The organism is Serratia sp. T13T92 (assembly GCF_047530105.1).
GTDB classification, from domain to species: Bacteria; Pseudomonadota; Gammaproteobacteria; order Enterobacterales; family Enterobacteriaceae; genus Chania; species Chania fonticola.
In genome coordinates, this window is the sequence record NZ_JBLJAK010000001.1 from 689,216 (window position 1) to 746,886 (window position 57,671).

The window sequence follows — 57,671 nt, forward strand, 5'->3', positions numbered from 1 at the left end:
ACAAATACGCCATGCGTAGTGCGATGGATATTGCCACCATCGGCTGCGCTGCAGCCTGCAAAATTGAAAATGGCCACTTTAGCGCGGTGAAAATCGCCTTTGGCGTAGCGGCCCCAACGCCGATCCGCGCCCCCCATGCCGAGGCCGCAGCTCTGGGTCAGCCATTCAATGCGCAAACGCTCGCTGCCGTGCGTGAGGCGGTCATACGTGACGTGATGCCACGTTCATCGTGGCGCGCCAGCAAAGAGTTCCGTATGCAAATCATCCGTACGCTGGCAGAGCGCGTGCTGGCCCAGGCGGCCCAACGCGCAGGAGGAGAGCTATCATGTTGATCAATTGCACCATCAATGGCCGCCCCTATCAGTTCGAGGTCGATTTTCGCCTGTCGCTGATGGAGTTACTGCGTCAACAAGGGCTTAACAGCGTCAAACAAGGGTGTAACGTGGGCGAGTGTGGTGCCTGTACCGTACTGATCGACGATGTGGCTACCGATACCTGCATTTATCTGGCGCTCTGGGCCGATGGCAAAACCATCCGCACCACCGAGGGCGAGGTGAAACAGGGCAAACTGTCTGCCGTACAGCAGGCTTATGTGAATGTGGGGGCGGTGCAATGTGGTTTTTGTACGCCGGGGTTGGTGATGACCAGTACCTCGATGGTGGAACGCTTTCGCGGCCACCGCCTCACCGAGCAGGAGATCCGCCGCGGCCTGGCCGGGAATTTATGCCGCTGCACCGGCTATACCACGATCGTCAAAGCGGTGGAACAGGCGCAGCAGCTGGATGAGGAGATGCCGAGTTGAGAAACGCGGGTAAACGCTAGTGGTGGATTTGCGCCAGCTCTTCTTCTGAAAGGCCGGTCAGCTGTATGACTATGGCGTGATCGAAGCCCTTAGCCAGCATGGAGAGCGCTATCTTCAAGATGGCCTCTCGCCCTTCCTTTCGCCCTTCCTCAATACCTTTCTCAATACCTTTCTCAATACCTTTCTCTATACCTTTCTCTATACCTTTCTCTATACCTTTCTCTATACCTTTATCGAAACCTTTCTGCTCGAGATATTCTGCAATAGTCATCAATTCCTCCTCATGCTGCGGCGCGCGTCTGGCCAATTCACGGAGCAGTCTCTCCGGTTTGGTCGTACTCCCCATCTGCAGCATATAGTTAATCAACGATATCAGTTGTTCTTTAGTAGTGTATCCGGCCAACAATAATGTGACCAGTCGTTCCTGTAGTTCGAACAGGTCGCGATGGCGCACATGTTTTTGTAACAGCTCCAGAATGGCCATACGGCGGTGTTGCATGATCTCATCGTCGGGAATGACGGTAACGTCAACTAAAGGAAAGTGTCCCGCATAAAGTTGCCTGGCCAATTCTGGGTCACTGAACTCCTCTAGCCAACTCATCGAATACGGGTAAGGTGTGATCTGTCCGTGGTAAAAGAGCATCGGAATAACTAATGGTAGCCGATCGTGACCCGCCTGAAGATGGCGCTGCATTGCGGCAATGGCATAACGTACCAAACGGAATGCCATATGCTTGTCGGGCGAACTTTGGTGCTCAATCAGAGCATAGACATAGCCGTCATCCTTACCGGTTTTCAGCGAGTAAAGCACATCGGAGTAATAAGCACGCAGGTCGCGCTCGATAAAACTACCTGGCTCTAGTTTTAACGTATTAAGATCGCAACTTTGCAGCAAATCTGGCGGCAAATGCATTTCCAGAAAGTCGCGGGCGGTTTCGGGATCGGTGAGGAACTGCTTAAAAATCGCATCATGCGTAGTAGGGGTAGGTTTTTTCATGTCGGTCATCCTGGACAAAACATGAGCAAAACCTACTACAAGCTGAACGTGGTTAAAATTACCTGCGTGCAACCTCTGGAGTCAACTCGCAAAACGAGGTTGAACGCTGATAGTGGGCGCAGCATGCAGCGCCCCTACCTTTAGCATCGAGTGCAAGTTGGTCAGCAATCTGCTCGGTTACCCCATCAAATCGCCCAGCCGCCAGCATAGAATGCCACTAGCGCCACTGCGATTATCACCGTACCAATATTCAGCTTACGCCACTCGTTAGAGAACACGCGGCCAATCACCAACGTGCTGAAGCCCAGCATGATGCCGGTGACAATGTTACAGGTCAGCACGATAAATACCGCACACACCAGGCCGGACATGGCATCGACAAAGTCGTCAAAGTCCAGCTTGGCCACGTTGCTCAGCATCAGCAGGCCCACATACATCAGCGCCGGTGCCGTCGCATAGCCGGGGACCAGATAAGACAGCGGTGACAAGAACAGGATCAGCAAGAACAGTACGCCCACAACCGCCGCCGTCATGCCGGTTTTACCGCCAGCAGCCGTTCCCGCAGCAGACTCGATATACACCGCAGCCGGTGAGGCCCCAACCAGCGCAGAGAACATGCTGCTCATGGAGTCGGCGGTTAATGCCCGGCCACCGTTGATAATCTGCCCATCCTTGTCCAGCAGGTTAGCCTGCCCGGCTACCGCCCGGATGGTGCCGGTAGCATCAAATACCGCCGTCATGACCAACGCCAATACGCTGGGCAGTACCGCCGGGTTCAACGCCCCTTTGATATCCAGGCTAAAAATCAGCGAGCTACCGTCCGGCCCAGACAAGCTCGGCAGCGCAAACAGCCCCTGATATCTTACGTTCGGGTCAAAGATCAAGCCGACCAGGGAAATGCCGATGATCACCAATAAGATCCCGCCTGGTACGCGCAGTTTCTCCAGCCCAAGGATCATCGCCAGACCGAGCAAAGACATCATCACCGGGAAAGACACAAACGACCCCAGCGCCACTGGCAAGCCGTCCAGCGGGTTCTTGACCACCATGCCGACGCCGTTGGCAGCGATCAGCAGCAGGAACAGACCGATACCAATCCCGGTGCCATGCGCTATGCCCATCGGCAGGTTTCGCAGGATCCATGAACGCACTCCAGTTACCGAAATGGCAGTGAATATCAGACCCATCAGGAAAATAGCCCCCAGGGCGACGGGTATGCTGATGTGCTGGCCAAGCACCAGGCTGAAAGCGGTAAACGCCGTCAAGGAGATGGCGCAGCCAATAGCCATCGGCAAGTTAGCCCACAGGCCCATCACCAGTGACCCCACACCAGCAACCAGACAAGTAGCGACAAACACCGCCGCAGGAGGGAAACCCGCCTTGCCCAACATACCAGGCACCACGATCACCGAATAGACCATTGCCAAAAAGGTGGTCAATCCTGCCAACACTTCCTGCCGTACGCTGCTGCCCCGCTCGCTAATCTTAAAATAGCTGTCTAGCGAGCTGGCCGCTTTTGCTGACGTCGCCTGCGATAAATTATTAGACATATCAATGCCCTCTGAAGGTTTACACTCACCTACCCCGCTGGTTTGCCGCTACGGCACTCGCTTGGGGTAACGCCAATCCTGGCAAATTGCAGTGCGGTTGGTTAAGTACGTTCATACACCAGCCGGCCATCGACATAGGTGCGATAGATCGACCGGTCATCCCCTAGCGTCATCATGACAAACAGCTTATCCATCAAGGTTTTTGAGTTGTCGTAGCGCAGCTGTTGCAGCGGCGTGGCCGTCGGCTCCAGCACCACAAAGTCCGCCTCTTTCCCCAGGTTGAAGTTACCAATGGTGTCCGCCAGCCCCAGAGCATCGGCCCCGCCCAACGTCGCCAGATAGAACGCCTCATACGCCGAGAGCCGGTAACCCTGCAGCTGCATGATTTTGTAAGCCTCATTCAGCGTTTGCAGCATGTTGAAGGTGGTGCCCGCACCGATGTCGGTGCCCATCCCCACCCGCACCTTTTTCCGCCAGGCGTTGGGCAAATTAAACAGGCCGCTGCCGAGATACAGGTTGGAGGTCGGGCAAAAGGCGATGGAGGATTGGGTCTGGTGCAGGCAATCCCATTCGGCGTCTTCCAAGTGCACACAGTGGGCAAACACGCTTTTTCTGCCGGTCATACCGTAGTGATGGTAAACATCGAGATAATTTTTGTGCTCTGGATACAGGGCTTTCACCCAAACCACTTCATCCTTGTTTTCCGACAGGTGGGTGTGCAGGTAAACATCCGGATATTCCTGGCGCAGGCGTTGCACCATCTCCAGCTGTTCCGGCGAGGACGTTGGCGCAAAGCGCGGGGTGATGGCATACAACAGGCGGCCATTGTTATGCCAGCGCTCAATCAGCGCCTTGGTTTGGCTATAGCTGCTTTCTGCGGTATCCAGCAGGTAATCGGGCGCGTTGCGATCCATCATCACCTTACCGGCGATCATCCGCATATTGATATGACGCGCCGACTCAAACAGCGCCTCTACCGATTCGGGGTGTACGGTGCCGAACACCAGCGCGGTGGTGGTGCCATTACGCAGCAACTGCTTGATGAAAAACGCCGACATCTCGCGGGCGTACTCCAGATCGTTATAGCGCTTCTCCGCCGGGAAGGTGTGCTTGTTCAGCCAGTCCAGCAGCTGTTCGCCATAGGCTCCCACCATTTCACATTGTGGATAATGAATATGGGTGTCGACAAACCCTGGCACGATCATTTTACCGCTGTAATCGCGCACCCGGATGCTGTCGGGGATCTGGTGGTGTCCCTCTTCCCAGTTGCCAAACCACTCCACCCGGCCATCACAAATGATCAGTAGCCCGTCTTTAATAAAGCGCAGATGACCCTCGATTTCTTCCGGGTGCTGTACGGTGCGGGTGATATCGAGAAAACTGCCCCGCACGGCCTTGATTGATTGTTCACGCTCCATACTCAAATTCCTTATCACCATAAAACGGATGTTGCCAGGCGGGCGCAGCATGCAGCGCCCCTACGTAACCTTTATCAGCAAATCTCAATCGGTGTTTTTTTCCGCTGGAACCCCTTCGAACTCGTCCTCCTGGACGCCAGGTTTCTCACGCTGGTTCTGCGGTATCAGCAAATTGAGGAAAATGGCCGTGAGCCCACCGGCGCAGATTGGGTTTTCCACCAGCACATAAATCGACTCGGGCAAAATACGAAACACTTCCGGATCGTAAGAGACGCCAAGGCCCAGCCCCAGCGAGGTGGCGACGATGATGGTTTCACGACGGTTTAAGCCGTCGGAGATAATGATGCGTATCCCGGCGATGGCGATCATGGAGAACATCAGCGTCATCGCACCTCCCAACACTGGTGCCGGGATAGTGGTAAAGAAGCGGCCAATGACGGGGAACAGCCCCAGCACCACCAGGATCACGGCGATATATTTGCCGATATGACGCGAGGCGACACCGGTCATCTGGATCACGCCGTTATTCTGGGAAAATGTCGTCAGTGGCAACGAGCCCAGCATGGCGGCAATCACCGATACCAGCCCATCAGCCAGCACTCCACCGCTCAGGCGTGCGGTATATTCATCCCCTTTGATGGGCTGCTCGGACACTATTGCGGTAGCGGTGATACTGCCGACCGCCTCCAACACGCTGAGCAGATAGATGACGCCAGCTACCAGGAAGGCATGCAGATCGAAAGAGAAACCGTATTTAAAGGGAACGGGAACGGTCATTACCGGCAGGTTTTGCATCACCGAGAAATCCACCATGCCCAGGCACAAGGCCACGACATAACCGACAATCAAGCCGATGGCGATGCCCCCCATGCGCAATAATGCGTTCTGGCAACAGTTAAACCCGATCACCACCAACAGCACCAACAGGCCGATACCGATATTTTCGTAGTTGCCAAAGGTGCCGCTGCTTTTCGCTGAATAACCGCCGCCAAAATCGATAATGCCCACCTTGATCAGGCTCAGGCCAATCATCAGCACCACAATGCCGCTCACGGTGGGCGTGATCACCCGTTTCAGATAGGGCAGAATAAACGAGGAGCCCACCACCAGGAATGCCCCAACAAAAGAGATACCCAGCAGAGTGGACATGATCGCTTCCACATGCATGCCATCGGCTTTCATGGTGCTGCCCAAGGCGATCATCACCGTCACAAAGGAAAAGTTGACCGATTGAATGGACAATAAGCCGGAGCCTACGCGGCCATAGCGATTCACCTGCAGCCAAGTGCCAATCCCTGAGGCAATCATTGCCATCGAAACCAGATAGGCCGTGACGTCCGGCGGCAACCCCAGTGCGGTGCCGACAATTAATGCCGGGGCCACCATCGGCACAAAAATAGCCAGTAAATGGGTAATCGCCCCCACGATGCATTGGTCAAAAGGTGGTTTATCTTCCACCCGATAAATAAGGTCGTTATTTGAAGTAGGCATATCAGACATCTCTTTACTCCATTTCAGTAAATTTGATCATCTGATTCAATAAGCTCCACGCCCTGCACTTTCGCCATGTTAAATCCACGGGCTAGCCTGAGCCTTTATCTTTAGCTCATCATTTTTGTATGGCGGCAATAACAGATTAGCCTTTGGCTAATATATTGAATCGTTTATACCCGCCGCCGGTTTAACTCGGCAGGTATAGCGGGATAATGACCGTCATCAGCCATTATCCCGGTACGACTTATTAGAGAATCTACGCTGACAACTTATTTAACCCCCTCAAGATTTTCTCTGGGGTGAAATGCCATTCGCGCAGCCAAACGCCACAGGCATCGTGGATCGCCATGGCGATGGCCGGAGCCGCCCCGTTGACGCCAATCTCGGAGATCGACTTGGCCCCATATGGCCCTACCCGATCGTCGCTCGGCACCAGGAACGCCTGGAAGTCCAGCGGGATGTCGCCAATCTTCGGCGCGCCGTAGCTTTGCAGATCTCGGGTGATCGGCGAGCCTTGGCTGTCATAGATAATCTCTTCCGTCATGCTGTGGCCGATGGCACGCATTGAAGCCCCATAGATCTGCCCCAGCGCCAACTCCGGGTTAACCGGGGTACCGCAATCGAGCAAGGCATAGAACTTATCCAACCGGATCTCACCGCTGCGCACGTTGACCGCCACTTCGGCAAAGTTGGCGCCAAACGGGAAGGCAAAGTCAGAGGAGATATAGCTGGCGGTGGCCACCAGGGTACCAAAGCCGGTGCCCGTCTCTGCCTTATGGGCAATCTGCGCGAACGTCACTTCGCCCTGTTTACCGCGCACCACGCCTGGAACTACCAGCGTGACGTCGCTTTCTGGCTCACCCAGCATCTGCGCGCCGTGGAACAGGATTTTCTTCCTGAGATTTTCTGCCGCATTCTTCGCCGCATTGCCGGAGAAGCAGGTGCCGGAAGAGGCATAGGCCCCTTTATCAAACAGGGCATGATCGGTATCACCTGAGATCACATGCACCTCGGAGAACGGGCAGCACAGCACTTCTGCCGCGAGTTTACCCACTACCGTATCCAGCCCGGTACCGATATCCGCCCCGCCGGAATGAACAATAAAGGTACCGTCCGACTCCAGCTTGATCATGCAGTTGGCCTGATCGATATCCGGAATACCGGATTTTTGCATGATAATGGCCACGCCACGGCCAATCTGCCAGTCTCCCTGGCTGACTTTCGGCGAGCTCCACTGGATCAGCTCACGCCCTTTACGCAAAATCGGCTCCAGCGCACAGCTGGCGGCACTTGGCACCGAGGTCGGCATTTTGCCTTCACCAATCGCCCCGAGGATTTTCAACTCTTGCCCTTCAACTACCCGGTTGCGCTCGATGATATCCAGCGGATCCATCTGCAGTTGTTCCGCCATCTCTGCCAGGATCATGGTCAGGGCGAAGTTGCCTTTTGGCGCACCGTACCCCTGATAAGCGCCATTCGGGCAGATGTTGCTGTAATAGGTGGTCACCTGGAAATTGACGTTATCGCAGGGATAGAGCGGCAGCGACAGCGCCGGGCCATTGCTGGGCACCGTCAGCGCATGGTTGCCATAAGGGCCGGTATTGGCCAGGAAGTTCATGTCGATCGCCGTCAGGCGGCCGTCTTTTTTCGCCCCAATCTTCACCCGCACCTTGGCCACGTGGCGCGAGGTGTTGCTGATAAACTCTTCTTCGCGGGTATAGTGGAAATAGACCGCACGGCCGGTCACGCAGGTAGCCCAGGCACATACCTCTTCCAACAGGATATCCTGCTTGGAGCCAAAGCCGCCGCCGACCCGCTCTTTGATCACGTGCACCTTATGCTGCTTGAGCCCGACGATCCTGGCAACCTGGCGACGCAGGTGCCAAGGCACCTGGGTTGACGCGTGGATCACCAGCCGATCGCCGTCCATGTAGGTGTAGCAGACGTGCATTTCCGCCGGGCACTGCTGCACCTGCTTGGATTCGTAGGTGCGCTCCAGCACTACGTCCGCCTCGGCAAAGCCTTGATCCACGTTGCCAATGCGTCCATGTACCGCGGCGGCAATATTACTGTGGGGTTTGGCACCAATCGGGAAGTTGATCGTCACATGCTCGGTGCCACGCTGCGCACTGCCCTGGTTCTGCTCGGCCAGGTCGTCCGGTGCGCCGTGGATGTAGACAATCGGCTCGTCGTGCACCAGCGGTGCTCCTTCCGCCATCGCCTCATCAATCGACATCACCGGTTTAAGCACCTGGTATTCGACGTCGATCAACGCCAGCGCAGCCAACGCAATCTCTTCGCTCTCGGCTACTACCGCCGCCACCCGGTCACCTACGTGACGCAGTTTTTGACCAAACATCCGGCGATCAAGCGGTGAAGGTTCTGGCGCGCTCTGCCCACCGGGAGTGTAATAGATATCTGGGCAGTTGCGATGGGTGATCACATGCACCACCCCTGGCAACGCCTCGGCTTTACTAACGTCCAGGTGCGTGATCAAGGCATGGGGATGCGGGCTACGCAGCATCTTGATGATGCAGGCATTGCGGGCTACGCGGTCTTCCACATAGCAAGGCTTGGCCTGTACCATTTTCGCCGCGTCCACCTTAGGGCACAGCTTACCAACCACGTTCAGATCGCTGCGGAATTCAGGGGCAGCGAGAGACTGGAATTCGGGATCGTTACGGCGAGCCACCGCCAGCGCTACGACCTGATAGAACTGCTGATAACCGGCATCACGGCTGAACAAGCCCGACAACGCATCGTCGATCTGCGCACGCGTTGGTTCCTCGATGCGGGCCAACAGATCCGTCAGGATCAGCGCCGCTGCCGCGTCGTTGTAGCCGGACTGGACGATCCCCACGTCCACCATCGCCTGTTGCACCAGGCTGAGCTGGTTCCAGCTCCCCAGCGCTTCGGCCGTGGTCACCACGCCATTATCCAACTGGGCGGCGATCAGCAACGAGGCGTTGACCACCACGCCGTTAAACAGGATCGCATCCGAACCGGCAAACCCGAAGCCGTCATCACTATTGCGGACCGAATGCATTCCCAACGTAAACAGCAGTTGCTGGACGTTTTCACCGGGCTGGCACTGCATCTCCTGCGGAGCGTCGTTAAGCGTAAAGCGAATATTCATCATGATTTCTCCCCTGATGCCAGGCAATCCGCCAGCAGGTCTGCCACCACCACACCGGTGATATAGCGCTTGTAAACGCTGCTGCCACAGATGTCATCTGGCGGAGACACCATCTGCGCCACCACCTGCTCCAACGCCAAGCCGCTCAGTCCACTGTTCTCTGCATCACGCAGGCGGCCAGGTGCCATCACGCCGCTCAGGGCGATACGAATTTTCGCCTGCGCATCGCGGGATACCGCCGCAGTCACCACCGGCAATCCCGCCGCTGAACGGGCAATTTTACGGGTAGCGCAGGTACGGTAAGGATCCGGCAGCACCACCGCCAGCAGTAGTTCACTGCCGCCGCACAGCGGATAGTCTTCCAGCGCCATCGTCTTGCCGCTCCCCACCACCACTTGGGCACTCAATGCCAGCAGCACCGGCAGCAGCACCGAGTCTTTCGCCGCCGAAACAACTTCACCACCCAGCGTGGCCTGATTGCGAATATGGCGGGAATAGACAAAACCCAGCGCCTCACGCAGGACCTGCGGGATAAGCTGGGTATCCATTAAACGCTGTAAGGTAATGGTGGCACCGATATGCAATGCCCCCTGCTGCCAGCTCACCTGATCCAGGCCCAGCTGCGACAGCGCGATGGCAATCTTTTGCCGTGTTTTAGTGGGTGTGGCGTTTAGTTTGCTGCCGCCGGCGAAATAGACGGCATCCTGCTGGAACTGGCGTTTTAGCTCTAGCGCCTGCTGTACCGATCCTGGCCGATAGAATTGCTCAATCATGTTGCACCCTCATCAATGTCAGCCGCCCCCGATGTTCGCAGAGCGGCGACCGGTTTAATTCAAGGCATCCATACGCTGCCACAACTTGGCCGCTACCTTGCGAGCCTCTGCGTAGATCGGTTCCACATCGAACGGGAACTGGCGATCCTGATAGACCATGCGGCCTTCCACCATTACGCTGTTGACGCTGCCTGCCCCCATGCCGAAGGCCAGGTGTCCGCCAATATTTTGCGCCGCCAGCGGCGTGGGTGACGGGTAGTCACAGATGGTCAGATCCGCTTTGTAACCGGCAGCCAGGCACCCGAAGTTGGCTCCAAAGTTGCGCGCCAGCAGTTGATTACCGTTGGCCAGGAAGCGAGCAAAGCTATCTGGCCACAGCGGCCCGCCCGCATCACGGTGTTTGAAGAAGGCAAACTTCAGCTCTTCAAACATGTCTGAGCCGATGCCATCGGTGCCGAGCGCCAGGTTGCGGTACTGCACCAACTGATGGTTATAGCCCACGTGGTTGTTCATATTGGAGCGGGCGTTGTGCACCAGGAAGGCATCCTGCTGGTTGATCAGCTCGATGTCCGCCGCAGACAGATACAGACCGTGGGCGACCAACGTTTTTGACCCGATCAGGTCGTATTGCGCCAGACGCGCGATCAGATCCTTGCCATATTTGTCGTGGCTGTGGGATACGTCGTAGCTGTCCTCGGCGGCGTGGATATGCAGACCACGGCCAGTAGTTTTAACCGCCGCTTGCAACATCTCCAACCCGGCATCAGATACCGTGAACGGTGCGTGAGCGCCAATATGCGCCTCCACCAGGTAAGGCTCCTTACCGGCTTTTTTGGCAACGTCGATCAACTGGGCAAAGGCAATATTCTCCTCCACGCCAGCACGCAGTTCGCGCTCCCCGCCGTTGCGATCGGTGGTTTCAAAACAGGTCATGCCGCGTAGACCGGTCTCGATAAAGCCTGCGCGCAGGGTCTTCAGCGAACCGGCGATAAAGTTGGGTGAGGCGTGGTGATCGATCACCGCCGTACAGCCGCTCTTGATAGCCTCCAGCGAGCAGATCAGGCCGCTGTAATACAGCGATTCCTCATCCAGCGCCCGATCCAGCCGCCACCACAGGTTCTTCAGCGTGGAGATAAAGTCCGGGCTTGGCGCTATGTTGGCCATAATCCCGCGCGATAACCCGGAGTAGAAATGGTTGTGGGCACACACAATCCCTGGCATCACCCATTTGCCGTGCATATTGCGCACTTCCGCCTGGGGATATTTGGCCGCCAACCCTTGGCCCACCTCTTTGATCAACGCCCCTTCAATGACGATATCGATACCGGGCTGTACGCTGGCGGGGTCGAGCTGCACGCCGGTTGCATTGGTTAATATCAGCATGATTACACCTCCACCTGGCCAAGGAGATAATGATGATGAGTGTGCACATGGCTGATAATGCGGCACATATCCTCCAGTTCCGACGGCACTTGCTCAAACTGGCCGTCGCTATCGATCTGCAGTTGGTAAAGCTTGCCGCCCTGCCGAACGCTGACCTGCGCGCCATCCACCAGGAACCCTGGATTGGTGCTGTTGGCAAAGTCCTGCGGCAGGCTGTAGATCGTCACCTTGTCTTTGTATGGTTTACCCTGCCACGGGCAGAACTGGGCGCAGTTACCGCATTCGTTGCAGTAGGCGTCCAGGTGCAGGGTCTGGAAACGATCCTGGAAGCCCGGTATGGCAATCGACACGTTGGCGCGGTTCGGGCAAACGTCGACGCATTTGCTGCACACGTAGTTACATTCCAGGCAGCGCTGGGCTTCTTGGGCAACAAAGGCTTCGCGCTCGGTTTTATCCACCATCGCTACTGAAATAGTGCCTTTGCGGCGATAGATTTCCGCCGGATCGACGTTCGACCAGTATTTATCGGCGTGATGGGTTTTGACGTTCTCCCGCGCCAGCACGGTTTCGGCGGCGTTGCGGGCGCTACCGATGGCAGCAACAATGGATGACGGGCCACGCTGCACGTCGCCGATCAGGAAAACGTTAGGCCGGGGGGTTTCGCCGGTGGCGGTGTTGACCTGCGGATAGCCCGCATCATCCAACGGTACACCCAACTTATGCAGCACCTCCTCGTCAGCCTGCTCGCCAATGGCGGTGATCAAGGTATCCATCTGCAGCGTCAAAGTCTGTTCAGTGGCGACCGGGCGACGACGCCCCTTCTCATCCGGCTCGCCGAGCGCCATCACTCTGGCCGTCAAGGTGCCGTTGGCATCAAAGTGTTCCGGGTTGGTGAGGAACATAAACTGTACGTTATCCTCTACCGCCTCTTGATACTCTTCGCGGTAGGCTGGCATCTCATTAAGCGTGCGGCGGTACAGCACGGTGACGTCCTGCACGCCTGGCACTTTCAATGCAGCCCTGGCACAGTCCATTGCCGTGTTACCGGCACCGACCACGGCCACGTGTTTGCCCAGGTTCATCGGCTTACCGAGGTTGAAATCGCGCAGGAACGGCAAAGATTTGTGGACGTTGCGGTTATTACCCGCCAGCTTCACGCCGCTGTTTTTATCGGTGCCGATACCGATAAACACGTAGTCAAAGCCCTGTTGTTGCAGCTTGTCGACGGTCAGATCGGGATCGCAGCCATAGACCATCTTCACGCCGTGTGCAGCCACGAAGTCGATATCGTGCTCGATAAGCTCCGCCGGGATACGGAACTGTGGAATGATGTTTTTCACCACCCCGCCTGCATTGGCCTCGCGCTCAAACAACGTAACCTGATACCCGGCCCGTGCCAGGAAGTACCCAGCGGACAGACCCGCCGGGCCAGCTCCCAAAATGGCGACCGGACGTTTGCTGCCAGAGCCTGCCGGTTTATGCCAGCGGCGCTGATACTCATCCCAGCCCTTCTCCAACGCCACTTTTTTCAGTTCGCGGATGTTCAGCGCGCTGTCGTAATCAAGACGGGTGCAGTTGTACTGACACTGGTGATCGCAGATATGCCCGGTAATGGCTGGCAAGGCGTTACGCTGATAAATCAGCTCCAACGCATCGGCATAGCGCTGTTCGCCCAGCAGCCGGATATATTCCGGGATATCCTGTTTAATGGCGCAGGCAGTGACGCAAGGAGCCACGTAACAGTCAATCATCGGCAGTGGGCCACCGGCGTCGATGCGATCCGTTGATTTCCAGTGTTTCTGGGTGTATTCCATGCTGACGGCTTTGTCTGCCAGCGCTTGCAGCTTATCGACATCGATGCGCGTCATCTGCCAGCTATCGGAAGCGTCCAGCTCTTGCATACATTCCGTCAGGCGTAAATAACCGCCGGGCTTGAGCAGATCGGTGGCCATGGTGATTGGCCGGATGCCGGTGTCAAAAATCTCGCGAACGTTAAACTTGCTTGCCCCGCCGGAATAGGAAATCGGCAGTTCCCCGTTGAATTCACGGGAGAGAACCGCCGCCACGTTGATGGAAAGCGGGAACAACGCGCGCCCGGACATATACATCTCTTCGCCCGGCAAGGCACCTTTATGGTTGATAGCCCCCAGGGTATTGGTCAGTTTGACCCCGAAGCCTAAATTCTGCTGTTTACCCAGCGCGGTCAAGCGGTGCAACATCGCAATCGCCTGTTCCAGCTTAAGATCGTGCTCGAAAGACTCTTCTTTCAGCCCGACATAATCAAATCCGCAACTATCCAGAATGGAACGCACACGCGGATAACCCAGCAGCGTCGGGTTTAATTTTACAAAGGTATTGAGCCGTTTTTCCTCCAGCATATAGCGGCAGATGGCTTCAATTTCATCTGGCGGGCAACCGTGCATGGTCGAAAGGGTAATGCCGCTGACCAGTTGCGCTGGAATATGCTCTGGCAGCTGTGCCAATGCCCCACGTTGGGTGGATAAGGCGAATTGGCTAATAAAGCCCTCGTCCTTAACCCATGCGGCAAGAATATGTTGATACTCGGCATATTTCGGGTGCTGTGCAGAATCCATCATGTTATGGATAAAGTCCTGCATCGGCGGCTGTTTAATCCCGTCGAGGTTATAACCCACGCTCATATTGAAGATGAAGGATTTACGTTCCCCCTTGACCCGTGGATCAAACATCTCCTCCAGCAGGTGCAGGACAAACCAGGCTTTTAAATATTCATCATAGGCTTTGAGCAGCGTGAACTCGGTCGACCATTCGGTGTTGAAGCATTCGTCTTCGGCATCGATACAGGGCTTTTCCAACTCCAGCCGATCGAGGATCTGCACGGTTTTCAATTCGATAAAGCGCCCACCGGTCAGCCAGGAGACGATAATATTCTGCGCCAACTGAGTATGCGGGCCTGCGGCCGGGCCAAGCGGCGTTTCACAACTTTCATTGAAGACGTTAATCCGCCGATCGTCATGTTTACGATAAAACTGCTTTTCTGGAATACCAAAAATAGACCGGCTCTCATGATATTCATCGAAAATCCGGGTTAACAGCGCCTTGAACGGAACGGGACGCATTAAATCTCCCATAGCTTTATCTCCTTGCGACGAAATGCCTGAATGATGAGTGAGCAAAAACCTGAGGACGGTTTTTCACATCGGTTATGCATAACGCAGCAACAATCAGGCCAAATCTCCCCACGGGGTTGGGCAGCGGTTAAATTCGTGAGGCAGTTCTAATTGTTAATTTTATTTGTGAACGGGCTCACAATCGCAAGTGAGAATAAAAATCAGTGCAGGAAGTCACTTAATCATCACGGCTACGCTAATGGAATCAATTATCAAAAAAACATCGCCAGCTATCACTTTGATACGGCCAAATAGCACTTTGGTTAAAAACGAGACCGCAATCGATAAAGTATGAATGTTTGCCAAATAGCGATTACATCAAGGTTGTTTGCTATTAAATCGGCAATCTATCCTGAAAAAACCGCATATTGGTTATCAGTTAAATCACGGTTATATGTCCCGCTTTCTGACTCATAAAACAGGCTATTTATGACGCCCAGCTTCAGAGAATTATTCAGAGAGGAATATCACCGCCTCGATCGGGGCCAGCCGCTGCTGATCGCCCTGATTGGGGCCGGGGGGAAAACCAGCACCCTGCACTGGTTGGCGCAAGCCTTTTATCACCAGGGCAAGCGTGTGCTGTTCACTACCACCACCAAGATGTACTTGCCCACCGCTGCCAACTACCACCACCTGTTGATAGGCCAACCGCCCACCACCAGCAGCACCCCGGCCATTACCGCCTGCTTCAGCCATTATCAGCCGCAGGATAACAAGGTTATCGGGTTACCCCCCGAGCAAATCGATGAAATCAAACAGCATGGTGCCTTCGATGTGATCCTGGTCGAAGCGGACGGCTCCCGAGGGTTACCCCTGAAAGCCCCGGCAAGGCATGAACCTTGCATCCCCTCCCGCAGTGATTGTGTTATCGCGCTAACCGGAGGCCAGGTGATCGATCGTCCCGCAGACCCACAGCAAATTCACCGCTGGGCGATTTTCTCAGCGCTGACGGGGGTCGGTGCCGGTGAAGTACTGGATCATCGGGTATTCGACACCCTGATCGCTCAGCCTGACGGAATGTTCAAAGGTACGCCGCCGCAGGCACGACGAGTATGGCTGATCAATCAGGCTTCTCATTGTGATAATCAACCGGCTTCCCGCTGGCAACCGCTGCTGCGGCCAGAACTGGCGCTCAGCGCCATCTGGTTTGGCGCAGTGCAGGAGACCCCGGCGATCCACCACCTGATACGGCGCTTAACACGATAATATTTCTGAGGTTATTGACGAGGTCATAATGAATATCTTCGCCGAAGCTGCACGTTTAGAAGAAGAAAACCGGCCCTTTGCGCTCGCCCAGATTATCGAAAGCCGTGGCTCTACACCGCGCCATTCGGGGCAAATGCTGGTGATGGCCGATGGTGGCTGTATTGGCACTATCGGTGGTGGCATGATCGAACGCCTGGTGATCGAACAGGCAATTGCCGCCATTGCGGAGCGCAAGGCCAGGGTGTTTCACGGTCGCATGGCGCGCACCGGGCAGGATGCGGTAGGCTCGGACTGTGGAGGCGCAATGTCGGTGTATATCGACGTGCATGGCCTGCGCCCGCGCCTGATATTGATCGGTGCCGGGCACGTCAACCGCGCCATCGCCAACGCCGCCAAGCCGCTCGGCTTCGATATTCACGTTGCCGATATCTACCCGGCCAGCCTCGACCCGGCGCTATTTCCAGTGGGCACCACTCTGGTTCATGGCGAGACCTTCCCGGCGGCCATCGACAAGATGAATATTGATCCGGCCAACTTTGTGATTATCGCCACCAACAATCAGGATTGCGAGGCACTCAACGTGCTGATCGAGCAACCGCTGCGCTATCTGGGTTTGCTCGCCAGCCGCCGCAAGGTACAGACTTTTACCCAACAGTTGCGCCAGCGCGGTGTGGAAGATGAGAAGCTCGCCAGGCTGCATGCCCCGGTCGGCTATAACATCGGCGCAGAAACGCCGGAAGAAATCGCCATCAGCGTGCTGGCAGAACTGCTGCAGGTACGCAACCAATCCGCTGGCGGACTGATGAAAAATGACATCCGCTTAACGCGCGACAAACTGGTGGTGATCCGTGGTGCGGGCGATATCGCCACCGGCGTGGCGCTGCGGCTGTTTCATGCCGGTTTTCAGGTCATCATGCTCGACATTGCCCAGCCGACCGCCATCCGCCGGACGGTGGCATTTGCCCAGGCGATGTTTGACGGCAAAACCTGCGTGGAGGGCGTCACCGCCTGCCTGGCCAACGACGTCAACGAAGCCTTCGACATCATCAACCGCGGCGAGATCCCGCTGTTGGTTGACCCAGAGACCCGCAGCCTGGAGCAGCTCAAACCTCGCTTTCTGGTGGATGCCATTCTGGCCAAACAAAACCTGGGGACCCACCGCAATATGGCGCCGTTCACCGTGGCCCTTGGTCCTGGCTTCAACGCCGGGCAGGATTGCGATGCGGTGATCGAAACCAATCGCGGCCACGCACTGGGACGAGTGATTTATCAAGGTTACACCCATCCCAATACCGGTATTCCCGGCAATATCGCTGGCCACACCACCCGCCGAGTGATCCGTGCACCAGCCGATGGCGTTATGCAATGTCGCGTCGCTTTGGGGGATTTGGTACAGGAGGGGGATGTAGTGGCCCACTGCGGCGAGGTGCCGGTGATTGCGCCACTTTCCGGTATGGTTCGCGGTTTGCTGCATGATGGGCTAGAGGTCAAAACCGGCACTAAAATCGGTGATATCGACCCACGCGGTACGCTGGCGGATTACACCACGGTGTCAGATAAGGCGCGGGCCATCGCCGGGGCGGTGCTTGAAGCCATTATGAAACTTGGGCGCAGATAGCGATTGTTGACTCACAAGGGGTGCTGTATGCAGCGCCCCTAAGAGTGAGCCTGGTGTTTGTGATTAATGGCTAATCACCGTGCCAGTTTTGCCTTCAATGCCCTGCTGAGCCTTGCTCAATACCGTGATTAACGCCTGACGCCCTGGCTTGGATTCGGCAAACGCCACCGCCGCTTCTACCTTCGGCAGCATTGAGCCTTTGGCAAAGTGCCCTTCTTCGATAAAGCGCTGGGCATCGGCAATGCTCAACTGCTCCAGCCATTGCTCATTCGGTTTGCCAAAGTTGATCGCCACCTTTTCCACCGCGGTGAGGATGATCAGCATATCGGCATCGATCATCTCTGCCAGTTTGGCACTGGCCCAGTCTTTGTCGATCACCGCGCTGGCTCCCCGCAGGTGGTTACCTTCGCGGATCACCGGAATACCGCCGCCCCCCACGGTGATCACCACCTGCCCGGCCTCCATCATGGCGCGTACCGTTTCTTTCTCCACGATGTCGATCGGCTTGGGCGAAGCCACAACCCGACGGTAACCACGGCCCGCATCCTCTACCATGTTGTAACCGTTCTTGGTCAGTTGGCTGGCTTCGGCCTTGGTAAAGAACGAGCCAATCGGCTTGGTGGGATTGAGGAACGCCGGATCGCTGCCGTTGACGATCACCTGGGTGATCAGCGTGGCTACCGGCTTGACGATATTGCGATCGAGCAACTCTTCACGCAGGGCGTTTTGCAGGTCGTAACCTATATATCCCTGGCTCAACGCAACGCACACCGACATCGGCAGCATCGGCGTATGGGCTTCACTTTTTGCCGCCGCCTCAAACGCCAGATTGATCATACCCACCTGAGGGCCATTGCCGTGGGTCACCACCACCTGATGGCCGTGCTCGATTAAATCGACAATCGCCCGCGCGGTGGTTTTGACCGCCTGCATCTGTTCCGCCAGACCCTCGCCCAATGCGTTACCGCCCAGTGCCAGAACTATTTTCTTGTTCATTTTGATCCTTGTTGTTTAGTGAGGTGTTACCCCATTTTTGCCGCGATCTGGGCATTGAAAGGTCGACGACGCAAGAACTGCCCGTATCCCTGCCGCCCGGTAAACTCGCCATTACGAGCCACGATTTCACCCCGGCACATCGTCAGCACCGGCGCGCCTTGGCACTGAAAACCTTCATAAGGGGAATAGTCCGCATTGTCATGAAGCCGAGCGTGGCTGATAACCGTGGATTGGCGCGGATCAAAGATCACCACGTCGGCATCTGCGCCGGGGTTTAGATTGCCTTTACGCGGCCACAAGCCGAACAACCGCGCCGGGTTGCTGCTGGTGAGCGCCACAAAGCGTGAAGGGGAAATCCGCCCGCTCATCACCCCATGAGAGAACAGCAGCATCATGCGATTCTCGACCCCAGGCAGGCCGTTCGGGCAACGGGTAAAATCTCCTGCCGCCATTGCCTGCCGTTGGTGATAAGGGAAAGTGCAGTGGTCGGTGGCGACGGTATCGATAGAACCGTCGGCAATGCCTACCCACAGACGATCCAACTCCCGCTGGTCACGCAGCGGTGGGCTGAGGATGTATTTCGCCCCATCTTCACGCAGGTAACATTGTTCATTGAGCAGCAGATACTGCGGGCAGGTTTCTACCCACACTGGTTGGCGCTGTTGGCGTGCCAGACGCAAATAATCCAGCCCCAGACCATTAGATAAATGGACGATGTACAGCGGCGCGTTGTCTGCCAGATGGGCTAGATTGATCATCCGGCCAATCGCTTCCGCCTCGCATTCCAACGGTCGGCTTAATGCGTGGTGGATCGGAGCTGTTTTACCCGCAGCCACCAGCGCAGCACGGCGCAAGGCGATCGCGGCATCGTTTTCCGGGTGGACGGTGGTCAATGCCCCAACCTGCCGCAGTTGCCCCAAGGCACGTAACACGTCGGTATCATTAATCTTGTAGAGGTAGGTAAGATACAGCTTAAAACTGCTGATCCCTTCGTCATGCACCATGCTGGCCATCTCTTCGAGAATGCCGTCGTCGATATGCTGGATCACGCCGTGAAAGCCGTAGTCGATCGCCGCATTGCCGGCCGCATACTGGTGGTAGACGTTGAGCTGATGATGGAGATTGCTGCCCGCCGGACCAAATCCCATATGATCGATAATGGTGGTGGTACCGCCGCAGGCCGCCGCGCGGGTGCCACTGAAAAAATCGTCGCAGCTGCGGGCGATGCCGACATCGATATTGAAATGGGTATGGACATCGATGCCACCGGGCATGACGTAACAGCCGGACGCATCGATAACTTCACACTGGCTATCGGCTTCGATCGCCGTGTCGCGCTGGCAGATCACCCCGTTTTCAATCAACAAATCCTGAGCGTACTGCCCGTCGCTATCAACCAGAATGCCGTTCTTAATCAACTGCTTCATTGCTAGGCACTCCATAAAAAAATCCGGCGGAGGGTGCCGGGTATATTGCTGTGTGATGCTTGCTGGGTGCTGGATAGGCCCCTCACCCTAACCCTCTCCCACAGGGAGAGGGAACCGATCGAGCTCGCGGATGTTTTAGCGTTCTTCCTGGAGAAGCAGAGGCTCGCCTACTACATCACCCTCGTTACAGATGAAATTTGCACATTTGAAAACCACTCGACACCAGCTCCCTCTCCCTGTGGAGACCGATCGAGTTCGCTGATTTCTATGTGTAATATCTTTCCTCTTGTACCCCACTTTCCGAAGCTGCACGGACCAACCACAGACTCCGGACAGCTCCCTCTCCCTGTGGGAGAGGGTTGGGGTGAGGGGTCGCTTATTTCTCCAACTCTTCCAGATAAGCCAAAGGCACGGCGGCATACATAGCCGCGCAAGTCACCAGATGGTCTTTCCAAGTTTTCTCGTTCGGCGCGTGGGCTTCAGGCTCTTTGCCCGGGCCAAAACCGATCACCGGAATACCGTGACGCCCCATGATAGAGACCCCGTTGGTAGAGAAGGTCCACTTATCCACCACCGGCTGTTTCTTGAACAAGCCCTGATAGGCCTTGCTCAGGGTTTTCACCGTGATGTGATCTTCTTCGACCTTCCAGGTTGGGAAGTAGCATTCGGTTGGATACACCAGACCGGTGTAGGACGGACGGCTATAGTCATACATCGACACGACCGCCTTGGCAGCCTGTACCGCTGGCAACGCACGGATCTCGTCCAACGCCCCTTCCCAGGTTTCGCCCCAGGTCAGGCGGCGGTCGATGGAGACCGCACAGCTGTCTGCTACCGCGCAGCGGCTAGGTGAAGTGAAGAAAATCTCTGAAACGGTCAGCGTGCCTTTGCCCAGGAAATCGTCATTGCCCAAGTTGCCGGACAGCTGTTGTAGTTCGTTGAGGATTGGGCCCATTTTGAAAATGGCGTTATCACCGCGCTCCGGTGCCGAGCCGTGGCAGCTGATGCCTTGCACATCCACGCGGATTTCCATACGGCCACGCTGGCCGCGGTAGATCTGGCAGTCGGTCGGTTCGGTGCTGATCACGAACTCTGGGCGGATGTTGGATTGCTCAATAATGTACTGCCAGCACAGGCCGTCGCAGTCTTCCTCCTGTACGGTGCCAGTCACCAGCAGCGTATACTGATCTTCCAGCCCCAGATCCTTGATGATTTTGCCCGCGTAAATCATGGAAGCCATGCCGCCTTCCTGATCCGATGCGCCACGGCCACCGATGATCTCGTCGTTTTCCATCCCCTGATACGGGTCAAAGGTCCAGTTCTTGATGTTGCCGATGCCGACGGTATCGATATGCGCATCCATCGCAATCAGGTGTGGGCCGTGGCCGATATAGCCCAGGATGTTGCCCATCGGGTCAATCTCAACCTTGTCGAACCCGACCTTCTCCATCTCTTTCTTGATACACAGCACCACCAGCTTTTCGTCACAGCTTTCACTCGGGATGGCGATCATGTCCCGCAGGAAGCGCGTCATCTCATCTTTGTATTGGTAGGCTTTCTCTAACACCAATTCGAAAGGAATTTGCTTTGCCATTGTATTTTTTTCTCCAATTTTTTATTACCCCTCGCTACTGCGAGAGGTTGAGTAATCTGACGGTTGTGGTTAAACCGGATGCTTCCCTTCCCACACCACTTCGCGATAGTGCTTCACGTCGGTATCGCCTTCGGAGCTGATCAACAGCACTACCGACTGGCTATCCAGACCGAGTTTTTGCATCAGTTGCGCACGTTGCGGGCTGTGATGCACCGCTGCCAGTACGCCCAACCCCACGGCACCGGACTCGCCGGAGATAATGCGCGGGTCGTTACCCAGCGGATTACCCAACACCCGCATCCCTAACGCCGCCACGCTGTCCTGGCAGGAAATAAATTGCGTGGCGCAGTTACGTAGCAGCGGCCAGCCCAAGGGGTTAGGCTCACCACAGGCCAGACCGGCCATGATGGTGGCCATATCGCCGCCCACGTTGACGATTTCCCCTTTTACCCCGGAGCGATAAACGCAATCGGCCAGCTCGGGTTCGACGATCACCGAATGCAGCTTATCCGCACCAAACACGTCGACCAGATAGCCCAGCACGCCCGCTGCCATCGCCCCGACACCGGCCTGTAACAGCACATGGGTTGGCCGCTCGATCTGCATCTGCCGCATCTGTTCGGCCGCTTCGTCTGCCAGCGTGGCGTACCCCTGCATGATCCAGGTTGGGATCTTGGTGTAGCCTTCCCAGGCGGTGTCCTGCACCACCTGCCAGCCACGTTCCTGAGCCGTTTTCATGGTCAGACGCACGGTATCGTCGTAGTTCATATCGGTGACGATGCACTCGGCACCCAGGTTGAGAATGTGATCCACCCTCTCCTGTGCCGAGCCTTTAGGCATATACACCACCGCATGCTGGCCCAGCTGTTGCGCCGCCCACGCGACACCCCTGCCATGGTTGCCGTCGGTGGTGGTGGCGAAGGTCATCTTCTCGGTCGCCATGGTTTTAAACTTTTCGAAAGAAAACGCATTAATATCAATCTGGTACTTTTCACACAGCAGCTGGGCAATGGCGTACGCACCGCCGAGCATCTTGAAGGCGTTTAAGCCAAAGCGTTTGGATTCGTCTTTGACCAGGATTTTCCGCACACCAAACAGCTGAGCGAGATCGTCCAACGCGCATAACGGCGTTGGCTGATAACCCGCGATCTTTTTATGAAACTCGCGCGCTTTCTGCGCTTGCGCCTTAGAGAACAGAGGGGAGGTTTCGCCGTTAAAATAACGGTTATCCTCTATCGCCACTTTCAATGAAAAAACCGACATAACCGCTACCTCTTCTGGTCGCATTAACTTTCACCGTGCAGGGACACCGCCCGGTATCCCTGACCAGGTAAATTTATTTAATGCGTTTTTCTGCTTCTTTCAGTAATTGATCCAACACCAGTCCCGGGTTGGAGAATTTGCGCGCCATGATCATCGCCGCGATGATATAAGGCTTCCAGCTGGCTTCCTTATAGGTGGCAATACGGTACTTCTCGAATACGCTGGCACAGACTTCCCCTTCACTGCAGGATACGTCGGTGATGTCCGCTGGCAGGCAGTGCATATAGAGCGCTTCACCGCCTTTGGTCAGCTTCATCATCTCTTCGGTGCAGTGCCAGTTTTTGTAGTAGGCGTTTTGCGCCAGGCACTGTTGCTCCAGCGCCTTGAGACCCGCGTGATCGTCGGCACGCAGTAGATCGGTACGCTGCTCCATAACCTTGTACGGCGCCCAGGATTTCGGATAAACGATATCCGCGCCCTGGAAGGCTTCGGCCATCGAGGTCACCTGCTGGAAGCTGCCACCGGAAGCGGCGGCGTTGTTCTTCGCCACTTCGATCACGTCTGGGATCAGGTCGTAACCTTCTGGATGGGCCAGCGTCACCTTCATGCCAAAGCGGGTCATCAGGCCAATGATGCCCTGCGGTACCGACAGCGGTTTGCCATAGCTGGGTGAATAAGCCCAGGTCATGGCGATCTTCTTGCCTTTCAGATTTTCCAGGCTGCCAAAGTGCTCCTGTAACCACGCCAGATCCGCCATCGCCTGCGTTGGGTGATCGATATCGCACTGCAAGTTGACCAATGCCGGACGCTGTGGCAGCACGCCCTTCTCGAACCCTTCATCCAGCGCGGCACCCACCTCACGCATGTAGGCGTTGCCTGCTCCCAGATACATGTCGTCACGGATACCGATGGCATCCGCGCAGAAGGAGATCATATTGGCCGTTTCACGTACCGTTTCCCCGTGAGCAATCTGCGATTTACCTTCATCCAGATCTTGCTGCGCCAACCCCAGCAGGTTGAGCGCCGAGGCATAAGAAAAACGGGTACGCGTGGAGTTATCACGGAAGATGGAGATGCCTAAGCCACTGTTGAAAATCTTGGTGGCAATGTTTTCTGAGCGCATGGTTTTCAGCGATTCCGCCAGCTTGAGCACCAGTTCCAGCTCGTCACGGCTCTGTTCCCACGTCAGTAAAAAGTCCTTTTGATGTAAATTGGACTTTAACGCGCTTATTTCCTTAATTAACTGGTTAACTGTTCTCATCTTAGCCCCTAAATAGAGAGTGTGGTGGTGATCCGTTAAAACAAGTGCCTAACCTCGGAATAACAAATACGCTTTTTTCAGCGTCTGGCTACAGGACAATCAATAAGCGTGCCAACAAGGGGAAAGTTAAGCTACGTAACATAAAACTGCGGATTATTATGATGGCGATCACATAAAATGGGGTTTTAGCGGCGGTTAAAGTGAAATTTTCAGTCAGGATATTGCTGGCAAGGGATAATTCCCTGCGGCGTGAATCTGCCATTTATAATTATCAGCCTTTCTCGCAACCCAAAATGATAGGAATTAGCGTACAGTATCATTTTGATAATAAAATGTGATGCTAACAGCAGAATCTCTATTCTCTGTGGGATTAGCTTGATGACTATCAAATTATATCTGGCCGTAGTGTATTATCGTTTCTTTTTCAATGACGATAACGGGAGACGCGTGATGATAGCACCGGCCACTGCCCAGTCGGCTCTTATGCAGATCCAACCGACAATTTTGCGCTTTACCAAGATGCTCTCCAGCGTGTTGCTGCTGGAGGTAGAGATTGTCGATGCCAACCTGGTACGCGTGGCAGGCACTGGCCCGTATGGCAAACAATTTGGCATCAAGCTTGGCAGCAACTCCTGGTTATTGAAATATGTGCTTGATACAAAAAACGAAAAAATAGTCACCCACTCCCGTTACGACCCGGTGTGCGAAGGCTGCACCAGCAAAGATGAGTGCCAGGAAAAGGCCTTCCTTGGCATTCCTATCCTGTTCCAGGATACCTGCATCGGCGTGATCAGCCTGGTGGCCTTCACCCTGGAACAGCAACAAAGGTTGCGGGATAACCTGCAAGAGTTCTCGGGCTACGTGCGCAATATCTCCAACGTTTTCGTTTCCAACTTATTGGAGACGCAAGGCGGCAGCGGTGGCTTAAATAAAGTGCTTTTCAGCCTGATTGAAAATATGGATCAGGGGGTGTTAATACTCAATGAAAAGAGCCAGGTTAAGTTTGCCAATATGATGGCCTTAAAGCAGCTCAATATGCCGCAGGAAAATATTATCGGCAAAACCTTTACTATTCGCGCCCTCACCTTCCAGCAAAATTACACCAGCGGACATCTGCAACATATTCTCTCCTTTGACGATAACCAAGAGATTATGATTGGCCAGCTGCATCAGGTTCAGGATCATCAATTATTTTTAATGGCCTTCCATCAGTCACATTCCTCATTTAACGAAACTCTAGTCCTGCAAGACCCGCGTATTGAGCAACTGGCGGGGGAAAGCAAACCGATGCGCCTGCTGAAAAATTTAATTACCCGTATTGCTCCCAGCCCTTCCAGCGTATTGGTGGTTGGCGAAAGCGGCACCGGCAAAGAAGTGGTGGCTCGAGCGATCCACCGCCTGAGCAACCGCAGCGATAAACCTTTTATCGCCATTAACTGCGCCGCCATTCCGGATCAACTGTTGGAGAGTGAACTGTTTGGTTACCTGAAGGGCGCATTTACCGGCGCCTCGGCCAATGGCAAGGTGGGGTTGATCCAGGCGGCCAATCAGGGGACGCTATTCCTGGATGAGATCGGTGATATGCCGTTAATGTTGCAGGCCAAGCTGCTGCGCACGGTGGAATCCCGTGAAGTGTTGCCCATCGGCTCCAGCAAGCCGATCCCGGTCGATATCCGCATTATCTCCGCCACCAACCAGAACCTGGAACAGTACATTGCCGAAGGCAAGTTCCGTGAAGACCTCTATTACCGCTTGAACGTTATCCCCATCACCCTGCCACCGCTGCGTGAGCGCGAAGGCGATATCGAACTGCTGGTGCACTACTTCCTCAGTTTGCACACCAAGCGGATCGGCATTATCTACCCCGGTATCTCGGCAGAGGTACTCGAGCTGCTACGCCGACACCGCTGGCCAGGCAACGTGCGCGAACTGAGTAATTTGATGGAGTATCTGGTTAACGTGGTGCCGAGCGGTGAAATCATCGATACCTATTTGCTGCCACCCAATCTGACCCGTGGGCAACATCTGGAAGCTCGCGCCAGCGTGCCTACGTATAAGGCCACAGAGAGTTGCGAAAACCACGATATGGCGGGCTTGGAGAGTATGGAGAAGCTGATGATTGAGGAGGCGCTGAGCCAGCATGCGAACAAGAAGGTGGTGGCGGAGAAGCTGGGGATTGGTATCGCGACGCTGTATCGCAAGATAAAGAAGTATGAGCTGTCTTCTCATTGAGGGGGGGAGATAGCTTGCGCAGGTTTACGGGGATAAACTACCTACACTTAGGAAAACCAAGGGAATATCATGAAAAAATTGTCGCCATTGTGGCTGGTCAGCCTGATGAGCGTGGCACCGCTGTATGCCGCTCAAGTCCCGACCGGCACTTCACTAGCCACCCAGCAAGTATTTCGCTACAACAATCACAGTGAACCCAGCACGCTAGACCCACAAAAAATAGAAGAAAATACCGCAGCCCAGGTGGCGCTGGATTTGTTTGAAGGGCTGGTATGGCTTGATGGTAACAGCAACGTGCAGCCCGCCCAGGCCGAAAGCTGGAAAATCAGTGCGGATGGCAAACGTGTGGTATTCACCCTGCGCGACAATTTACGTTGGTCCGATGGTTCGCCGTTAACGGCGGAGGATTTTGTTTTTGCCTGGCAGCGTGCCGTTGATCCTGCGACTGCCAGCCCATTTGCTGACTACTTAGCCTCTGCACATGTGGTGAATGCAGCGCAGATTGTGAGTGGAAAGATACCGCCGAATGAGTTGGGCGTTCGGGCGATAGATGCGCGCACCTTGCAGGTTGATTTAGAACAACCTACCCCGTGGTTTATCTCTATGTTGGCATGGCCAACCACCTTCCCCGTCCCTCATAAACTGGTGCAGCAATACGGTGAGAAATGGACCAACCCGGAACATATCGTCTCTAACGGTGCATTTGTGCTAGGCAACCGCGTGGTGAATGAGAAAATTGTCGCCAAGCCTAACCCACACTATTGGAACCGGGCCGCAACCGTGCTGACGCAGGTTGAATACTTGGTGGTCGATAATGCGGTTGCTGGCTACAACCGCTATCGTGCGGGGGATTTGGATCTCACCTGGGTACCGGCAGATCAAATCAAGGATATTCAAAAGAATCTGCCCGGCGAACTGCGGATTATCCCACGCTTAAACACCGAATATTATAATTTTAATACCACCAAACCGCCGTTTAACGATGTGAGAGTTCGCCGCGCCTTGTACCTTACGGTTGACCGCGATCTCATTGCACGTAAAGTGCTCGGGCTGCGTGAGCCAGCAAGCACCTTAACCCCACCGCAAGTTGCTGGCTTTAAACCACCGGTATTGGATGAGTTGAATCAACCGCTGGTCCAGCGCGCAGCAGCGGCGCAGGAACTATTGCGCCAGGCGGGATATGATAAACAGCACCCGCTTAAGTTTGAGCTGTTCTACAACAAATACGATTTGCACGAGAAAACCGCCATTGCACTCTCTTCGGAGTGGAAGAAAATGCTCGGAGCTCAAGTGACATTGCGTAATATGGAGTGGAAAACCTACCTGGATGCACGACGGGCCGGGAACTTTATGCTCTCCCGACAGTCTTGGGATGCCACCTATGATGAACCTTCGACGTTTTTGAATACCTTGCAATCCACCAATGTGGAAAACGTCGGGCACTGGCAGGATAGCGAGTACGACCGGTTATTGAAGCAGGCAGAAAACAGCCTAGATCCTGTGACTCGCGATGGATTATATTCGCAGGCCGAAGCAAGGATTAACCAGCAAGCACCAATTATTCCTATCTATTATCAACCGTTGATTAAGCTATTAAAGCCTTATGTGGGTGGGTTCCCTACGCATAACCCTCAGGATTATGTTTATAGCAAGGAGTTGTATATTGTTGCTCATTGAGGGGGGGGCAGGAGTAATGTGTTGGCGTAATAACAAATAAAAAATAGCAGGAAGATTCCAGAATGGTTCCTTTAACTCCCAGAGAAAGAGTTAGCCAACGCTCTTTCTCTTTACTAATTTTCCATCGTCAAGTGTCAGATAGTCTCTTTTGTCACCATGTGTAATCTCCACATGTTCATTAAAATCAACTGAATCAATAACCCCACAAAGATAATGCTAAAAAGTCTTATTGGCATTATGATAACAAATCACTCCCCCACTCACATGGAATTAAAAAAATCATCAGCGATGATGAATAACATCATGCACAGCACCGCCCAGACAGAATATTTCGGAGCGAGCTTCTGCCTTTAACTCCAAACCATATACTTACAACACACCCAAACTACTAAAATACTCTTGAAAGTTACTTTTTACGTTAAGTTCACCATTAGAGATTGCGGGGGTAACATAATGAGAGAAAACCTTCATATATAATGATGCTTTTTTTATGGCATCAAATCTATTGGTGACTATACTTGCAACCTGGTACAAGGTTTGTTGTCCCTTACCACTTTTATTGAAATAAAATCCTACATCATAGAAACATATAGGTATCTCGCTTAAGTCTCTATCGTCAAAAAGTCTGCATCCGATTGATACAACCGCAACAATATTATCTCTGGTTGAAAAAGGATACTCTGTTCTAGAGATAAACAAATCTTCACCAAAAAAATGATCTTTGATTAAAAACAACTCATCTTCTGATGTTATAGTTTTAAACGCAGAGGGGTCTACATCAAACATACTATTTTTCAATACAAACCAAGACGATGGAATATAAAAACCCGTTAATGGAGGATACTTATTGAATATATTTATGCGATTCATTGTGCTTCTGCCTCACTCAATCGGCACTAAATATTATACTGCGTAAGCAGTCGGGCTTACTCTCTGCATAACCAAATGTTAACTTAAAATTATTACTACCCCTAGGAGTTGAATATGATATTTCTTCTTCCAATGAACACCCCCTAGGTACATCAATAATATGATGTGCTGTATCTGGCGGACGCAGTAGGGCCTAACAGGGCAACGTCAAAGTGATATCCGACATTGCAGTTATTCGGGTGCAATAGAGAAATTTATTAATGTTACAAGGAATATAGATTAGCCGGAAAGATAGAAGCTAAACTTTCCGGTTTGATTTCAAAAATAAAAAACCATCAGGCATTTCTACCTAATTTATACGGTATATTATTTAACTCTGCATTTTTTTCTTCAAATTTTTCTCTGTACTCCCTAAGAGTTGAGTGATTAACAGAGCTATAACTATCTAACTCACTACTTGGCTTCCCATCATCTTCCCAGTAGCATACAGAGCAGACATCATATCCTCCCCGACTAGGTAAGGTTAGATAACCACAACAAGGGCATTCCTCTAAAACATCTTCATTACCTACAACAGTAAATGGTTCCTTATATAAACCCACAAGATATTTTTGTAAATATTCATTAGTAAAGCCTTTTAATTTCACATCAATGAAATAATTCAATAAACATTCTTGAATAGAGTCATCAAAAATATCCGAATACTCTATAGACTCACCGTCTTCATTAAGATACTCAGCAAAAAGAATATTATCAACATCTTCTTCTGAGCATTGTGCTATTTTAATTATAGCCAAGTGAGTTAACGCTAATTTCCTGCTTATTTTTTTCATTTGTAAATTACATCCGATTGTGATAGTCCTGTTTTACGCAATGCTTCATTAATAGCATCTGTAAAAGGGCTATCCTTAACAAGGTCAGGTTGTGCCTTGTAGAATGAAAGGATCTCTCTATCTTTCGCATGCCCAACAAGCACTCTATTAGAGCCCGGATCAAATTTTATTACTTGATTACCAATTTGCGCCTGTTTGAAATCAGGAGACAACTCTAATAAAAACTCCTCCATCTGTTGATGGTATTGCTTCATACTAATATCTCCAAACTCGCCTTGTTTCACAACATGCTTATTATAGTGCTCGCTTAGCTTACCCTTCTTCCAAATATTTTGCCCTTTCTTCCATTTAACACTACTGAAACATAAACCCAACGGGTCTATCCATGTGAAGGGGTTCAACGCATATGCATAAAGATTCATCCCTCCCGCCAACCCTATCGGGTCAGGCTGGGTGAAGCGCCCCATCGCCGGATCATAGTACCTGAACGTGTTGTAATGCAGTCCCGTTTCCCTGTCAAGGTATTGGCCCTGCAATTTCAGGTTCTGCGCTACTACCGCGTATTGCTTATTCTCCTCCTTGAGCACTTCTCCCCACAGGCTGGCATGCCCACGCCAGACTATCCTGCCAACTTCATCAGTAAGCTCTTCCGGCATCCCGTTCAGATGGTTATGGTAGTAATACACATCCACTGAATGGTGCGTCTTCTCTGTCTCCACATCTTTATAATGGAACGTGTCGATCCTCGCCAGCGGTTCATAGCTGAAGTTATTATAGGTATACAGGACGTTGTTTTTCGGTTTGTCACTGGTGTGCTCGCCACTGAGTACCATCCCATTCCAGTAGAAAGTCGTGGTTTCTGGTTCAGGGGCCGGGGTATTTTCTATAGCTCGGCGATACAGGACCTTGTGCGTCCGCCGTCCCAATGCGTCATAGCGATATTCCGCATGGGTAAGGTCAGGGTGATTATCGAACCGTACACCTACCAGGCGATGCTCACTGTTGTAATCGAAGTGCTGCCTTATCCGTTTGCGTTCGTTGATGCGCACAGCAAGGCGGCCAAAGGCATCATAGCGATAAGTATACCCCTCGAACTTCATGACCCGGTTATGAACCACCATCGGTGACGTACGATCCAGCAGGTTAGCCGCTGCGTCATACAGATAATCCGCAGAGTCATAGCCTTTCGCTTTACCGACGATCTGGCCTACCGGATCGTAGTGATATTGCTCATCCTCACGTGGCCCATACTGGAACGGCCGATCGCTATTCCCGTAATTAACAATCCGTTCAACCAGATTGTCGTGGGCATCATAGCCATAACGTTTATCGATAACCGGAGCAAAGACGGTGGCACGGGAACCCAGGCGAGTGATATTCGCCACAATACGACCACTGGCGTCATACTCCGTCTGCTGCTGGAGATCGCCCTGGGTACGACGAACCTCCCGGTGGAGTCGGTCACGATCGTACTCAGCTAGCACCCAGGTCTGGTCATCCTCAACCAGATTCGTTTGCTGCAAGTGTCCACTGCCGTAATAGAGATGACGAAGCGCGCGGCCATCCGGTAGCACCGTGCTTAACAAATTACCCAAAGGATCATAGTGATGCTGATACTGACCACCATGGTTCTTCTCGCCAGTTAGTTGCCCATGATTGTCGTAGCTAAACACCAGCGAATCCATGGCATCAGGTTCACGCTGTTCAGCAGCGGCCTGCGCCCATTCGGCCCGGGTAAAACGAGTGATCGTGATCCCCAACTTTTCGTAACGGTATTCTATACGACTGTCATGGGTCATCTTGACGCGTAACCGACCAATAGCATCGCGTTCAAAGTGAGTAAAGATAGGCGAAAACTGTAACGCAACCGCTTCACTGTCCGGGAAATGTGCCAGCGCAACCAACTCGCTTAACGCGTTATACTGGTATTGCTTGCATTGACCGCTCAAATCATATTCGGCCGTTAAGCGGTGCAGCGCATCATACTCAAACCGATATGCCTCCCCCTTTTCATTCGACAAACGGATCAGTCGACCTAGAGTATCGTACTGGAAACGTATACTCTGCTGTTTGGGATCCCAACGTTCGGTGACCTGTCCACGACGGTTACGGGCAAAACGGGTGATATCCCCCGCCGGGCTGATGACTTTTTCCAATTGCCCTGAAGCGTCATACTCGAATTGAGGTTCGCGCCCATCGGGCAGTTTCTGCTTATCTAACAATCCCCCAGCGGTAAAGTGATACTGGGTTGCAGCCCCACTTGCGTCGGTAACACGCTGCAACCGTCCCCACTCGTCATAGTCCACACGCGTCATATAGCCGGAACAATCCGTTTGGCGGATCACCTGCCCGCGTGAGTTGTACACGTAGTGATTTTCGTTACCCTTGGCATCCACCAGACGGATCAGGTTACCCAAGTCATCGTAATCATAACGGGTGATCTGTTCGGCAGGATCAATGGTAGAGATCAGATCGCCACGTGCGCCATATTGGTAATACCAGGTGCCACCGTTAGGCAATATTCGCGAACGAGGGAAAGCAAAATCCTCATCCCACTCAGTGAAGAGTTTTTCATTTTCAGGGTTGATACTGGCAGTGAGGTTGCCACGGTCATCATATTCAAAACGATAAATACCGCCTTGCGGGTCCGTCGCGGAACGCAATTGTCGCTTTTCATTCCATTCAAACTGCCAGCAGTGACCATAAACATCGGTATACTCGGTGATCTGGTGCTGAACGTCCCAGCGCCGTATGCTTGTTCCGACTCCGGTTTGATTGACGCGCAAAGTCCGTTGCGGCAAATCATATTCCAGTTGATAGGCTTCCAGGCACTGCTCACCATCCATTAGCCAGTGCTCTGCAATATAACCCTGCTGTTCAGGGTCGCCCTCATCCCGCAGCTCGTCCGGTACAGTCAACCATTGCCAGCGGTATCTCGCCTGTAATCCGGTAACGAACTGGTGCATGATCATCAGATGATGTTCAACATCATAGGCGAAACGGCGGGTCACACGCCCATCCGCATCCAGAACTGTGACTAATTCTCCGGCATCATTGTAGCCATATTCCACCAGTACACGCTCATTATGCGCATCGCTCTGCTGGCAGACTTTATGTAATCGCTGCGGATGTTCTGGGTGGTAAAGGAGCTGAACCGATACCGCCTGCACCTCGTCATAAATATGCGTCAGTTGCCCATCTGGATTATAGCGATAGGTCAGGCTGTTCTCATGGCGATCGAGGGATTTTGCCAGTCGCAGCCGGTTGATATGATGAGGATCGGCTTCAAACAGTTGATAATCACCATCCGGAGTTTCGAGCAGGAAGATGTTATTGAGGCTACGGTACATCCGGAAGCCTTCATCAACATAATAGAAAGTACTACCCAGCGCCATGATCCCCAGCGGAAGATCACGCCCAGAATTGTCCGTATAGATCACTTCATCTTGACCCGGAAAACGGGTTGAAGCTTCAAGGCGCAATGATACGTCAAACGGCAGCGACCAGCCACGTCCCAAAATACTCGAGTTCGCATTACGGCTGTTATAAATGCGTTGCCAATACAGCGGATATTGCCCTTGTAGTACGAAGTCACGATCTTCTTCGCCGTACAAAACCTTGGCTCCAGTGGCCGCATTCACCGGGTTCGAGACAGCGGAGGCCGCCTGACCAAGCGCGCCACCCAAAGTACTGCTCACTCCAACGCCGATCGCCGATCCAATCGCCTCCGATGCGAGGGTACAACCTACTTTCTTAAGGCAATTGCGCAGCCCTCCACTGAGCAATGCACGTAATCCCCCGGCCAGCAGGCCCACCCCGGCAGAGCCAATAATCTGCCCTAAAAAATCTGCTATCGGGTTTTTACCGCTTCTGATGTCACGCACTACCACGCTACCGCCACCAATACGCACCCGTGGCGCACCGTGGGTATGTTGGATCACTGCGTCACAAGTACTACGGTCGCCATTGCGGCTGGCGGGTTGGCTGTTGATAAGAACTTTTTTCGACCCTTCCGCCAGATATAATGGCCCGCCAAAGGCATGCCATTTGGTGCATACAATCAGGTCTTGATCTTTGGGAGTTGCTGCAGGATCTTTGGCGGCGGCTACCGGGGCTACAATGCCATCCCAAACTCCCTCCCAAAACCCTTTTTTGGGTTCTCCATTATCGGGTGGGGTCAGCGCAGTGGGTTCCGCTTTATTCTCACTGAACAGGGACATGATCATGGAGCCCGCAGCCATTGCCATACCCGGTGGCGACAACATAAACGCTTTTTTCGCCACGCCTTCGGCGATCGCCAATGCTTTGTTTTTCGGTGGATTACTCCGTTCTTCCTCGATCAGAGCGTAAAGGCGTTCATGCGGAATGCTCCCTGCCGCACGGGCTGAGGGCAGGCTTTTGGTCTTCACATTTGGCGATCCGGTCGTAATGGTCGCATCCAGCGAGGTCCCCCCAAAAAATTCACCAATGCCGTCAGAAACGGCATCAATCGCCTCCCCCAAGACAAACCCACCGACAGCACCGGCAGCCAGCCCGACCGCCAGCGCAGCACCTCCCGTCGCCGCCGTCGCCGCCACTGCCGCCAAACCGATGGCGGTGTAAATAGCGCCTTTAACTACGCCACTAATCACATCGGCCAAAAGTGAAGTATGCGCTAATGTGTCATTTTGTTTTGCTGCCAGAAAGTCCCCAGCCATGATGCTATCCTTTGCAAATCAGTGAAGAACGAGGCTATCGATAATTCCCTGCCAATGGGCAAAATCAGCTTTAGAAAAAGCCCTGGGTTGTGAATAGGCCATCACCAATAGTCGGCCTTGCGCTTCGGTGAATAGCAGGCACTGGTACATCCGTTGCCCCTTCTGATCGAACTCACAGTGCGCCTGGTAGGACTGGCGTTGTTCGTCAGGACTGTCGACCGTGACCTTTTTCCGCTCATCCAGCAGAAAGTTTTTCATGGCGTGTTTCAATTGCGCCATCTGCTGGTCGTAATATCCCTCCAGCGATTGCCCTTCCATCAGACAGGCACGAGTAACCACTAAAGCAGACTGCAGTTCCTTGAATTTTATTATGTTAATGCTTTCATCTTCGAAGCCATTTGTCAGGCTAAAACAACCTTCCTGGATCTGATATTTCATTTTTCGTCCCTTTCAATGCTTATTATTTTTTAGGTGGTGAGAAAATGGCTTTAACGGCAGCTTTAATCGCACCTGCGTCAGGGCCAGCTTTAGTACCCGGCCCACCACCATCCATATTCAGATCCAGCACACCACCCGTCGTAAGCTGGCCATTGGCAGAACCGTAAAAATTAAAACTTTTACAAATCAAACTGATATTACCGCCAGTATCCAGTTCAATTACCGCATCACCACAGACCAATCGTATACCTGTCGCGGAAGAGAGCAGCAGAGGACCTTGTACCGCTTCCTCTCGCTTGCCTCCAATTATCGTGGTCTGATCCCCTTGTACTGCCACACTGTGATTGGCGCTAACCGTTAAGTTATGGTTCTGAATAACGGCAATAGTCTGATCCTTCACAACCGTTTCGGTATGATTAGCCATTACTGTTGTGCTTCTATCATTCAGTACTATCGTCTCCATATCCTTCTGAGCATGGAGATGTAGCCCCTCGCCCCCCTTGGCATCCTCGAACCGCAATTCGTTGAAGCCCTCGCCCTTATGGGTCTTGGAGCGGAACGCCATCTGGGTCTTGCTGGCAGGCAGCGATCCCGGCGGGATATTGTTGGCGTGATAGGTACGCCCGGTGACGATCGGTTGGTCCGGATCCCCATGCAGGAAATCCACCACCACTTCCTGGCCGATACGTGGGATGGCCAACATCCCCCAGCCCTGCCCGGCCCACGGTTGGGTCACGCGGATCCAACACGAGCTGTTGTCGTTGCTTTTACCGTAGCGGTCCCACAGGAATTGCAGGCGGATACGGCCGAACTCATCACAGTAGATTTCTTCCCCGGCTGGACCCACCACCATCGCGATCTGTGGGCCGTCCATGCTCGGTTTCGGCATCGGCGTCGGTCGCCAGGTCTGGGTGTGCGGCAGGAAGACGAACTGGTTGCTCAGCGTGGTGCCTTGCCCACCGGACTCCTGCTCCAGCGCCTGAGGCTGACTACCGCTGTGCTGAATGCTCAGCAGTTGCCACTGGTGGTTCAAATCGCTACGCGGGTGGCTGGTCAGCGTAAACAGCAGCCCAGGCTGCAGGGTAAAGTCGTTACTCTGCCCTTGCCCCAGGTTGGCATCGTTGCGCAGGGCTTCCAGGCGGTAATGGGTAAAGGCCTTGCCGTGCTGTTCGTCTTTGAAACGCCCAGGGAAATCGAAGTGTTCGTAGTCTGGCCGCTGGTTTTGCAGTTCGCTGGCCTGCTCATTAAAGGCCGCCGACCACTGCGGGTTTTTAAAGGTGTAATCCTTCAGTTCCACCACGGCGGTACGCACCTGTGCGCTACGGGTGAAGGTGGTGACACACAGCTCTAGCGCCTGAGAGGCTACGCCTGGGTTATACGGCAGCACAGCGCCCTGCGGCAAGGTGCCCACGTCATCGGTGTACACCACGATGTTTTTGCCTTCGGGGTATTCGAAGTAGTAGAACATCCCCTCTTCGGCGGCCAGCCGCTGGATGAAGTCAAAATCCGATTCCTGATACTGCACGCAGAACTCACGGGCCGGGTGGGGATTGCGCAAGCCAAAGGCAAAATCGGTGATGCCGTTCTCTTTCAGCAAGGTGGTAATGATGCTTTCGATGCTCTGCTGCTGAAAGATACGCGAGTTGCGCCGCAGCGTGGTTCGCCACAGTGCCGGGCGGATCACCATGCTATAACGAGTCTGATGCAGGCCGGTATCGCCCTGTTCAAAACTCGCCACCATGCCGGTGATGCTGCGTTGCACTACCCCTTCACGCTTGATCACCAGCGTCGCATCTTCATCCAGCACCGCGGCAAAGTCGATGGCCGGATCGGCACTGGCCAGGCCCACGTTCAGCACGAACGGTGAGGAGAGCATCTCGGTCAGGCTAAAATCCACCACCACAAAGGTCTGCGGAGGCAGGTTCGCCGTGGAGAGCGTAAACTGCAACCCACTCGGTTCCGCGCCGCCCAGCAGGGCACTGGCAGCAGAGGACGCCATCGCCGTGGCGCTGCCGCCGCTGGCAAAGTTCATCGGCTTTACGCCCGCAGATGAGGCCATGCCCGCGGCACTACCACTGCTGACAATGTTCATCGGTTTCACGCCCGCGGATGAGGCTATGCCTGCAGCGCTCCCCCCGCTGACAATGTTCTTCGGATTGATGCCTACGGATGAGGCTATCGAACCGGCCTTTTTGGCAATATCTGCCGCCTGCGATACCACCTTGCCCGCCTTGCCGCCTACAGCGCCAGCCGCGGCTCCCACCATATCCGCCACCTGATCGCCACTGACTGACGGCGTCTCCGTGGCCACAATGTTCTTCGGCTGCACACCCCCCTTGGGGGCGTTTTTCTTATCATCAGCAAACATATCTTTTCCTTCCTGGAGGTTAACGGGCAGGTGCTGCCTGCTGCGTGAGTTGGTGATAGCGACTGAGCAGTGCGTTCCAACGCTCGTCTATCTGCTTGAGCAGCACCGGTGAAGCCGGTTGTTGTTGTTCCACCGAAACCGCCAACTGCCGCAGCAACTCTTCAAGCGGCGTTTCACGGTTCAGTTCACTTTGCATCTGATAAACCTGCGTTTTCAGATAAGAAAGCGTCAGGCTGCCGCGCGTTTGTTCCTGTTCAAGCAACTTGTCCGACAGCGCCTGCAAGCGCTGCTGCACCTGGAAATAGCTGCTGTCGGCCCGCTCGCTGCCGAGCCGCGCCTGTAGCAGCCGTTGCCAACGTTGGCTTTGGGCAATCTGCTCCGGATCGGTCGGCCACAGCTGGTTGGCCAGCGCCACCGAGGCATCGGCGGTACGCAACCCGGCCAACGGAGAAAGGTTTTCCAGGGTGTTCAATTGCTGGCCGTAGCCGTCCAGGGTGGGTTGGGCTAGCCACAGCTGCGCCGAACCGTCCGGGGTGGCGGCCAGCCCCGCCAGTCGCTCCTGCATCGGTTTCACCTGCATCAGGTAAACCACACCAGCGACCACCAGGCTGCACAGCACACCGCCGCCAAAGCCCCAAGCCGTCGCCGCGCGTTTGGCCGCTTTAGGGATGACAGGTGATGGCGGTGCAAAACGCACTTCCACATTGGGCAGTGGTTGTTCTTTTGGCTGCGGCGCGGGTTCTTCGTACGCCGGAGGAGGTTCATTCGCGGCCGGTTTTGCCCCCGAGAACAGGGTGCGGACCGGCTCCGCGTCGGGCACCGAGAGATATACCATCGAGGGCATCTTCAGCGGTTGCGCTGGCGGCTGTTTGGCCGCTTCATGGGCGGCTTCCAGCCGTTTGGCGGTGTTCTGCATCAGATACAGCAGGTTTTCAATGCGTGGAACGCGCTTGAGCTCGACCTGCTGCAGTTTGTCGCACAGCAGTTGCAGCGCCCGCTCGGCGCGGTATACCAGGCGCAGGTCGTCAATGCCGAACTCGTGCTGGCGCAGTTGGCTACCGACGCGGGCGTTGAACCACTCCAATATTTCCGAGCGGGCCTGCGGCTGCTCTGGCCACAGCTGCTCCCATTGGCTGACTACCATGCCCGCCAACAGCTCGCAGCTTTCGGTAAACCCGGCCAGCCCGTGCCTTTGGGTACGCGCCAGGGCGTAGTACGCCGTGGTTTGCAGATCGACTCCGTTGGTACGGAACAGCGTCAACGCCAGGGACTCAATCAGCCGCCAGTTGACCTCTGGTCGCGCCGGGTGGTTGATCTTGTTGATCTCTTCACGAATGGCGCTGAATTCCGGCCAATGGCGCGGATCGCCGCCGGTTTGAATGATGATATTTTCTGAGGCTTCGCTCATGCGGACTCATCCTTAAAGCGTCTCTCTGCCAAGCGCGGCAGAGAGACGGAATAACAACGATTAATACAGCGTGTCTGGCAGGGTGAACTTGCTGAACAGACCGCCAGCGAACGGGTTGTCGGACTCATCCACATGGATGCGGTAGGTCATCTCGCCGCCGTCCACCTTGAAGCGGACATCGAACGAGTTGGTGCCGACGTTGGTCAACTCACCGGCGTTGATCAGCCGCAGCTGTGCCCAAGGGCCGCTGAAGGTGATGCTGCGCGGGGACTTGCCGTTTTCATCTGGAACCAGCGTTACCTTGCTTTCTACCCCGGCCCGCATGGAGTTAGGCCAAACCAGATGCACCATGTTGCTGCGGCCATGTGCGTAGTCCAGCAACTGCCCATCCAGGTTCAGCACGCTGCGGCGTTTGTTGCCGCTCAGCACCACCGGTTCGATGGCGAACTGGGTACCCAGGCCGTTTTGTGCCGAGAAGAAGGTTTCGCGGATCTTCTGTGCCTGTGCCAGCTGTTGCAGCACGTCTGGGCGGATTAACAGTTGCCCGTCGCTGCCGCTGCTCAGGTTGTTATCCACGAACGGCTTCAGGTTCTGCTGGTAGAAGCTATCCAGGGTGCCTTTCGGGCCGAAGAAGCGTTCAAACTCGCTCAGCGGCACGTCCTGCTGCGATTTAGGATCGAACGGATAACGGCCAGCCAGGTAGGTGTGATACTGCTTCACTACCGTCTCGTTCCACTCGACTTCCAACGATTGGATGGCTTCCATCATCACTACGCGCCAGGCTTGTTCGGCCAAATCCCCTACCCAGCGGTTCAGCGGTTCCGGCAGGTTTTTCGCCAACTGTTGAACCTCGAAGATCGGGTCGCTGCTGTTTTGATCCAGGCGTAGCTGTACCGCCTTCATGGCCGCTTTACCCGGGGCCGGTGAGTTTTGGATCGCCAGCAGGTAACGGTGCAGTTCGGTCAGCTTTTGGTAGACGCTTTGCAGCACGCTGCCTTTGTCACCGTTCTCCACCAGCACGCCGGTTTCCGGCGCGAACTCGCGGTTGACGCGGCCCAGCAGTTGATAATCGGATTTTTGCATCAGCTCCTGGCGTTCTTTACCCTGCAACGCGTCAGGCACCGCAGGCAGCCGGGTGTTATCACTCAGCGTCTGCAAGGCACGGCGGAAAGGCTGCTCGCCGCTGATCACCTGCTCGATGGCGCTGATCGCCTGCGGCAGATCTTCAAACTCACCGACCGACAGGTTATTCATCGCCGCACGCCAGGTGGCGGTATAGTCACCGATATACTGCTCGGTCACCTGCCGCTGGATCTCTTTGCGATCCGCCTCGCTATACTCGACGTTTTTGCTAAGATTCAGCACCCAGCTATCCATCACCGTCAGATCGACCAGTTGGTCATTCTGCTTGGTGAAGTAGTTCTGCAAACCGTTGCGCGTCAGGAACTGTGGCACCACCAGCAGGCGATCGTTGTTGGAGATAAAGATGTCGTCAAAGCTGGCACCGATCTGATCGCGCAGGTTCAGGGCCGGAGGCAGCGCTTCCTGTGCCTTGATGCGCAGGTTCTGGTACACCCGCTGATAAATCGACAGCTTGCTCAACTCGCGCTGTGCCAGCTGGATCGGCTGGCGATAAGGGATAAAGTTCTTGACGGCAATCTGATCGCCACTTTCCCGCGCGGCACGCCAATCGGTGTGCTTGAGCGCATAGTCCAGATGGCCCATCAACTGCTGTTGTAGTTCGCGCTGGCCGTTAAACTGCTGGCTCCAGCGATCGCCCATAAATTGTTCCACCAGCGCCACGTTGCGGCCACTGCCATCTTCCAGCATGCGCATCACGCGCAGGATCTCGAGTTTCTCTTCGCTACCTGGAGGCGCGGCATTCAACTGCTCCAACAGGCCACTCATCAATGCCGGAACAAAGCGCTGCTGCAACAGTTGCAGATAGGTGCTTTCCACATACGGGCCGATGTTGTTGCCTTGATACAGGCCCATGTCCGCCAACAGGCTGTTGCGCTCATGGTAGTTGCCATAAGCCAGCGTGGCGTCACGGATCGGGTTCAGCAACGGCAGCTGCAGGTTGCCATAGCGATCGTCACCCTTCGGCGTCGGGATGGAGAGGAATGTTTTAGCCTGGGCAAGAACCTCTTGTCCGGCACGGTAGTTGCTCTGATAGTAGTATTGCCAGCAACCCCACAGCGTCAGCGCCACCGCGGCGCCCACGCAGGAGAACACCATCAGGCGTTTTCTGGAGTTACGCAGCCACAAACCGTTTTCGCCCGCCAGATTCGGTTCCGCCAGCAACACCTGATTAAACAGCTCTTTGGTGAAGTACGGGGTCGTTTCGGCGACCGGCCAGGTTGGGAAGGCCTGCGGCGACAGGTGATACTGCACGGCGGCAGACTGGGTAAACACGTCATCCATCTGTCCACGCTGTTGGGCAGAAGTCAGGTAGATACCGCGCAGCAGTGGCTGTTGATGATCGCCGCTGTAGAGGATCCCCTCCAGCAGTTGCACCACATACTCTTGCAAGCCCTGCATCTGGCGGGTAAAGCTGAACAGCTGGCTACGTTGCCCGGCATCAACGCCGTTGAGCATCATGTCTGGCATCGCGCCATTCAGTTGGGCGATCCATTGCTGCCAGAACTGCTGCAACTCTTTGCGCCATACCTCCGGTTCGGCGGCATTCAGGCTGAATGTCACCCCCAGCACCGCTTCGCGCTGGGCCTTATCCAGCGTCTGGTACATCGCTTCAAACCCGTACAGCAGGTCCAGTTTGGTAAACACCACGTATAGCGGCAACTGGCTATGCAGCGCCTGGCGCACATCCTGCAAACGCTGATGGAGGCTGGCAATCATGTTTTCGCGCTGGGCCTTGTTCGCCGTCAGCAGTTGATGCAGATCGACGGTGAGGATCAGGCCGTTCAGCGGCTGGCGTTTACGGTGTTCAACCAGCCAGTTCAGCAGGCTTTGCCATAGGCGGCTATTGAGCGCCGCTTTGCCCACTATGGACAGCGTTGGCTGCTCGATCAGTTCACCTGCCGGATCGATCAGCACCGCCTGTTCACCCAGCCAGCAGCGCACGCGCAGCTCGCCGGCGTCTTCCACGCTGGTCAGTTCCGGGCTGGCGATTTCGGTCAGCTTGTAGCCTTCTTTGATCAGGGTGCTTTTGCCGCTGTTGCGGGTGCCAATAACCATGTACCAAGGCAGACGATAGAGATAAGCCGGGGTATTCAGCCGCCGTTGCAACTGCTGCTTCCAGACGCCCAGATACTGGTCCTGCTGTTCGATATCGGCCAGGATCGGATCGTCGACCTGCGTTTTGGCCTGCAGCTGCAGCTTTTCCAGTTGCTGTAAACGCCGCACCATTTTGAAGGTGAGCCAGCACACCGCCAGCAGCACGACCAATGCAGTCACCAACCAGCGGCTCAGCAAAGGTTCGAACGGTTGGTAATCCTTCAGCTTCCATTCCGGCCCGTAAATCCAGACCCAAATCAAGCCGATACAGGCCAACAGCGCCAGTACCACCGGCACCGAGGCTTTGATGCGCGGAATGGCCGGTCTGGCAAAATGAATAAATGAGGGCAATTTCATGCGTTAACGCTCCTGTTCCCTTCCCTGGCCATCACGGCTTGAGCTGCCGCTGCTTGTCTGTTAGCAAGGCGATCAACGCCGGTTCCCATTCGCTTAGCTGCACTTGCTGCCCCACCTGCAACAGGTTGTGGTAGTGCTGCTGTGCCAGCGCCGTCATCCCCGCTTTTTCCAGTAGCTGGGCGCTGAGCAATTGCAGGTAAAAACGGTCCCTGGGTTCGGATTGCTGCGATTGCCGATCGATCATCTGTAACGCGGCTTCCAGTCCTTGCTGTTGATAGCATTGCCAAATTTCATCCTGTTCAATAGTGTTACCTCCCCCTTTGGCACCCGTATCCTGCTGTAACCAGCTGGCAGATTCAGGGGAGAGGAATGGCGTCATATCGGTAAAGTAAAGGGTGGTTAACGCCGGCATCCGTTCGATAAAGGCGCTCAGTTCGTCGCGTATGGCCTGCGCAACTCCTGCGTATCCCAGCCGAATAGCGATCTGCGCCGAAAGCGCGTGGCCATCCAGCCAGTAAGGTGCCAGCGCCAGGCTCTGTTCTACCTGTTGCCACAGGGCCAGATCCGCAGTCGCAATGCGCCCCAGATAATCGGCCATGCGATCGACAGAAACGGCTGCCAGCGGCGTGCGCCCATCGGCCTGCGCTATCGGTGGCGCGGTCAAACTGCCCCACAGGGCATGGCGACGCAGGCGAAAACCAATGGCGGCTTCCGGGTGCAGTTCACACAGCAAATCCGCCATTTTCAGCAGCGTTTGCCGCCAGGCTTTATCGCTGGAGTTATCAATGCTCAGGCTGGGGCTGATCGTTCTGCTGGCAGTGGTTGATGTCGATGCCGAACCTGACTGAGGACGTTCTTCCTCCTCAACCACCGGTTCAACGGTGCGAGTAGGCAACCGCGCATAGCTGGTTCGCAGGCTATCCACCTCTTTCGCCAGGGCCGGTTCGTCGCTGTGCCAGACCTGGGCCAGATGTGCCAGCAAACCTTGCACATCCTGGCGTTGGGCATCCGTCGCCCGTTGGCTAAAGCTGCCGCTGGCGCTGTCAAAACGCTTGAGGATCTGCTGGGCAAAGCGGCGCTTATGCAGCGGGTTCAACGGCCAGGCGCTGGTCCAGAAGTTCTGCACGTAAGCGGTCAGCAAGGAGATCGCCAGCATCAGGTCGCTCGGTTCGCCCCCGTGCTGCAAGGTACGCAGCAGGTGCACCACCAAACGGAAGTCTTTGCTTTTTTGCGACAGCAGAGCCATCGCCTGCTGCTGAAGGTCATCAATATTCAGCGAGCTGTGGGTCAGCGAACCCACTTTGACCATCTGGCTGTCGATATGCTCCCATTGCGGATCGTCATCGGCCAACGCCTTGGCGGTCTGCTCGGGCGTCAGCGGTGTCAGCAATAATGCATGCCAGGGATGTTGTGACGTGCTATCCATAGTCCTCACCAGTGGCAGGCGTTACGCAGCGGTTTCAGCGCTGGCGTTAACTGCGAAATATTAAATGTCAGACGGGGTAACCCGCCGTTGGTACCGTCGATCGTCAGCGTCTGCGCCGACATCAACCGCTTGATCTCATCAATGCCGGCCAGGCCCCGGCTGGATTCCAGCAGATAGCCGTTCTCACGCAGGAACCACTGCACGTTAAACCGGTCGCTATCCGCCATTAGTGTCACCGCACCGTCTTTTTGCGGGCCGACCAAGGCGATCTGTAAACGGGTAATGTTGTCGATGCAGCTCAGCATCAGCACTGGCCGCGGTGGCGGCACACCTATCGCTGGCGTGGTCAGCACCACCTGCGGGTTGTTGCCCTGCCCTTCGCTTATCAGGAATGCCGTCGAGTGATCGCGGCGGCCTTTTTCCTGCGCCATAGCTCGCTGCCAGGCTGGCCCGGCCTGTACCTGACCAGGATTGTCGCCGCTGGCCGCTGACAACGCGTTGTCATAGCAGTCCAGACGCACCAGCGGCGAGCTTTCACTGCGGCAGTTCATCAGCAGCGCCAACTGATGCGCATCCCCTTCAGGCTGCGACAGCGAAAGACCGCTTAGCCACTCGGTGGCTGAATTGCTGCCGGAAAGCAGTAACGAACCGATCAATAACCACGTATTCATAGCTAACACCTGTATTTCGCCAACTTATAACCCAGGGTGCGCGGCGTGATCCCCAGGCTGTCGGCGATGCGGTTTTTGTCATTGCCGTATAGACGCTGGCGCTGCGTCAGTACCGCGGCTTCAAACGCCTCCACCGCGCTAGACAGGTCATCTATCTTGCTGTAATCGCGTGATAGCTCTGGCGAGGTGGAAACGTCGGAGGTGCTCAGCGAGATCATCAGCTCATCCAGCTGTTTTTCACGCACCTTGAACATCGACCGCAACTGGACCAACTGCGATCGCAGATGCTCCACCTCTTGCAGTTTGTTGAGGCGGTGCTGAAAAATCTGGCAATAGATAGAGAACATGCCCCGGCTGTCCACAAATCGATCGATATCCTCGGCAAACACCGCAATCACCCCGCAGGCCCGCCCCTGAAAATCAAACAGCGGTACGCCATACATGCTGCAACCGTTGGGCAACGCCTCAATAAAGCCGCGAAAGCCGTCATCTTCGATGCGCACCCCGCGATTGAGCGCGTACCAGACTTCGGGCGCGCCATTACGCAGCACCCGTACCAACGGGTGGTTGGTGTCTTCGATATCGGCTTCCAACTTCACCGTGGCACGCCGGTTGGCATCAGACAGGCGGAGACATTCCAACTGCCCCTCGCTGGCGTTGAACATCGCCACCATCAAGCCGTCGAACCCGTGACGGTGGTGATCCAGCGTCAAGAAGCCATGGACCAAATGCTCGACCGAATCGTTTTCCAGCAGCGCCAGTAAGCATTTCAGCCGTTGCCTCATAGCGCCTCCTCGACCTGTGCGGTAAACGCATTTCCCTCCGTGGCGATGCGGATATGGCTAATCGCCGTACCTGCCGCCATTTTTTGCAACAGCAGTAGGGAAACCGGCGGCAACAACGCCCCGTCGATAATCGACTCCAGCATGCGCGCCCCGTTCTCGGCACGGGTGGCGCGCAGCAGGATCTCTTCGATCACCTCAGGCTCTATCACCACTTCGGCGTTGAAGCGTTGGCGCAGCAGGTTATCCAGGCGTTTGAGTTTGCCGTGAATGATGGTTTGCAGCGTATCCTTGCCCAGCGGCAGGTAAGGCACTACTTCCATACGCGCCAAGAGAGCCGGTTTGAAGAAGGCCGCCAGTTCGGGGTACAGCAATTCACCCAGCAGTTCCGGCTGTTCGGCGTGATCGACAATGGTCTGATAGCCCAGGTTGGAGGTCAGGAAGAACACCACGTTCTTGCAGTCGATGATGCGGCCTTCGCCGTCGGCCAGTTCACCCTTGTCGAACGCCTGATAGAACAGGTTGAGCACATCGGGATGGGCTTTTTCGACTTCGTCGAGCAGCACCACCGAATAGGGTTTCTGGCGGATGGCTTCAGTCAGCACGCCACCTTCGCCATAGCCCACATAGCCCGGCGGTGAACCGATCAGGCGCGAAACGGTGTGCTTCTCCTGGAACTCGGACATGTTGATGGTGGTGAGATAGTGGCGCCCGCCGTACAACAGCTCGGAGATCTGCAATACGGTCTCGGTTTTACCGACGCCGCTTGGCCCCACCAGCAGGAAAGCACCCATTGGGCGGCCCGGACGGCGCAAATCGGCCCTGGCGGTCAGCAGATGCTGATGCAGGCAGTGGATCGCGGTTTCCTGGCCTTTGATCTGTTCGCCAAGATACGTGGGCAGCTCGGTAACCACCGACAGTTCGCTCTGCGACAGGCGGTTTAACGGCACGCCGGTCCACTCGGCGATCACCGCCGCGATCTGATGTTTATCCACGTGTGGAGAAACGAGGGTTTGGTGCTGTTGCAGTTGTTCCAACTCGGCACCCAGCGCCGCCAGATTGATGGCCTGCTCTTCCGTGGCATTCTCTTCCTGCGTCAGCAGCTCTGCCCGCAGGGCGATGATCTGCTGCACCAACTGCTGCTGGGTCTGCCAACTGGCATTCAGGTCCGCCAGTTGCTGTTCGATCTCAGCGCGCTGTAGTTGCAACACCGATAAACGCTCATCCGGCTGGCTCAGGTTGAGGCGCTGCTCACGCTCCAACATCTGGATTTCCATCGCCTGTTGGTGCAGCTGTGTTTTCAGTGCCGACACCTGGCGCGGTGCCGAAGTCAGGTTGATCGCCACCCGCGCGGCGGCGGTATCGAGCACGTCGATGGCCTTGTCCGGCAATTGGCGGCCAGAGAGATAGCGATCGCTGAGCACCGCCGACGCCTGTAGAGCCTCGTCGTCGATCAGCACGCCATGCGCCTTTTCATAGATGGTGCGCAAGCCGCGCATGATCACCGTAGCCTCTTCAGCACTCGGCTCAGAGACTTTCACCAGTTGGAAACGGCGCGACAGCGCGGCGTCTTTCTCAAAATACTTTTTGTATTCGCTCCAGGTGGTGGCGGCGATGGTTTTCAGCTCACCGCGCGCCAATGCTGGCTTCAGCAGGTTAGAGATATCCAGCCCACCCTGCTGATTGCCCGCGCCGATCAGCGTATGGGCTTCATCAATAAACAGGATGATCGGCGTGGCCGACTGGGCTACTTCCGCCATGATCCCCTTGAAGCGCTTTTCGAACTCGCCTTTTACCGCTGCACCGGCCTGCAACGCGCCAAGATCCAGCGTCATCAGTTCGCTATTGCACAGCTTTTCTGGCACCTGGCCGTCCACGATGCGTAGCGCCAGGCCTTCGATCAGGGCACTTTTACCCACGCCAGCCTCACCCACCACGATCGGGTTGTTCTTGCGGCGGCGGCACAGGATATCGATCATCAGGTCGATTTCTTCATCGCGGCACAGCACCGGATCCAACGTCCCTTTACGGGCCTGCTCGGTCATGTTGCTGGCATAGCGCGCCAGCAGGCTTTCACCATTGACGGCTGCGGCGGTTTTCTCGCCCGCTTTCGCTACCCGAGGGGCTTCTGCGGAATCGGCGGTCCAGTCAGCAAAGTTCTGGCGCAGCAGTTCGCGGTTCACCGGGGATAACAACCGGCTGGCCGCCGGGGTGAGATAACGCATAGGGCTCAGCAGTAGGGTTAACAACATCACCCCGCCGCGCAGTTGGCTGTGATCCATCTCGGCCGACGCCAATAACCAACTGTCCTGCAGCCACTCCACCAACAAAGGCGAGAAGCTGGGATAAGCCTGAGTGACCGACTGATAGCCGGAAATACGTTGATCGAGCGACTCACGCAATGCGTCAGTGTCCACGCCAGCATGATTAAGGATCACCCTGACGTCGCTTAAGGGACTGGCGACCATCTGCATTAATACCTGCGAGACCGTCACTTCCGCCTCCTGCAGGCTGACGCAGTGTGCCGCCGCGGCCTCCAGGGCATGGCGGGCGATGGGATTAAGGCGGTTTACCAGCGTGGGCAAGTCAATTTGAATCATCTGTGCTTCCTAGCTCAATAAATTGTTTAGCTGCTGCAAAATATCCTGAGTCTGTCCATGTAACTGGATGGCATAGAACAGGTAAATCACCGTCAACAGGCCTAAGCCACCCCATAGCAGATGCCTGATGGTCAACCGTTTACTCAGGTAATAACGCCCGCCGGTGCGGCTTTGTTTCTGGTGCAAGACGGTCGCAGGCGCTTCACCGCGCAGCTGTTGCAGTTGGTGATGCAGCCGACGGAACAGCCGTTCAAAGTCATCGCTGTTTTGCAATGTCACCTTGTAGCGGCCGCGATAACCCAGGCAGAAACACAGGTAAATGAACTCCAGCAGATCCTGATAACGTTTAGGTTCGCCCATCAGGCGTTCCAGCAGGACGTACACCTTCTCGCCGCCCCAGGTTTCGTTATGGAAATGCACCAGCAAGGACTGCTGCAACCAGCCGTTTTGCGTATTCCAACCGTGCCCCAACGCCGTCTCATCGATAAAGGTACAAAGCACGTAGCGGAACGAGACGATCGCCCCTGGCTCGTAGCCTTTGGTTTGCAGGAACTGCTCAATAGCGCGGATATCCGTCACCACCTGCTGATAAAGCTGGTCTGGCAGCGGCTGGTTTTCCATGTCCTTCAAGCGCAGCACCATGCCGAGTAACGGCGTGGCGGCGTCCACCATCGCATTCAGGCTCTCGCCGCGCAGCGGGAGCTGATATTGCCGATACGAAGTGACGGTTTCCGTTTCGGGCAGCGCTGGGTTATCCGTGACGGCATGCATTTTCATTAGCTGCTCCTAATCGCCCAGAACTGCATATCCAGTTCTGGGAAGTCACCCGAAACGTGGAAGGCAATCGCGTTGCTTTGCAGGACCTCTTTCCAGGTCGGGCTTTGTCGATCCAACATGAAGTAGGTATAACCGGAATGGTAAGGCAGCTGACGCGGGGCGGCAGAGAGCGCCACCAGCGGTACACCAGGCAGTTGCAGGCTAACCAGCTCACGGATTTTCTCCAGCGAGGTGATCTTGGTTTGCTGCACGAATTGACGCCGCAGCTGTTCCTGTGGGATCTGCGCCCGGACGGCCAGCACAAAGTCGGCGCTGCGCAACAGATCGCTATCGTTGATCGTCCCCACACGAATGCCGTTAGGCTGTGGATGCAGCTGTACCGAGATGGCACGCGGTGTCAGCACGGTGCTGAGCGTTTGGCGCATCGCCAGGAACAGCGGCTGGAAGCAGTCGGTCAGGTTGTCATGGTTATAAACGATGAAGCTGCCTGCCAGACGCGATTCGTCGGTAAAGGTGCGCAACTCGCCGCAGGTTTGCACCAGGTGGCTATAAAAATCCTGTGGGTGCAGCACCGCCTGATGAGACAGGTGGGTGAATAGAGGCTGCATGCGGTTAAACACCTGCAGCATCATGAATTCGGCCACGTCGGCAATCCCCTGCTGGCCCGGCGAACCGATACGTTTGGCCAGCAACCGGGCGCGCTCCACCAAGGTGCCCTCCACTTCATCCATAAAGTCTTTCAACTGTACGGAGGCGTGTAGGGTGGTGCAGGTAGGAATAAATTCTTCATCCAGGATCAGCGAGCCATCTGGGTGCTTCTCTTTGATACGGCAAACCGGCAGCACGGAATAGGCGCTGAGATCTTCGGAGCCCTGCATCAAACGCGGTGCCAACTGGGCCAGTAGTAATTGGCTGACATCGCCGCCGTCGGTGTGCAAATCGCGCACGTCATCGGTATGTTCGGCGTAGCGGATCGCCCCAGGCAGTTGGCTGTGCGGGCTGGCAACCTCATTGATGGTGTCGTTGAGCATCGGCAACGCCAGATAGATATCGCGGCTGGCGGCATCGTTGCAGTTCAGTACGTCCAGCGGCTTGGGCGAGCAATCCTGGTAAGGAATATCAAACACCGTGCCATCGGCCATGCTGCCGCTGGCATTGGTCAAGCCGATACGCCCCAGCTTGAGCAGTTCCTGATTGATCTGCAGCGAGTGGAAGCCATAGGTGTAATTGGTCAGCGCGGTGATGCGGCGCTGCAGCTGATAATCGTTATGTCTTTGTTGCTGTTGAAAGTGTTGTGGCTTAATGAACAGGCCTTCGCGCCAAATCACCCGATTCTTGGTCGGCATGGTTATTCTTCCTCTTTCCTTAAGTCGATTTCATCCGCTTTAACGTGGATCAGCACGCCATAGTTATGACCAACATCTTTGATCTTGATGATTTTTTTCCATTCAGCGCGATCAACGTCGGCATAGTAGGCAATCACCCCCAGATAGTGGGTCTTCTCTTCCAGCTCAATGGCGGGTAACGGTTTATATTGGCTCGGCAGCAGGGTGTATTCCTGGTGGTCGATGTAGTTCTTACTGAGCGTTTTCTTCAGTATTTCCGTGTCGAGCTGGTCGTAGTCGGCCGCCAGCAGTTTGGAGTCATCGCTCAGGTACACCACCGCAATCTCGGTCGGCGCGGCCTCGCCTTTCTCATTGGGGTTGATATTCGCGTCCGCCAACAGCGTTAACCGCAGCGTAGAAGGCTGCTCGGTAACGCGCTCCGGCTTCTTGTTTTTCCATATCGTGCATCCTGACAGCATCAGCACCAGGCATAGCGCAGTCGTCAGAAAGTATCCTCTGCCACCTTTCATCGTTCGCTGTCCTTCATCCCCTGGCGCAGCGCCTGGTCGTAAGCCTGTTCATACACTTCGCCAAACAGCTTTTCGAAGCCCTGCTGGCGGCTGGAGGCCAATTCCTGGTAGTAGTTTTTGTACATTTCCCAGGCCCAGGCGGAGTCTTGTTCCTGACGCTCGTTGCTGCGCATGTAATGGCTAAAGCGCGTCAGCAGTCGCTCTGGGGAGAAGGCTTCCAGCATGGTGTTCAACGCCTGAGCAATCGCCTGTTGGTTGGCCTGATGGTGCAAACGCAGGTTATGCAGGCTCTCGGCCACCGCCGCCGGGGCGGAAAGGTGGACCGGGCTTTTTTGATCGGCAAACAGCAGGCTGAGCGTGGTGTCGTAATCCATATTCAGGCGCAGCGGGTTATCTTCGATTGGCCGCAGATGTTTGTCCCGCAGGCCGTGTTGGCTGCGCTGCAAGGCCAATAACCCTTCAATAGCGGCCCTGAGCGTTTTGCCGGCTTCTTCGAGGAAGTCATTGGCCTCCTGGCTGTTGCGGATTGGCAGTTGCGCGCCAAAACCCCGCATCAGCGGCGTGATCGCTACGTGCTGCTGTTCCATCTTGCTGTCTGACGGTGCCTGCTGGCCGGAAAGAAAACTGCTGATTTGCGGCAGATCGATAAACTCCTGATCCATGGCACTGTCCTTGGTGATATCAGAAAGTGGAGAAGAGAACAGCGGATCGCGGTAACGATCCTGTTGTAATGATTGATCGGCACCGGTGAGGGCGCTCAAAGGTTCGTGCATCGTCAGGCTTTCGGTTTCCAATACCCGCAGCGGGTCGTGGCTGAAACCGTTAGCGACCGTGGCGGCCAGGCGGTTGTCCTGCTCATGGTGGGAAGGCTGCGCATTGCCCCCTTCCATCATCGCTTCCAGCGGGTTGCTGTAGCTGGAGACCAGCGATTCCGGCGAAACCATCAGCGGATCGATCATATCGGCGTTCGAGCGGCTGATATGGCTCTTGATGGCCAGATTGCCCACGCTGATCTCGTCACCTTGCTGGATGCGCACCAAACCGGAGTTTGCCGTCAGCATCGACTGGTTAATACTCACCGCACCGTTGAGCACCCGCAGGCAAAAGGACCCATCGCGCCATTCAATGGCAAACTGTGAAGGGCTGATATTGCCGCCCTGATCTTGAATAGACCAATGATGGCTGCCGTCACTGCCAACCACCCCACCCTGTGCATTAAACAGGCTGCTGGCCGGTTTGCCACTTTCCAATCTGTCGCTATTGACGACTCGCAATGATAGCGTCGGTTGCTGTTTATCCATGATCTCTCTTCCTGAATCTTGATTGTCATTCCATAACGCTAATGGTTACGTGGGGCTGTTGCTCGGGTTCCCCGAGGAAGCTGGTCCAGCCCAGCAGGTTATTTTGTTCTGTTCCCAGGATCATGCCGCCCACCTGCTGCTCTGCCAGACCCAGGCGTAAATCCCACGAAAACTGGTCGCGCATAATGAAGGCCACAAACATCTCTAACGGCTCGTAATTCTCCCCGTTAGGTAAAAATGACAAGAACTGTTCACGCGTCAGTTGGTTGAGGCACAACTGATATTTGCCGCTGCGATCCGCCACCTGCGATCCCAGCGAGAAATTGACGCCCAGCACCGATTTCCCCTGGTATTTCTGGCCGCTGACCTTCACCCTGCCGCCCAGGCGATTCTGCTGCTCCGGGGCGATTTTGACCTTGCGCAACTGCCAACTTTGCAGCGTCACATCCGCCAGGTTGAAACAGTGCGCCACCAGGCTGCAAATCACTTCCGGGGCACGCCCAGGGCTGGCCAGCAAGCCGGCATAGGCCAGCATTTTGCCGTGGTGGATGCGCAGTTTTTTGCGGATCGCCTCGTTACTTAATCCCACTAACGCAAACATGCGCTGCGAGACATCATCGTTACCGCCCTCGTCAAAGCAGATGTAGTAGCGGTATTTGCGCCAAATCTGATGCAGCAGCGTTAACAGCCGGTGGTTGAACACGTTGAGAAAATCCGTCAGGCGGTTTTCATTCTGGGCATCTTCCCAGGCCAACGAGTCCAGGTAATAACCGGGCAACGGCGACTGGCTGCCATGAAGCCCAAGGAAAGAGACTTCCAGCTCAAACTGGCCGCGAGCGGAAGTCTCCAACGCGATCACGTCACGGGTTGGAAAAGCCAGGCTGGCGGTCGATTTAAAGCGGATGGCCTCATCGGCTGGCCTGGCTGAACCCGGGGATTTTTGCCACGCTACCGCCATTTGGTTGAGCAGCTCGACCAATTGGTAAAAGTTATAACGTGACACATCCAGCACTGGCTCAGGCGGTACGCCTTCACCCGCGCTTACATCAATGCATGTTGACCCGTCTGTACCGGCCATTGGTAACATTCCTGATTATCAAGATTGATGACTTTCAAAAGGTGGAACGAGTTGACGCTGGCATACAGGGAGAAGAAGCGTGCCAACACCGTACCAAACAGGTAGAGCTCACCTTCAGAACCAAAAGCGCTTTGCTCCAGCCAGAGGGTGGTTTGCAGACCTCTGACCGGTAAACCACGGAACAACCTGTCGATCGGCTGGGTTTCGATACGCGAAATCGCGTCCAGTTTTTTTTGCGACGACCGAGCGGATTGCCGGTTGTGTACGCTGGGAAAATCATAGGTCTGCAGGATCTGTTTTAACGAATCCTTGTCCAATAATGACATGTAGTTCAATGACATATTTGACAGCAAAGACCATTGCAGGCTGCCATCCAACACCGGATACAGCGGTACCGAAGGCCGGGTTATATTACGGAAGGTGGCAAATGACGGGCCTGCTTGCGTCCGTTGGCAGATATCACCCACGCGTAGCGCCAGCGGTAATTCGCGGTTGGTACAGGTCATGCTGACCGACACGTTTTCTTGAGACAGGGCCACCTGCGTCTCATCACTGCGCACAAAGGAGATGTAATGCTCAAAGCCCTTGCGGAACAGCGAGTTTTTCACCCGCAGACGGTAATAGAGCATGCTGCGCTCCTGCGCAGGTTCCACCTGATGATGGAAACTTTCGAACGCCGGGTAGCTTCTGGCCTGCCCCCGCCCGCTGCCCTTGGGATCTTTGCTTAACCAGCTCTCCACGCGATCGATCGAGAAAATCTCGTAGCGCTCAGGATGATGGTAGCTGGCACACAGCGGATATTCGGTTTGTGTGCCATCCAGGGCTATCGCCTCGCTGTCGCGTTTGAACAGGTTCACCGCAGGGGTGCAGTTCAGGCGCAGGGTGGTTGGCCGTATCTTGACCTCAGGAGGCAATGGCTGGGAGAAATGCAGATTGAGGGTGAATTCGCTGGCTTTCAGATGCGCGGGGAAATCCACCACGCCAGCCACGTCAAAGAACAGGAAGCCTTCCGGGAAACAGAAATACTCCTGCAGGATACGGTAGCCGACATAGGCGTTTTTCGGATAAGGCAACAGTGCATCTTCACGCTCAAAGCCCACCGGGTTGAAATCGAAGTCCGGCATCGGAATGGTGATGCCGTTGACCACCAGCTCGGCCCGTTCGAAATAGTGGCTGATCCAGAAATAGAGCTGGGTGCTGGTGTAACCGTCCTCACCCAGATAGAAACGCAGTTTATCGAGCCGCATTTCCTGCACATTCAACTCTGCCTTGGCGCCGAAGTGAATGCTCAATATCCCCTGTTCGTTGCTGTTGTTGACGGCGATATCCTGGATGCCCATAGGGAACAGCCAGACATCCCGGCACAGCGTGAAGCTGCACTGAGGTCCGTGTGTTTCGCTGTCGTTTTGCAACGCGCCACGTTCCGCCCTTTGCGCAATCGGGACGCTCTCGATCTGGCTACCGCGCTCGATCAACGTCGCTTCAGTGAGTGCACTGCTGTTCGGCGTGTATTCGACGATGGTCATGCTGGGCACTGGCCGCAAATAGTTCGGCCACAGCATATTCAGCAGGCCGTGCGTCAACTCCGGGAACTGGTCGTCGATCTTTTCGCGCAGGTTGCCGGTCAGAAAGGCGAAGCCTTCCAACAGGCGCTCAACGTCCGGATCGGAACCCTGTTCGGATAAAAAGGCAGCAAGATGCGGCCGTTCGATTGCGGCATCACGCCCTAACTGCCGGAGGTAATCCAGCTCATCCCTGAAGTACTTTTCGAACGACATTATGCTTCCTGGTTTAGGCAGTAACGGCGGTTGCTGTCCAATTGGATATTGAACTCAACCACATCGCCGATATTGTCGAAATCAACTTGAGCACTGATATGGAAACTCAATAACAGTGGGTCCCCCTGATCCACCAGGGATTGAACGGCAACCTCGGAAATTCTTGGCTCGTAGCGCTCAATACACTCCTTGATGGCCTGCTCAATACTCTTACGGAAATCAGACGTGGTTGCCGTGGCATCATTGAGATCAATAACCCCCAGGCCTGCAGCACTTTGGCAGGCTCCGGGGCGCGAATTGAGGACTTCGTTCAAATGCTGCTTGATTGAGATTAATAGCTCTTGAACACGGCTATGTGAGGAAGGGCCTAAGCCCTTCCCCTGGATACGCTCAAACAAGCTGGCAGAACTTCCTCGCTCCCAATTAAGAAGCGCAGCCATTGCCTGTTATTCCTTATCCAAACGACCAACCAGCGAGAGCTCGAAACTGGCTCCCATGTATTTGAAGTGTGGACGCACCTGCATCGCCACCTGGTACCAGCCCGGATCCCCTTCGACATCCAGCACCTGGATCTGAGCAGAGCGCAGAGGGCGGCGGCTGCGGACATCGGTCGGTGGGTTTTCCTGATCGGCAATGTATTGCTTGAGCCAGATGTTCAGCTCACGCTCCAGATCCTGACGCTCTTTCCACGAACCAATCTGCTCACGCTGCAGCACTTTGATGTAGTGAGCCAGACGGTTGATGATGAACATGTACGGCAGTTGGGTACCCAACTTGTAGTTGGTTTCCGCCATCCGCCCTTCATGGGTATTCGGGAATACCTTCGGCTTTTGCACTGAGTTGGCCGAGAAGAAGGCCGCGTTGTCGGTGCCTTTGCGCATGGTCAGGGTAATAAAGCCCTCTTCCGCCAGTTCAAATTCACGACGATCGGTGATCAGCACTTCGGTCGGGATCTTGGCCTGTACCTGGCCCATCGCCTCATAGAGGTGAACCGGCAGGTTGTGCACCGCACCACCGCTTTGTGGCCCGATGATGTTCGGACACCAGCGATACTTGGCAAAGCTGTCTGTCAGGCAGGCGGCCAGCAGAAATGCAGTATTGCCCCACAGGAAGTGTTCGTGATCCTTGCTGACGTCTTCGTAGTAGTTGAAATTCTTGATCGGATTCTCAACGGTGGAATACGGCAAACGCAGCAGGAAACGTGGCGTGGTCAGGCCCAGATAACGGGAGTCTTCCGACTCGCGCAGCGCACGCCATTTGGTGTGTGCTGGCCCTTCGAACACCGACTTCATGTCTTTGATAGCAGGCAGTTCGGTAAAGCTGTTGATACCAAAGAAGTCCGGCGCAACGCTGGAAAGGAACGGCGCATGTGCCATGGCCCCAACGGCACTGACGTATTGCAACAGCTTCATATCCGGGGTGCTGTTGCTGAACGCATAGTTACCGATGATGGCTGCGGTAGGTTCGCCGCCAAACTGGCCGTAACCGGATGAGTACACGTGCTTGTAGAAACCAGACTGGATAATTTCCGGCGAGAACTCAAAATCTTCCAGCAGCTCTTCTTTGGTCGCATGCATGATGTTGATTTTGATGTTTTCACGGAAATCGGTGCGATCCACCAGCAGCTTCAGTGAACGCCAGGAGGATTCGATTTCGCGGAATTCTTTGGCGTGCAGAATTTCGTCCATCTGGGCACTGAGCTTTTTATCCAGCTCAATGATCATTCTGTCGACCAACAGCTTGTTGATCGGCTCTTCGTTGGTACCAGTGTCCAGAATGCTGCTGATAAATGCAGCAACGCCCTGTTTAGCGACGTCATAGCCATCATTGCCCGGCATCATGCGGGTCTGAGACATGATTTCGTCAAGCAGGAAAGTGGTACTGGTAGGCTCGGCAGCTAAAACCGCATTTTCTTCATGTAAAGACATACGTAAAATTCCCTCTTTCCGTCTCAATTATTTCTGATTAAGAATGTCCAATTCCTTTAGCAACTGCTCACGCATTTCTTCATTGCCCAGGAGATCTTGCAGACGAGAACGGAAGGCAGGAATGTTGCCCAGAGGCCCTTTCAGGGCAACCAGCGCTTCCCGCAGTTCCAGAATTTTTTTCAGTTCGGGGACGTTTTTCGCCACGTTGTCCGGTGAGAAATCGTCGAGAGAATTGATCGCCAATGTGACCGGCATCTCTTCTTTCCCCTCACCTTCCAGGTGATTGGGTACAGTGAACGAAAGGTTGATATTGGCTTCGTTCATCACCGCGTTGAAGTTGTTCTTGCTGACGGAAACGACCTGACGTTCTTCAATCGGGGTGTCTTCACGAACCCCCTTGAGATCGCCAACCACCATCAGGTTCAGTGGCAGTTCGATTTCAGTGGTTTGATCGCCCGTGTTAGGAACATACTTGATGTTGATCCTTTCCTTGGGGGCAACACTGCTTTGATTATTCTTACTCATCACTCGTCCTTTTAGTCACAATAAGGGAATACCAGCTAATGTTTGTTGAATGAGCACCGGAAAATGACATTCAGATATCATCCATGCTAATAGAGTCATCGCCATCTATTCAGATAGTAAATCTATCACCGTAAACCTAAATACCTTCCTCCTATGCCGTTCCGAAGTCTGCGAATAATCCGGTTTTACGCGCAAAGGTGGGAATCCTCCTATATTTCACGAGACTCTGAGAATTATCCCAAATAATGATAAAACCCCGAACATGGGATTGCTGCCCACGGCAAAAACTGGACATTTCCTGCATTAGCATAGCTTCACTGAATGTATCGTCCCCGATCTGACCGGTAAAAGTCCATAAATTTTTCTTTACTAAGCGTCCTAATAATTTATCGCCTGGCGAGAACAACTTTCGGCTTATGATCATAAAAAATAATTTCATTTAAATTAATTAAACCATAAAAAACAGCAAGTTAAAAAACAACATAATTACCAAGGTTATAGTGACATCACCAATCATAATCACCATCAATACTTTATCCAGCATAAAACACCAATAATGCAAATATTATAATCATTTATACCATTAACGATACCAATAAACCTTGCAAATTTGTGAGTGGCTTGGCACTAGGGAAAGACCTGATTATAGTAATGGCCGAAGTGAGAAGTGGGGCAAGTAACATTCGTGGTCGATTATTATCGGCGAGGGGTGTGACTAGCATTGAGTTATTACTAAGCTTATCTAACAAGGATCTTTAAGATGCCA

The 57,671-nt window shown here is 54.7% G+C and carries 40 protein-coding genes (2 of these 40 running past the window's edge); 7 read left to right on the forward strand and 33 right to left on the reverse strand.

The window, feature by feature from the left end; all coding sequences use genetic code 11:
- Positions 1-332, forward strand: partial view of a xanthine dehydrogenase FAD-binding subunit XdhB gene (gene xdhB, locus ACMV5I_RS03250; protein ID WP_414823662.1) — the 3' end only. The gene continues 550 nt to the left of window position 1, outside the view; 332 of the gene's 882 nt are visible here — the last part of the coding sequence; the start codon falls outside the window, past its left edge; it ends in the stop codon at positions 330-332.
- Complete coding sequence (xdhC, locus tag ACMV5I_RS03255; protein ID WP_414823663.1) at positions 326-802, forward strand: xanthine dehydrogenase iron sulfur-binding subunit XdhC; 477 nt, start codon at positions 326-328, stop codon at positions 800-802. Before xdhB ends, xdhC begins: the two co-directional genes overlap by 7 nt.
- Positions 803-818: 16 nt before the next feature.
- Here the strand turns inward: xdhC and ACMV5I_RS03260 are convergent, their stop codons facing one another.
- The 8 genes from ACMV5I_RS03260 to ygfK form a co-directional block, all read right to left on the reverse strand.
- Positions 819-1,799, reverse strand: a complete 981-nt coding sequence (locus ACMV5I_RS03260) for an Rpn family recombination-promoting nuclease/putative transposase (protein WP_414823664.1) — start codon at positions 1,797-1,799, stop codon at positions 819-821.
- A gap of 185 nt (positions 1,800-1,984) precedes the next feature.
- Positions 1,985-3,349, reverse strand: a complete 1,365-nt coding sequence (locus ACMV5I_RS03265; protein ID WP_414823665.1) for an NCS2 family permease — start codon at positions 3,347-3,349, stop codon at positions 1,985-1,987.
- 101 nt (positions 3,350-3,450) lie between these two features.
- Positions 3,451-4,767: a guanine deaminase gene (gene guaD / locus ACMV5I_RS03270; protein ID WP_414823666.1), complete on the reverse strand. Its 1,317-nt coding sequence runs from the start codon at positions 4,765-4,767 to the stop codon at positions 3,451-3,453.
- An 84-nt stretch (positions 4,768-4,851) separates the two neighbouring features.
- Positions 4,852-6,267: a nucleobase:cation symporter-2 family protein gene (locus ACMV5I_RS03275; protein WP_202810725.1), complete on the reverse strand. Its 1,416-nt coding sequence runs from the start codon at positions 6,265-6,267 to the stop codon at positions 4,852-4,854.
- 250 nt (positions 6,268-6,517) lie between these two features.
- Entirely contained in the window at positions 6,518-9,397 is a 2,880-nt protein-coding gene (locus ACMV5I_RS03280; protein WP_121608949.1) for a molybdopterin-dependent oxidoreductase Mo/Fe-S-binding subunit, read from the reverse strand.
- On the reverse strand, positions 9,397-10,170 hold the full coding sequence (ygfM, locus tag ACMV5I_RS03285; RefSeq protein ID WP_414823667.1) for a molybdopterin-dependent oxidoreductase FAD-binding subunit: 774 nt from the start codon (positions 10,168-10,170) through the stop codon (positions 9,397-9,399). Before ygfM ends, ACMV5I_RS03280 begins: the two co-directional genes overlap by 1 nt.
- Before the next feature lie 54 nt (positions 10,171-10,224).
- Positions 10,225-11,553 (reverse strand): putative aminohydrolase SsnA, encoded by a 1,329-nt coding sequence (gene ssnA / locus ACMV5I_RS03290; RefSeq protein WP_414823668.1) that lies wholly within the window; start codon positions 11,551-11,553, stop codon positions 10,225-10,227.
- A 2-nt stretch (positions 11,554-11,555) separates the two neighbouring features.
- Positions 11,556-14,663, reverse strand: coding sequence for a putative selenate reductase subunit YgfK (gene ygfK / locus ACMV5I_RS03295; protein WP_414823669.1), 3,108 nt, complete (start codon positions 14,661-14,663; stop codon positions 11,556-11,558).
- Positions 14,664-15,131: 468 nt separating this feature from the next.
- Between ygfK and yqeC the strand changes: the two genes are divergently transcribed.
- Both yqeC and yqeB read left to right on the forward strand, forming a co-directional pair.
- Entirely contained in the window at positions 15,132-15,908 is a 777-nt protein-coding gene (yqeC, locus tag ACMV5I_RS03300; RefSeq protein ID WP_414823670.1) for a selenium cofactor biosynthesis protein YqeC, read from the forward strand.
- A 28-nt stretch (positions 15,909-15,936) separates the two neighbouring features.
- Positions 15,937-17,526, forward strand: coding sequence for a selenium-dependent molybdenum cofactor biosynthesis protein YqeB (gene yqeB, locus ACMV5I_RS03305; protein ID WP_202728671.1), 1,590 nt, complete (start codon positions 15,937-15,939; stop codon positions 17,524-17,526).
- Positions 17,527-17,589: 63 nt separating this feature from the next.
- Here yqeB and arcC read toward each other — a convergent pair whose 3' ends face one another.
- From arcC to ygeW, 5 genes are all read right to left on the reverse strand, one after another.
- The gene (gene arcC, locus ACMV5I_RS03310; protein WP_024531380.1) at positions 17,590-18,522 is read right to left on the reverse strand and encodes a carbamate kinase; all 933 of its coding nucleotides are present in this window, start codon (positions 18,520-18,522) and stop codon (positions 17,590-17,592) included.
- 26 nt (positions 18,523-18,548) lie between these two features.
- Positions 18,549-19,949, reverse strand: a complete 1,401-nt coding sequence (gene hydA, locus ACMV5I_RS03315; protein WP_414823671.1) for a dihydropyrimidinase — start codon at positions 19,947-19,949, stop codon at positions 18,549-18,551.
- Positions 19,950-20,325: 376 nt separating this feature from the next.
- Positions 20,326-21,543, reverse strand: coding sequence for a YgeY family selenium metabolism-linked hydrolase (locus tag ACMV5I_RS03320; RefSeq protein WP_414823672.1), 1,218 nt, complete (start codon positions 21,541-21,543; stop codon positions 20,326-20,328).
- A gap of 69 nt (positions 21,544-21,612) precedes the next feature.
- Positions 21,613-22,806: a diaminopropionate ammonia-lyase gene (dpaL, locus tag ACMV5I_RS03325; protein ID WP_261142991.1), complete on the reverse strand. Its 1,194-nt coding sequence runs from the start codon at positions 22,804-22,806 to the stop codon at positions 21,613-21,615.
- A 73-nt stretch (positions 22,807-22,879) separates the two neighbouring features.
- The gene (gene ygeW, locus ACMV5I_RS03330; protein ID WP_024529727.1) at positions 22,880-24,067 is read right to left on the reverse strand and encodes a knotted carbamoyltransferase YgeW; all 1,188 of its coding nucleotides are present in this window, start codon (positions 24,065-24,067) and stop codon (positions 22,880-22,882) included.
- A 483-nt stretch (positions 24,068-24,550) separates the two neighbouring features.
- Here ygeW and ACMV5I_RS03335 point away from each other — a divergent pair, with 483 nt between their 5' ends.
- Together ACMV5I_RS03335 and ACMV5I_RS03340 are read left to right on the forward strand one after the other, a co-directional pair.
- On the forward strand, positions 24,551-26,299 hold the full coding sequence (locus tag ACMV5I_RS03335; RefSeq protein WP_260513823.1) for a sigma-54 interaction domain-containing protein: 1,749 nt from the start codon (positions 24,551-24,553) through the stop codon (positions 26,297-26,299).
- A 69-nt stretch (positions 26,300-26,368) separates the two neighbouring features.
- The gene (locus ACMV5I_RS03340; RefSeq protein ID WP_414823673.1) at positions 26,369-27,976 is read left to right on the forward strand and encodes an ABC transporter substrate-binding protein; all 1,608 of its coding nucleotides are present in this window, start codon (positions 26,369-26,371) and stop codon (positions 27,974-27,976) included.
- Positions 27,977-28,345: 369 nt separating this feature from the next.
- Here ACMV5I_RS03340 and ACMV5I_RS03345 read toward each other — a convergent pair whose 3' ends face one another.
- The 20 genes from ACMV5I_RS03345 to tssB form a co-directional block, all read right to left on the reverse strand.
- A complete protein-coding gene (locus ACMV5I_RS03345) occupies positions 28,346-28,846 on the reverse strand; it encodes a hypothetical protein (protein WP_414823674.1) in 501 nt (166 codons plus the stop codon).
- Between the two features lie 335 nt (positions 28,847-29,181).
- Entirely contained in the window at positions 29,182-29,679 is a 498-nt protein-coding gene (locus tag ACMV5I_RS03350; RefSeq protein WP_121606520.1) for a CPCC family cysteine-rich protein, read from the reverse strand.
- Positions 29,676-34,376: an RHS repeat-associated core domain-containing protein gene (locus ACMV5I_RS03355; protein WP_414823675.1), complete on the reverse strand. Its 4,701-nt coding sequence runs from the start codon at positions 34,374-34,376 to the stop codon at positions 29,676-29,678. Before ACMV5I_RS03355 ends, ACMV5I_RS03350 begins: the two co-directional genes overlap by 4 nt.
- Positions 34,377-34,394: 18 nt before the next feature.
- A complete protein-coding gene (locus ACMV5I_RS03360) occupies positions 34,395-34,814 on the reverse strand; it encodes a DcrB-related protein (protein WP_414823676.1) in 420 nt (139 codons plus the stop codon).
- A gap of 22 nt (positions 34,815-34,836) precedes the next feature.
- On the reverse strand, positions 34,837-36,813 hold the full coding sequence (locus tag ACMV5I_RS03365) for a type VI secretion system tip protein VgrG (RefSeq protein WP_414823714.1): 1,977 nt from the start codon (positions 36,811-36,813) through the stop codon (positions 34,837-34,839).
- Positions 36,814-37,201: 388 nt separating this feature from the next.
- The gene (locus tag ACMV5I_RS03370) at positions 37,202-38,590 is read right to left on the reverse strand and encodes a VasL domain-containing protein (RefSeq protein ID WP_414823677.1); all 1,389 of its coding nucleotides are present in this window, start codon (positions 38,588-38,590) and stop codon (positions 37,202-37,204) included.
- Positions 38,591-38,650: 60 nt separating this feature from the next.
- On the reverse strand, positions 38,651-42,184 hold the full coding sequence (gene tssM, locus ACMV5I_RS03375; RefSeq protein WP_174334568.1) for a type VI secretion system membrane subunit TssM: 3,534 nt from the start codon (positions 42,182-42,184) through the stop codon (positions 38,651-38,653).
- Positions 42,185-42,215: 31 nt separating this feature from the next.
- On the reverse strand, positions 42,216-43,610 hold the full coding sequence (tssA, locus tag ACMV5I_RS03380) for a type VI secretion system protein TssA (RefSeq protein WP_414823678.1): 1,395 nt from the start codon (positions 43,608-43,610) through the stop codon (positions 42,216-42,218).
- 5 nt (positions 43,611-43,615) lie between these two features.
- Entirely contained in the window at positions 43,616-44,281 is a 666-nt protein-coding gene (gene vasI, locus ACMV5I_RS03385) for a type VI secretion system-associated protein VasI (protein ID WP_261169281.1), read from the reverse strand.
- A gap of 2 nt (positions 44,282-44,283) precedes the next feature.
- The gene (locus tag ACMV5I_RS03390) at positions 44,284-45,066 is read right to left on the reverse strand and encodes a helix-turn-helix domain-containing protein (protein WP_037413088.1); all 783 of its coding nucleotides are present in this window, start codon (positions 45,064-45,066) and stop codon (positions 44,284-44,286) included.
- Entirely contained in the window at positions 45,063-47,663 is a 2,601-nt protein-coding gene (gene tssH / locus ACMV5I_RS03395) for a type VI secretion system ATPase TssH (RefSeq protein WP_202810705.1), read from the reverse strand. Before tssH ends, ACMV5I_RS03390 begins: the two co-directional genes overlap by 4 nt.
- Before the next feature lie 9 nt (positions 47,664-47,672).
- Positions 47,673-48,440 carry a type IVB secretion system protein IcmH/DotU gene (gene icmH, locus ACMV5I_RS03400; protein ID WP_414823679.1) on the reverse strand — a complete coding sequence of 256 codons (768 nt, stop codon included), beginning with the start codon at positions 48,438-48,440 and terminating at the stop codon, positions 47,673-47,675.
- Complete coding sequence (gene tssK, locus ACMV5I_RS03405; protein ID WP_024529707.1) at positions 48,440-49,786, reverse strand: type VI secretion system baseplate subunit TssK; 1,347 nt, start codon at positions 49,784-49,786, stop codon at positions 48,440-48,442. The genes icmH and tssK overlap by 1 nt, the downstream gene beginning before the upstream one ends.
- Positions 49,787-49,788: 2 nt before the next feature.
- Positions 49,789-50,295, reverse strand: coding sequence for a type VI secretion system lipoprotein TssJ (gene tssJ / locus ACMV5I_RS03410; protein ID WP_024486773.1), 507 nt, complete (start codon positions 50,293-50,295; stop codon positions 49,789-49,791).
- A complete protein-coding gene (gene tagH / locus ACMV5I_RS03415) occupies positions 50,292-51,596 on the reverse strand; it encodes a type VI secretion system-associated FHA domain protein TagH (protein ID WP_121606509.1) in 1,305 nt (434 codons plus the stop codon). The genes tssJ and tagH overlap by 4 nt, the downstream gene beginning before the upstream one ends.
- Positions 51,597-51,621: 25 nt before the next feature.
- Complete coding sequence (gene tssG, locus ACMV5I_RS03420) at positions 51,622-52,674, reverse strand: type VI secretion system baseplate subunit TssG (RefSeq protein ID WP_024529704.1); 1,053 nt, start codon at positions 52,672-52,674, stop codon at positions 51,622-51,624.
- Complete coding sequence (gene tssF / locus ACMV5I_RS03425; RefSeq protein ID WP_046808159.1) at positions 52,638-54,452, reverse strand: type VI secretion system baseplate subunit TssF; 1,815 nt, start codon at positions 54,450-54,452, stop codon at positions 52,638-52,640. Before tssF ends, tssG begins: the two co-directional genes overlap by 37 nt.
- Complete coding sequence (gene tssE, locus ACMV5I_RS03430; RefSeq protein WP_021178403.1) at positions 54,452-54,892, reverse strand: type VI secretion system baseplate subunit TssE; 441 nt, start codon at positions 54,890-54,892, stop codon at positions 54,452-54,454. The genes tssF and tssE overlap by 1 nt, the downstream gene beginning before the upstream one ends.
- Before the next feature lie 6 nt (positions 54,893-54,898).
- On the reverse strand, positions 54,899-56,380 hold the full coding sequence (gene tssC, locus ACMV5I_RS03435; protein WP_021804827.1) for a type VI secretion system contractile sheath large subunit: 1,482 nt from the start codon (positions 56,378-56,380) through the stop codon (positions 54,899-54,901).
- Between the two features lie 27 nt (positions 56,381-56,407).
- Positions 56,408-56,905 (reverse strand): type VI secretion system contractile sheath small subunit, encoded by a 498-nt coding sequence (gene tssB / locus ACMV5I_RS03440; protein WP_024529701.1) that lies wholly within the window; start codon positions 56,903-56,905, stop codon positions 56,408-56,410.
- Between the two features lie 760 nt (positions 56,906-57,665).
- Here tssB and ACMV5I_RS03445 point away from each other — a divergent pair.
- On the forward strand, positions 57,666-57,671 hold the 5' portion of the coding sequence (locus ACMV5I_RS03445) for an Hcp family type VI secretion system effector (protein ID WP_021178406.1). The gene runs 513 nt beyond the window's last position; only the first 6 of its 519 coding nucleotides appear in the window; its start codon is at positions 57,666-57,668; its stop codon lies off the right edge, out of view.

What these genes read in the sequence shown, in the direction of transcription:
- ACMV5I_RS03260 (WP_414823664.1), bottom strand. Translation starts at nt 1,799, where the DNA reads ATGAAAAAACCTACCCCTACTACGCATGATGCGATTTTTAAGCAGTTC.
- ACMV5I_RS03340 (WP_414823673.1), top strand. Translation starts at nt 26,369, where the DNA reads ATGAAAAAATTGTCGCCATTGTGGCTGGTCAGCCTGATGAGCGTGGCA.
- ACMV5I_RS03390 (WP_037413088.1), bottom strand. Translation starts at nt 45,066, where the DNA reads ATGAGGCAACGGCTGAAATGCTTACTGGCGCTGCTGGAAAACGATTCG.
- ACMV5I_RS03320 (WP_414823672.1), bottom strand. Translation starts at nt 21,543, where the DNA reads ATGGCAAAGCAAATTCCTTTCGAATTGGTGTTAGAGAAAGCCTACCAA.
- ssnA (WP_414823668.1), bottom strand. Translation starts at nt 11,553, where the DNA reads ATGCTGATATTAACCAATGCAACCGGCGTGCAGCTCGACCCCGCCAGC.
- ygfK (WP_414823669.1), bottom strand. Translation starts at nt 14,663, where the DNA reads ATGGGAGATTTAATGCGTCCCGTTCCGTTCAAGGCGCTGTTAACCCGG.
- tagH (WP_121606509.1), bottom strand. Translation starts at nt 51,596, where the DNA reads ATGGATAAACAGCAACCGACGCTATCATTGCGAGTCGTCAATAGCGAC.
- ACMV5I_RS03360 (WP_414823676.1), bottom strand. Translation starts at nt 34,814, where the DNA reads ATGAAATATCAGATCCAGGAAGGTTGTTTTAGCCTGACAAATGGCTTC.
- tssK (WP_024529707.1), bottom strand. Translation starts at nt 49,786, where the DNA reads ATGCCGACCAAGAATCGGGTGATTTGGCGCGAAGGCCTGTTCATTAAG.
- tssB (WP_024529701.1), bottom strand. Translation starts at nt 56,905, where the DNA reads ATGAGTAAGAATAATCAAAGCAGTGTTGCCCCCAAGGAAAGGATCAAC.
- tssM (WP_174334568.1), bottom strand. Translation starts at nt 42,184, where the DNA reads ATGAAATTGCCCTCATTTATTCATTTTGCCAGACCGGCCATTCCGCGC.
- icmH (WP_414823679.1), bottom strand. Translation starts at nt 48,440, where the DNA reads ATGAAAATGCATGCCGTCACGGATAACCCAGCGCTGCCCGAAACGGAA.
- tssF (WP_046808159.1), bottom strand. Translation starts at nt 54,452, where the DNA reads ATGTCGTTCGAAAAGTACTTCAGGGATGAGCTGGATTACCTCCGGCAG.
- tssC (WP_021804827.1), bottom strand. Translation starts at nt 56,380, where the DNA reads ATGTCTTTACATGAAGAAAATGCGGTTTTAGCTGCCGAGCCTACCAGT.
- ygeW (WP_024529727.1), bottom strand. Translation starts at nt 24,067, where the DNA reads ATGAGAACAGTTAACCAGTTAATTAAGGAAATAAGCGCGTTAAAGTCC.
- ACMV5I_RS03345 (WP_414823674.1), bottom strand. Translation starts at nt 28,846, where the DNA reads ATGAATCGCATAAATATATTCAATAAGTATCCTCCATTAACGGGTTTT.
- ACMV5I_RS03350 (WP_121606520.1), bottom strand. Translation starts at nt 29,679, where the DNA reads ATGAAAAAAATAAGCAGGAAATTAGCGTTAACTCACTTGGCTATAATT.
- ACMV5I_RS03335 (WP_260513823.1), top strand. Translation starts at nt 24,551, where the DNA reads ATGCAGATCCAACCGACAATTTTGCGCTTTACCAAGATGCTCTCCAGC.
- tssH (WP_202810705.1), bottom strand. Translation starts at nt 47,663, where the DNA reads ATGATTCAAATTGACTTGCCCACGCTGGTAAACCGCCTTAATCCCATC.
- ACMV5I_RS03275 (WP_202810725.1), bottom strand. Translation starts at nt 6,267, where the DNA reads ATGTCTGATATGCCTACTTCAAATAACGACCTTATTTATCGGGTGGAA.
- xdhC (WP_414823663.1), top strand. Translation starts at nt 326, where the DNA reads ATGTTGATCAATTGCACCATCAATGGCCGCCCCTATCAGTTCGAGGTC.
- vasI (WP_261169281.1), bottom strand. Translation starts at nt 44,281, where the DNA reads ATGAATACGTGGTTATTGATCGGTTCGTTACTGCTTTCCGGCAGCAAT.
- dpaL (WP_261142991.1), bottom strand. Translation starts at nt 22,806, where the DNA reads ATGTCGGTTTTTTCATTGAAAGTGGCGATAGAGGATAACCGTTATTTT.
- hydA (WP_414823671.1), bottom strand. Translation starts at nt 19,949, where the DNA reads ATGAAGCAGTTGATTAAGAACGGCATTCTGGTTGATAGCGACGGGCAG.
- ygfM (WP_414823667.1), bottom strand. Translation starts at nt 10,170, where the DNA reads ATGATTGAGCAATTCTATCGGCCAGGATCGGTACAGCAGGCGCTAGAG.
- yqeB (WP_202728671.1), top strand. Translation starts at nt 15,937, where the DNA reads ATGAATATCTTCGCCGAAGCTGCACGTTTAGAAGAAGAAAACCGGCCC.
- ACMV5I_RS03265 (WP_414823665.1), bottom strand. Translation starts at nt 3,349, where the DNA reads ATGTCTAATAATTTATCGCAGGCGACGTCAGCAAAAGCGGCCAGCTCG.
- tssG (WP_024529704.1), bottom strand. Translation starts at nt 52,674, where the DNA reads ATGGCCGGTACAGACGGGTCAACATGCATTGATGTAAGCGCGGGTGAA.
- ACMV5I_RS03280 (WP_121608949.1), bottom strand. Translation starts at nt 9,397, where the DNA reads ATGAATATTCGCTTTACGCTTAACGACGCTCCGCAGGAGATGCAGTGC.
- ACMV5I_RS03365 (WP_414823714.1), bottom strand. Translation starts at nt 36,813, where the DNA reads ATGGCGTCCTCTGCTGCCAGTGCCCTGCTGGGCGGCGCGGAACCGAGT.
- ACMV5I_RS03355 (WP_414823675.1), bottom strand. Translation starts at nt 34,376, where the DNA reads ATGGCTGGGGACTTTCTGGCAGCAAAACAAAATGACACATTAGCGCAT.
- yqeC (WP_414823670.1), top strand. Translation starts at nt 15,132, where the DNA reads ATGACGCCCAGCTTCAGAGAATTATTCAGAGAGGAATATCACCGCCTC.
- tssJ (WP_024486773.1), bottom strand. Translation starts at nt 50,295, where the DNA reads ATGAAAGGTGGCAGAGGATACTTTCTGACGACTGCGCTATGCCTGGTG.
- ACMV5I_RS03370 (WP_414823677.1), bottom strand. Translation starts at nt 38,590, where the DNA reads ATGAGCGAAGCCTCAGAAAATATCATCATTCAAACCGGCGGCGATCCG.
- tssA (WP_414823678.1), bottom strand. Translation starts at nt 43,610, where the DNA reads ATGGATAGCACGTCACAACATCCCTGGCATGCATTATTGCTGACACCG.
- tssE (WP_021178403.1), bottom strand. Translation starts at nt 54,892, where the DNA reads ATGGCTGCGCTTCTTAATTGGGAGCGAGGAAGTTCTGCCAGCTTGTTT.
- guaD (WP_414823666.1), bottom strand. Translation starts at nt 4,767, where the DNA reads ATGGAGCGTGAACAATCAATCAAGGCCGTGCGGGGCAGTTTTCTCGAT.
- arcC (WP_024531380.1), bottom strand. Translation starts at nt 18,522, where the DNA reads ATGAACAAGAAAATAGTTCTGGCACTGGGCGGTAACGCATTGGGCGAG.